This is a genomic window from Pseudomonas oryzihabitans NBRC 102199 (assembly GCF_000730625.1).
Lineage (GTDB): Bacteria > Pseudomonadota > Gammaproteobacteria > Pseudomonadales > Pseudomonadaceae > Chryseomonas > Chryseomonas oryzihabitans.
This window is the reverse complement of sequence record NZ_BBIT01000013.1, coordinates 337828-395498: the sequence shown is the minus strand read 5'-3', so window position 1 is coordinate 395498 and position 57671 is coordinate 337828. Positions and strand designations below refer to the sequence as shown.

Genomic DNA, 57671 nt, shown 5'->3' with positions numbered 1-57671 from the left:
TGCTGCCCCTGCCAGGCCTTGAGCGTCGCCCCCTCGATGGCCAGCACTTCCACCGGCCAGCCGCGATAGTCCTGCGGCCGATCGGTCAGGATACGGAGGGCGATGTCCTGGCCCTGGCGCCAGTGCAGGGCGCTGAGCAGGCTGAATTTCAGCTCCTGCCGATAGGCCTGAGCACCGCCGTAGACGAAATACAGGAGTTGGCGTGTTGGGCGCATGTAAAGCTGCCGGCAAAAATCTGATTCTAGCAACAAGCGGCCGGATAGGTCGTAAGGGTCACTTCACAGCCTGCCACCTTCGGGTAACATGCACGCCCTGACGTTGACGGGTCCTGCATGAAGCCTCTCGAACATTCGCGCTATCTCGAACTGCGCGACGCCGCCCAGGTAGTGGAAGCCGACCACCATGGCGACAAGGTCCTGCGCCTCACCGATGGCAGCTATCTCAAGCTGTTTCGCCGCAAGCGGCTGTTGACCTCGGCGGCGCTGTTTCCCTACGCCCAGCGTTTTGCCGACAACGCCCGCCAACTGGCCGAGCGCGGCATCCCCTGCCCGCAGGTTCTGGAGGTCTATCGCGCCGCCTCGCTGCAGCGCGACCTGGTGCACTACAGTCCGCTGCCGGGCGCCACCCTGCGTCAACTGCGTACCTCGAGCGAGGCCGCGACCCTGCGGCCGGCGCTGGGTCGCTTCATCGCCGAATTGCACGACAGTGGTGTCTATTTCCGTTCGCTGCACCTGGGCAACGTGGTGCTGACGCCGGAAGGCGAACTGGGGCTGATCGATATCGCCGACCTGCGCTGCCATGCGCGGCGTCTGCCGCTGCGCCTGCGGGTGCGCAACTTCCACCACCTGCTGCGCTATACCGAGGATCGCGACTGGCTGTTCGAACCCGGTCGCGAACCCTTCCTCAGGGCCTATGCCGAAGCCTGCCGCCAGCCCCTGGACTGGCGCGAGCTCGACCGGCAACTCCAGGACTAGTGCGGTGTTTCAGAAATTACCTGCACAATTTCGGCGGCGCTTTTTTGGCCTTGGCGGCGTTGCCGCTCCTCGCCATAGCTCTGCTATGACTCGTCGCGGCGCCTAGCCCATACCAAAAAAATCACTCGCCGATTCTTGCGCGAACTTCTGAAACACCACACTAGACCGGCACCGCCTGTCCCAGCGCCAGCTTGCGCCGGCGCTGCACCTCGGCGCCGGCGATCATCGCCGCGGGCAACAGCACCAGCGGCCACAACTCGTCCGGATTGCCGATCAGCTTGGCGCCATCGAAATTGAGCATCAGCAGGGCCACGGCCAGATAGAGTCCCCAGGGATCGCGCTGGCGCAGGGCCGCTCCCAGGCTGGCCAGCATCAGCACGCCAAAGATCAGCAGCGACACCAGGCCGGTGTAGATGCCGAAGGACACGAAGATGTTGTGCGGGTGCTGGATGGCCTCGGTGCCGTGCAGCAGGTCGTGACTCTGATAGCCCAGACCGCAGCCCAGCCACCAGCCGCAGGACTCCCAGTCCTTGATCATGAAGTGGAACAGCTCGATGCGCCCGGAATCCGCCCGGCCCCAGAAGGCGACGAACCAGGCTTCGGTATGCACCACCTGGATCACCCCGGCGATCAGGGCACTGACCAGGACCACCAGCGCCAGGGTGCGCAGCGGAAAGCGCGGAAAGGCGAAGAGCACGCCGAGGGCGGCGAGGAAGCCGATGCCGACCAGGCCGGTGCGGGTCTGCAGGGCGAAGGAGATACCGACGATGGTGACCACCACCGCCGCCAGCAACTCGATCCAGCGCCGCTCGCGAATCCAGGTGGGCGCCGCCAGGCCGCCCAGGCAGACCATCCAGATGCTCACATAGATGGGATTGGAGATGCGTCCCGGCAGGTGGATGACCCGCTGGCCGACGGCATAGTGGCCGGTGAGCCAGAACACCAGGCTGGAGCCCACGGCATAGGCGCAGACCACCCAGAAGGCCAGGCGCACGAAGCCGGGGCGACGAAAGAAGTCGCCGTCCACCAGGCAGGCCACGGTCAGCACGAACAGCAGCACATAGAGGATGTGCTTGAAGAACTGCCCCTCCTCGGCCCGCACCCCCGGCACGATGAACCAGGCGAGAAACACCAGCCAGAGCAGCAGCAGCGGCGAGCGCCAGTCGATCAGCCGCGGGCGCAGCACGAAGAGGATCAGTGCCGGCAGGGCGATCGCCGCATAGTAGTAGCTGTTGATCCACTTCGCCGTGGGGATGCACAGGTAGGCGGCCATGAACACCAGCACCGCCAGGGTGAAATAGCGACTCTGCTGCAGGCGATCAAGCAAGGGTGTCACCACAACAGGGCTCCCAGGAGTGCACCGACCAGGAAGGCCAGTGCCAGTTTGATGCGTTCCATCCGCCGGCGCTTCCGCTTGTCGTTGCGGTCCTTGTCGCTGACCACGTGCTGGCCGAAGCCGGTGTGCAGCACGGCATCGTTTTCCAGGATCAGCGCGTGGCGCTGGGCGTCGGCATAGCGCCGGGACAGCTCCTTCTCGCCGCTCAGGTCGCCATAGGGCGCGTGCAGCAGGTAGTCGGCGCGCCGGCGCAGACCGGGATTGAAGGAAAAGCCCTGCCATTCGGGCTTGTGCGAGCCGACCTCATGAAAGGCGATGCCGGCATGCACCTGGCGCGGCTTGAGATAGACGTAGGGGCTGTGGATCGCCAGGTCATGGGCATGGCTGCGCAGCCAGACCTGCAGCGCCTGGGGATCGGCCTCCAGCAGCGCCTGGGAATCCTCGATGAAGCCCGGGCGATAGAAGGCCCAGTCGTCTTCGCAGTGAAAGATCCAGCTTGTCTCGACCCGGGCATAGGCGGCGTCGACGCTGCGCATCTGGCCGAGCTTGGGGTTGTTGACGATGAACTCGGTGTGCTCGCGCCAGTGCGCCGGGATGCAGTCGCGTACCGCTTCGTCGCCGGAGTCCTCGGTGATGAAGACCCGGCGGATGGGCGCGGTGTTGAATTCGTCGAAGGTCGCCAGCGTCTGCCGCAGCAGGTCGAAGCGCCCGCAGCTGGTGACGACCATAGAGATGTCGCTGTCGGCGGAAAACTGCACGTTCTACCCTTTCTGCCAGTTGAGTCGAAAGCCGGACCTTGCGCGGCGCATCAGCGTCCCAGCCAGCTCAGCAGGCGGCGGAGGAACCCCGGTGCGACGGCCGGTCGCAGCGCTGGGGTTATAGCCGAAACGATGCGCTCACCCAAGTGGCCGAAGGCGAAAGAGTGACGCGCCAGGGCCTCTCCCGCCCTGGCGATGGCCGCGGCGTGCGCCGGATCGCTTCGCAGCCGGGCGAGTTTCTCGCGCAATTCCTCCAGCGAGCGATAGAGCACCACGTTGACGCTATCCTCGAAGCCCAGCGCCCGGTTCTCTTCTTCGCCCTGGTCATAGGTGAAGAGCACGCAGCCGCAGGCCATGGCCTCGAAGTTCTTGATCATGTATTCGCCCATGCCGACATCGGCGCCGACAAAGAAGCGGATGCGGTTGAGCGTCTGCAGGTATTCGTCGCCCGAGCGGGTCTTGGTGATCAGCAGCGGCTCGACCCTGGCCAGATCTTCCAGCAGCTGCTTGCGGCCGCTGTAGGCCACGCTGCCCAGGCTGCCGACGAAGCCCAGCTCGATGTCGCGCTCGACACCCAGGTCGCGCAGGCGACTGTCGTCGTAGCCCTTGGGCACGAAGTGGGCGTCGATCCCCTCCTCCTGCAGCCGCCGCGCCACCCCGGCGCCGGAGACCAGCACCCGGACGTGGGGCATGGCCCGGTAGTAGCGGCTGAATTTGCCGGTGTACTTGCAGGGGATGAAATTCTGGTAGGCGTCGTGTTCCAGCTCCACCAGATTGGGCAGGCTGCGGATGAAGGGGATCTGCTTGAGCTGCTTCTTGAACCTCAGAAACAGCAGGATGCGGTCGTATTGCTCGGGCTGGGGCACGGCGCGGCGGAAATAGCCGCGCAGATCGGCCTGTTCCTCGTCGCTCAGCCAGCGCAGGTCGCAGTCGCAATGGGCGGCGATGCTGGCATAGAAGTGGTCCAGCAGGATGCGTTGCTCCTTCTGGACCAGGAACAGGACTTTCACGGCGCCGGGGCCTTGAAGGCGGCGACCATCGGCAGCCGCCAGAAGTCGCGGCGCACGGCCTCGTCGGAGAAGCGTTCGGCCAGGCGCTCGCGCATGTGCTGCACGCAGGCGCGTCTCTGGCTCGGCGCCAGGCGGCCCAGATGCTGCAGACCCTGGCCCAGGGCCTCGGCGTCGCCCAGGGGAAAGAGAAAGCCCACGCCTTCGACGATCTCCCGGGCGCCGCCGCAGGAGGTGGCGATCAGGGGCACGCCGGCGGCCATGGCTTCCAGCAGGACCATGCCGAAGGGCTCGTGGTCGGAACTCAGGGCGAAGACGTCGAAGGCCTTGAAATAGCGCCGGGCGCCTTCCACCTGGCCAAGGAACAGCACCCGGTCGGCGATGGCCAGTTCGCGGGCCAGATCCTTGAGGTCTTCTTCCAGGCGACCCTTGCCGAGAATCGCCAGCAGGGCGTTGGCCGGCAGATTCGGCAGGGCGGCGGCGAAGCCGCGCAGCAGCGTGGCCTGATCCTTGTCCGGATGCAGGCGACCGACGTTGCCGACGATCCAGGCGTCATGGGGCAGCTTGAGCTCGGCGCGGGCCTGGTCGGCCGGCAGGAGTTCGCGCTCCACCGCCTCGACGTCCAGGCGGTTGTAGAGGGTCTCGATGCGCTCGGCGGGCCAGTCCTTGAGGCGCAGGCGCAATTCGTCGCGCACCGCGTCGGAGACGCCCAGCAGGGTCAGCCGCTTGCTCATCAGCTTGGCGAACAGCCGCCGGCCGAGCCGGTCGTAGTCGCGAAAGGCATGGTGCACGCCGATCACCGGCAGATTGGTGGCGAGGCAGGCGATCCAGATCGGCTTGAAGCGATGGGCGATGACGAAGCGGATGCCCCGCGAACGGACGATCTCACGCAGCGCCTGGATGGCGCCGAGCTTGAGTCCGCGCACGTCCCGGGAAGAGTACTCCAGGAACAGCACCTCGTCGCTGCCGCAGCCGGCCGCCACCTCGGCGTCGGCGGTGCCGGTGAGAAAGACCGTGGTGACGCGATAGCCGCTGCCCGCGAAGAGGCTGGCGGTCTGGCGGGCGCAGTCGAGGAAGGGACCGTCGTAGCCGTGACAGAACTGCAGCACCCGCGGTTCGGCGGAACGCGTCATACGCCAGCCCCCTCCTTGACCACCAGGATGTCTTCCATGATCAGATACTGCAGATCCGAGCCGAAAAACATGTTCAGGGCGTCGGTGGGCGAGCAGACCATGGGTTCACCGCGGCGGTTGAGCGAGGTGTTGAGGGACACGCCGTTGCCGGTGAGCTTTTCCAGCTCGACCATGAGGTCGTACCAGCGCGGATTGTGCCGGCGCTCCAGCACCTGGGCGCGGGAGGTGCCGTCTTCGTGGACCACCTCGGGTACCCGGCTCTTCCACTCTTCGTTGACCTCGAAGGTAAAGGTCATGAAGGGCGAGGGATGGTCGACCTTGAGCATATGCGGTGCCACGGTGTCGAGCATGGACGGGCAGAATGGCCGCCAGCGCTCGCGGAACTTGATCTGGGCATTGATGCGATCGGCCACGCCCGGCACGCTGGGGCAGCCGATGATGGAGCGACCGCCCAGGGCGCGCGGACCGAATTCCAGGCGCCCCTGGAACCAGGCCACCGGATTGCCGGCCACCATGATCTCGGCGATGCGCCGGGGCATGTCGTCGATCCGCTCCCACTTGGGTGCGTTGGGATGGCGGGCGCAGGCGGCGATGACGTCTTCGTTGCTGTAGCCGGGGCCGAGATAGACGTGCTCCATCTTCTCCACCGGCACGCCGCGGGCATGGGAGACGTAGGCGGCGGCGCCGACGGCGGTGCCGGCATCGCCCGAAGCCGGCTGGACGAACAGTTCCTTGACCTCGGGACGGGCGATGATCTTCTGGTTGAGCTTGACGTTGAGCGCGCAGCCGCCGGCAAAGGCAATCTTGCCGGTCTGGCGGATGATGTCGCCCAGGTAGTAGTCCATCATCTCCAGCGCCAGCTTCTCGAACAGCGCCTGCATGCTGGCGGCATAGTGGATGTAGGGATCGTCGGCGATATCGCCTTCGCGCTTGGGCCCAAGCCACTCGATCAGCTTGGGCGAGAAGTAGTAGCCCTTGCCCTTTTCCTTGTAGCGGCGGAAACCGATGACGTTGGCGTAGTCGGTGTTGATGATCAGCTCGCCGTTCTCGAATTTCGCCAGGCGCGAGAAATCGTACTTGCTGGCATCGCCATAGGGCGCCATGCCCATGACCTTGAATTCGCCGTCGAGCATCTCGAAGCCGAGGAATTCGGTGAGGGCGCCATAGAGGCCACCCAGGGAGTCCGGGTCGTAGAACTCCTTGATCTTGTGGATCTTGCCGTTCTCGCCGTAGCCGAAGAAGGTGGTGGCGTACTCGCCCTTGCCGTCGATGCCGAGGATCGCGGTCTTTTCCCTGAAACCCGAGCAGTGATAGGCACTGGAGGCGTGGGCCAGGTGGTGCTCGACGGCTTCCAGCTTGACTTTCTTGAGGTCGAAGCCGAGCTGCACCAGGCACCACTCGATGCGCTTCTGGTAGCGGTGATAGCGGCGATTGCCGAACAGGATGGCGTCCAGGGCGCGATCCGGGGCGTAGGCATAGCGTTTGGCGTAGTGCCAGCGGGCTTCGCCGAAGAGGCTGATGGGCGCATAGGGAATGGCCACCACGTCGACGTCGGCGGGGGTGATCCCGGCCTGTTCCAGGCAGAACTTGGCCGACTCGTAGGGCATGCGATTCTTGGCATGCTTGTCGCGTACGAAGCGTTCTTCTTCCACCGCGGCGATCAGCTTGCCGTCGATATAGAGCGCGGCGGAGGGATCGTGGCTGAGGGCGCCGGACAGGCCAAGGACGGTCAGGGACACAGGTAAAGCCTCTGTACAGGGCGAAGCCAGGGGAGTTCGCCGGGGTTTCGCGAGGCCGCTGCAGGCCCGCCTCGCCTCAAAAACGGCGAATTATAGCCGTTCAGGCAGGCCACGGGTAATGGCCGCACGCCGGAGCGGGGCTTAGCGCACGGCGATTCAGCCCCGGTACAGATGGCGGCGCTTCGCTCAAGCCGGCGGCAGGCGCTCGTCGAGCAACCGGTGCAGGGCGCTGTCGGCCGGCCAGTTGCGCAGCAAGCGGGCACGGTCGCGGGCATAGGCACTGGCATAGGCGCTGTCGCTGCCGTGGGCCTGCAGGGCGTCGAGGTCGATCACCAGCCAGCGGCCGTCGTGCCAGATCAGGTTGGTGCCCTTGAAGTCGCCATGGCCGAGGCGCTCGCGACGCAGGGCCTCGACCAGCGCCAGCAGGGCGTCCAGCTCGGCCGCCGGCGGTGCGGAATCCACATAGGGGGCGAAACGCTCCAGCAGATTGGGTCCGTCGACGAAGGGCGTGACCAGATAGGCGCGACCGCGCAGGCCGAGGAAGCGCCGCTCGCGCACGGCCAGGGGCTCGGGGGTGGGAATGCCGAGGAACAGCAGGCGATGGCCTTCGCGCCAGCTGTGCCAGGCCCGGCTCGGTCGCCAGAAGCGCGTCAGCCAGTGGCCGAAGCCCTTGATGTTGTATCTCTTGAGCACCAGGTCCTGGCCCTGCCACTGCAGCCGGGCCACGGTGGCGGCGCCGCCGTCCTTGAAGGTCGGCAGGCCGGCCAGGGCGGCATCGGGATCGGCCAGCAGGCCTTCCAGGCGACTCAGCCAGGTACGGCGCACGGCGATCAGGCCGAAGGCACTGCGGGTGACGGCGAACAGGGTGCACTCCCGACCGCTCTTCTTCAGGTAGTCGGCCAGGCGCCAGCGGCGGATCTCGGCGGTGCGCGCCAGCAGGGCGTCGAGGCGCAGGGCGTGCTCGGCATTGACCAGCAGGTAGTGAATCAGCAGTTCTTCCAGCTGGGCATCCAGGGCGGCCGGCAACTGGGCGAAGAACACCGCCAGATTCTCCTGCACCCGCGCCTGGGACAGCGGTTGGCCGACGCTCTCGGCCTGGATGTCCGCCGCATCTATGACCAGAGCGGCGCCGTCCTTGACCAGCAGGTTGTCCAGGTGCAGATCGGCTTGCCAGAGGCCCTGGGCATGCAGCCGCGCCAGGGTGGCGAGGGCGGCGCCAAGCAAGTCGTTCTGCGCCAGCGACAGGGGTGGCTCGGCGGCCACCTGCTGCCAGAGCTGCTCGACGCTGGGCGCCGCCTCGATGAAGTCGAACAGCAGCCAGGCGCCCTGCCCGCCTGCCTCGCCGCTGTCCAGCAGCGCGGGAGTCGGCGCCGCGGCGGCCGCCAGCAGGCGACAGCCCTCGCGCTCGCGGGCGAATTGCCGGCTCGCGCGCTCGCCGACCAGCAGCTTGGCCAGCACCCGCCGGCCCTGCCAGCGGGCTTCGCCGACATAGCGCTGACCGGGCAGCACCCTGAGCAGCGACAGCACTTCCAGCTCGCCACCGGGCAGTTCGATACGCAGCGGCAGGGCTGGCGCGCGGCCGGCCCTGGCCAATTGCTCCAGGGTCATGCCTTGCGCTCCTTGTGGCGGCGACGCCCGGCCAGACGCTGGCTCCAGTCCCGCACGGCGGCGCTGTCCAGCGGCTGGTCCAGATAGCTCGCCAGCAGGCGGGCGATGTCCGATTCACTCCATTGCGGCGCGCGGCGCAGCAGGGGTTCGAGATCGCGCAGGCGATCGCGCCGGCCGAACAGCAGCGGCCGGGTCTTTTCCAGATCGATCAGCCGCGCGACCAGGCCTTCGCCCTGGCGCTGCAGGAACAGATGCTTGGGATAGAAGCAGCCGTGCACCTGGCCGGCGCCGTGCAGCTGCCGGGCCAGTTCACCGACGGCGACCAGCACCGCCTGGCGCTCGTCCGGCGCCAGGTGCGGCCAGACCCGCAGCCAGCTGTCCAGATCGCGCCAGTCATCCAGCGCCCGGGTCAGCAGGATGGCTCGCCAGCCCTGGTCGTCGCGGCGCTCGCCGTAATAGGCCAGCTCCAGCGCCGGGATGCCGAGCTCGGCGTAGCGGCGGATGTTGCGACTCTCGCGGGCGAAGGTCGGCTCGCCCAACGGGCGGGCCAGGGTCCGGGTCAGGTAGTCGCGCTGGCGCTTGAGGTAGTAGCCATGACCAGCGATGTCCAGGCGAAACACCTGGCTGAAGCCGCCACGCCCCTGGTTGGGTTCATCCACCGCGGTCAGCTCCAGCGCCCACAGCGCCGCGAAGCTGTCCAGGCCCTGGCCGGCCAGCACGGCCCGATCCTCGGCCGCCCATACCTCGTTCATTCCCGCCCCTTGAAATAGTCCAGCACCTCGCGGATGCGCCCCTTGTCGTTGTCGCTGAGGCGCGCGCGACCGCGGTATTGCAGATAGAACCTGAGGCGCTGGGTGCGCGACAGCTGGTACTTGGCCACCTTGTCCAGGCAGGCCAGGTCCTTGACGATGCGCCAGCGCAGCCAGTGGCCGACCCAGAAGGCGCCGGCCGGGCAATCGATGAAATAGAGCACGCCCTGGCCATCCACCAGCAGGTTGCGCCACTTGAGATCGTTATGGACGAAATGGTGGTCGTGCAGGGTGCGGGTGGCCGCGGCCAGCTGGCGGCTGACGTTGTCGACCCAGACCCGGTCGCGCAGGCGTGGATCCTCGCGCCGGGCCAGTTCGGCGAGATCCAGGGTGTCGGGAATCTCCCGGGTGATCATGGCGCCGCGGATGAACCCCCGGGGCGAACGCTCCATCCCCCAGGCCACCACCGGCGCGGTGGCGATGCCCCACTTGGCGAAGCGCTTGAGATTCTGCCACTCGGCCTTGACCCGCGGCCGCCCGACATAGCGCCGCAGTCCCTTGCCGGCGCCGTGGTAGCGCTTGACGTAGTAGCGGATGCCGTCGCGCTCGATGCGCACCACTTCCGACAGCGGATCGCTGGTCAGGCGTTCGCCGGTCAGGGCGAACACCGCGTCCAGGGTCGCGAATTCGGGCAGGTGGGCGACGCTGGAATCGATACGCCAGTCAGCCATCAGAGCCGGTCCCCGTAGCGTTCCTTGCGCTCCAGCAAGGCGGCGGCCTTGCGTTCCAGCCGCGCCAGCAAAGGCGCCTCGTCGCGCAGGATCTCGCGCAGCGGGCGCTGGAAGTAGCCGCGCAGGAAGCGCAGGAAGTCGCGCCGCGTCAGGCCGATGCCCAGGGCGGAGAAATACAGTCCGGCCAGGTCCTTGTCGCGCCAGCGCCGGGGCACCTGGGCGCGGCACTGGGCGCGGTGCAGGTCGATCAGCCAGAGTCGCAGAGTGGCCACGGTGACCGGCTGGGCGGTGTCGAGCAGGAAATGGCAGATGTAGCAGTCGCGATGATTGACGCCGGCCCGGTGCATGGTGCCGGTCATGCGCGCCACCTCGGCGATCAGCGCCCGCTTGAGCGCCGGCTCGGGGGGCTGGCGGACCCAGTCGAGACTGAAGTCTTCGAGACTGACAGTGGGCGCCAGCTCCTCGGTGATGATGAAGGAGTGCTGGGTCGCCGGATTGACGCCGCGCTCGCCAAAGGCCACGGCGGTCATGGTCGGCACGCCGACCTGGTGCAGCCGCTCGATGGCCTGCCATTCCTGGCGCGCGCCCAGCACCGGCTGCTTGGCCTGCAGCAGATTCTTGGCGATCTCGCCCCAGCCGATGCCGCGGTGGATCTTGACGAAGTAGCCGCGCCCGGCCACCTCGGTGCGCAGGGTGCGGCGGCCGTCCAGTTCGCGATAGACCTGGCCCTGCAGGGCCTCCACGGCGACGAAGGGATCCTGGCCGGCCCAGAAGCTGGCGAAGGGCTCACGCAATTCCAGGGTCATGCCACCCCCAGGATGACATCGGCGGCGCGCTCGGGCAGTGAATAGAGGTCGGCGCTGTCGGCGAAGGCCAGGCCGTTGCGACCCTGCACCGCGCGGCGCTCGGGATCGGCCAGCAATTCGGCCAGCATCCGGTCCAGGATCTCCTGGGCGAAGGGCGACGGCACCACCTCGCCGGCGCGGGCCTCGTCGATGTAGTGGGCATAGCCGCAGACGTCGGTGACCAGCACCGGCAGCCCGGCGACCAGCGCCTCCAGGAGCACGGTACCGGTGTTCTCGTTATAGGCCGGATGGATCAGCAGATCGGCGCCGAGCAGGAAGCGCGGGATGTCGCTACGCCCCTTGAGGATCTGGACGCGATCGCTCACGCCCAGGGCCTTGGCCTGCAGCAGGAAGGGCTTGGGATCGTCCTGGCCGATGGCGAACAGCCGGGTGCGCTTGCGCAACTCCCTGGGCAGGGAGGCCAGGGCGCGCAGACTGCGATCCAGACCTTTGGTCTTGAAGCCGGAACCGATCTGCACCAGCAGCAGCTCGCCCTCCTCCAGCCCGAATTCGCGGCGGAAGTCGGCGCGGATCTCGGCGGCATTGGCCGGCGCGCGACGGTCGGCGGCGATGCCCGGCGGCAAGAGATGGAAGCGCGGCGCCGGCGTGCCGTAGTGCTTGACGAACAGCGGCTGCTGCACCTCGGAGATCATCAGGATCTCGGTGGAGGACTCGGACGCGAACACCGCCCGCTCGTATTCGGCGAAGTGGCGATAGCGACCCCACTGGCGATAGAGCGGGTTGCGCAGGGTCTGGGCCTTGTCCTCGAAACAGGGATCGGCGGCGTAATAGACGTCCAGCCCCGGCATCTTGTTGAAGCCGATCACCCGGTCGACCGGATCGCGGGCGAGGTCGGCCTGCAGCCAGGCGTGGAATTTCTCGTTGCGTCGGTGATTGAACAGGGCGCTGACCCGGGCCACCCGCACATCGAAGCCCTCCGGTACCGGGCCTTCCCAGATCAGGGTGTAGACGCGAATGGCATGGCCGCGGCGCTGGCACTCCTGGGCGATGCGCAGGAAGTCCCGCTGCAGGCCGCCAAAGGGAAAGTACTTGTAGAGCACGAAAGCCAGGGTCATGCGGGGAGGTCTTCCAACAGCAGGGTTTCCAGTTCCAGTTCGACCCGCTCCGGGGTCAGGGCGGCCAGACTCGCGGCCGGCTGATCGCGCGGCTCGTCGGTGCCATCCAGGCCCACGGCGCTCAGGTGCACCTGGGAGCGGCCATAGGCGCCGACCTTCTTCGGACTGGTCGGGCCATAGAGCGAAACGGTGGGCACGTCCAGAGCGGCCGCCAGGTGGCCGAGACCGGTATCCACCGCCACGCAGGCTCGGGCGCCGGCCAGCACCTTGGCTACCCCGGCGAGATTCAGGCGCGGCAGCACCTGGACGCCATCCAGGCCGTCGGCGATGCGTTCGGCCCGGGCGTGCTCCGCCTCGTTGCCCCACAGCAGCCGCACCGGCCAGTCCAGCCGGCTCATGCGTTCGGCCAGTTCGCGCCAGTGGGCCTCGGGCCAGTGCTTGCTGACCCAGGTGGTGCCATGCAGGAACACCACATAGGGCGTCTCGTTGGGCCCGGCCAGGCGTTGCCGATCCAGGCCGTAGTCACCCACGCCGGCCGGCAGCGGATAGTCCAGCGCCTGGGCGAACAGCTGGCGGATCCGCTCCAGGGCATGCTGCCCCCTGGCCACGTGATAGCGTTCGTCATAGAAGCGGCTGGCCAGGGGCTCGCGCGCGGAATTTCGGTCGAGACCGGCCACCGGCGCCTCGGCATAGCGGGTCAGCCAGGCGCTCTTGAGCAGACCCTGGGCATCGATCACCCGGTCATAGCGCTGCTCGCGCACCCGGCTCTTGAATTCGCCCCATTCGCCACTGGCCCAGGCGGAAAAGGGCTGCTTGCGCCAGCGCCGCAGGGCCACCGGGATCACCTGGCTCACCGCCGGGTGCCAGGCGGGAATCTCGGCGAAGCCTTCTTCCACCACCCAGTCAAAGCAGATGCCGGGGATGGCCCGGGCCGCATCGGTCAGCGCCGGCAGGGTATGGATGACATCGCCGAGCGACGAGGTCTTGACCAGCAGCACGCGCATCTAGCCCACCTCGACCGGATCGGCGACCAGACGGCCGAGGGCGTCCTGCACCAGGCTCGGCTGCAAGAGGCGCAGGCAGTCGTAGTGACCGAAGCGACAGGTGCGGTCGAAGCAGGGACTGCACTCCAGCCCCAGGCGCACCACCTCGACCTGACTGGCCAGCGGCGGCGTGAAGCCCGGCGAGGTGGAGCCATAGACCGCCACCAGCGGGCGATCCAGGGCCGCGGCCACGTGCATCAGCCCGGAATCGTTGCTGACCACGGCGCTCGCACAGGAGAGCAGGTCGATGGCCTCGGCCAGGGAGGTGCGCCCGGCGAGGTTGCAGACATCTTCTTCGAAGCCGGGAGTGACCCATTCGCGGATCTCTTCACCGCCCGGGGCATCCTTCTGCGAGCCGAACAGCCAGACCTGCCAGCCCTGGCGCAGCCGGGCATCGGCCACGGCGGCATAGTGCTCGGCCGGCCAGCGCTTGGCCTCGCCGAACTCGGCGCCCGGACAGAGCGCCAGCACCGGCCGGTCCAGACTCAGGCCGAAGCGTTCCAGGGCGGCGTCGCGGCTGGCCGGGTCGATGGCCAGGCGCGGTTCGGGATAGGGTTTGGGCAACTCGGCACCGGGCGCATGGGCCAGCGCCATGAAGCGCTCGATCATCAGCGGATAGCGGGCCTTGTCCAGGGTGCGGATGTCGTTGAGCAGGCCGAATCTCATCTCGCCGCGCCAACCGGTGCGCTTCGGGATGCCGGCGAAATAGGGTACCAGCGCCGACTTCAGCGAGTTGGGCAGGAGGATCGCCTGGTCATAGCGACCGCGCAGCTGCTGGCCGATGCGCCGGCGGGTGGCCAACTCGAAGGCGCCATGGCCGAGGGGAAAGCTCAGGGCTTCGCGCACCTCGGGCATGCGCTCGAGCAGCGGGCGACTCCACTCGGGGGCGAGTACGTCGATCTGACAGTCGGGGTGCTGGCGCTTGAGGCAGACGAAGAGGGTCTGCGCCATCACCATGTCGCCGACCCAACTGGGTCCGATGATCAGAATATTCATGCTGGAAGGCGATCGGCACCTAGCGGGTGGCCGACTCCCACTCCCTCAGGCCCGGCCTGATCGAAAGCTCGCGCACGGACATCGACATCTTGCCTCTCCTTACTGATGACGGCCTAAAAGGTGGCCGGATTGCCGGACGGCGTGTCCAGCCCCAGGCCGTGCCAGATACGGCGTACTTCGTCGCGCTCGGCGAGAAAGCCGTCGGCCGGCACCTTGCCCGGCTGCTTCTGCAGCACCAGGCGGTGCAGCGCGGCGCGGTAGGCCTTGTAGGCTTCGCGCAGGGCAATGGCGTCCGTGGCCGGTACCAGACCAGCCGCTTCGAGGGATTCCAGGATGCGGATGTTGTCGGGAAAACGCAGCAATTCGGGATGCTGCCACGACCAGGCCAGAACGGCATATTGGACCATAAATTCGATATCGACGATACCGCCGGCATCCTGCTTGAGGTCGAACAGCTGCTCCGGCCGGCGTGCGTTCGGCCCCAGTCCGCCGGCGGTCAGCGCGGTGCCGAGGTTGTCGAGCATCTTGTCGCGCATGCCGGCCACGTCGGCCTGCAGGGTCGCAAGCTCCCGTTGCCGACCGAGGATGCGCGCCCGCACCGCGTCGAAGCGCTCGCCAAGCCGCGGGCAACCCGCCACCACCCGCGCCCGCACCAGGGCCTGGTGTTCCCAGGTCCAGGCCTCGCTCTGCTGGTAGCGCTCGAAGGCCTCCAGCGAACTCACCAGCAGCCCCGCCGCGCCGGACGGCCGCAGGCGCATGTCGACCTCGTAGAGGGTGCCCACCGGGGTGGTGGTGGTGAGCAGGTGGATGATCCGCTGACCGAGGCGATTGAAGAACTGGGCGCCATCCATGGGCTTGGCGCCATCGGTCTCGGCCAGGGGATCGGCGTCGTGGATGAACACCAGGTCGAGATCCGAACCGTGGCCGAGTTCGATGCCCCCCACCTTGCCATAGCCGACGATGACGAAATCCGGCTGACAGGGCGAGCCATCGCGCCGCTGCGGCGTGCCATGACGCTGCACCAGCTGACGCCAGGCCAGGCCGAACACCTCTTCGAGGATCACCTCGGCCAGCCAGGTGAGATAGTCGCTGACCTTCATCAGCGGCAGGCTGCCGGCGATCTCCGCCGCCGCCACCCGCAGGCTGTGGGCGCGCTTGAAGTGGCGCAGCACGTCCATCTGCTGCTCCAGGTCCTCTTCGGGCAAGCGCATCAGGCGCTCGCGCAACTCGGCGGCCAGTTCCGGCTTCTGCGGCGGATGATAGAGCCGCCCTTCGTTGAGCAATTCGTCGAGCAGCGCCGGATAGCGGGCGATCTGCTCGGCCACCCAGGCACTGGCGCCGCAGAGTTCCAGCAGCCGCGCCAGGGCCGGCGGATTCTCGCTAAGCAGGACCAGGTAGGCCGAGCGGCGCGCCACCGCCTCCACCAGCGGCAGCACCCGCTCCAACGCCCGATCGGGTTGCTCGTCGGCGCTGACCGCATCCAGCAGCCGCGGCATGAAGGCATCCAGGCGTTCGCGACCGGCGCGCTGCATGGCGCGCACCTGACCACTGGCGCGCAGGCTGGCCAGCAATTCCAGCGCCTGCTCCGGCGCCTGGAAGCCCGCCTCGCGCAGTCGCGCCAGGGACTCCTCGGGATCGAGCAGGTCGTCCCACAGCGGCAGCCAGCTGTCTTCCAGTTCGGCGCTCTGGGTCTCCTCCTCGGGATCGGCGATGGTCTGCTGGAAGTGCCAGTCGATGCGGCTGCGCCAGGCGTCGAGCGCGGCGCTGAATTCATCCCAGTCGGCATGGCCCATGAGAAAGGCCACCCGCGCCCGGCCCTGGGGATCCACCGGCAGGGTCTGGGTCTGCTGGTCGGCGATGGCCTGCAGCCCGTGCTCCACATAGCGCAGGAAGCAATAGCCCTCGCGCAACTCGGCTTCGGCCGCGGCCGGCAGATAGTCGCGCTCGCGCAGACTGGTCAGCACCCTGAGCAGCGGTCGCTGCTGCAGCGCCGGATCGCGTCCGCCGTGGATCAGCTGATAGGCCTGGGCGATGAATTCCACTTCGCGGATGCCACCCGCGCCCAGCTTGACGTTGTCGGTCATGCCGCGCCGGCGCACCTCCTGGCGGATCAGCTGCTTCATGCTGCGCAGGGCTTCGATGGCGGAGAAATCCAGATAGCGCCGATAGACGAAGGGCCGCAGCAGGGTCAGCAGTTCGGCGCCGCTGGCCTGGTCGCCACCGACCACCCGCGCCTTGATCATGGCGTAGCGTTCCCAGTCGCGCCCCTGGTCCTGGTAATAGAGCTCCATGGCGGCAAAGCTCAGCACCAGGGCACCGGCGCTGCCATAGGGCCGCAGGCGCATGTCGACGCGAAAGACGAAGCCGTCCACGGTGACGGCGTCCAGCGCCTTGATCAGGCGCTGCCCGAGGCGGGTGAAGAATTCCTGGTTGTCCTGTTCACGTCGCGCGCCGCGGGTCTCCCCGGCTTCGCCATAGGCGAAGATCAGGTCGATATCGGACGACAGGTTCAACTCGCCCGCGCCCAGCTTGCCCATGCCCAGCACCACCAGCTGCTGCGGCTGGCCGCTGTGGCGTCCGGTCGGCACGCCGAACTGGCTGCACTGCTGGGCGTACAGCCAGGCGCAGGCCTGGTCGATGCAGGCATCGGCCAGGTCGCTGAGGTCGCGACAGGTCTCCACCAGATCGGCGCGGCGGGTCAGGTCGCGCCAGACGATGCGCACCTGCTGCAGCATGCGGAAGCGCCGCAGCCGCCGTCCCAGTTCGGCTTCGTCCGGGCAGTCGGCCAGGGCGTCGCGCAGGCGCTGCGCCATGGCCCCCGGCGCCAGCGACAGCGCAAGGTCGCCGCTGTCGACCAGCGCCAGGCAAGGCTCGGGCAACCGGCAGAACTGCTCGACGACGAAGTCGCTGAGGGCAGCCACCCGTCGCCAGTCGGCGCATTGCGCCGCGGACCAGTTCGCCTGGCGGGCCGCTGCCTCCGGCAGCGTGGCCAGGGCGTCGGCCAGACGCCGGTCGGCGAGCTCGGCACATGCGACGAGAGTCGGAGGCAGATCGGGACGAAGGAGGGGTATCATGGGCAGTCCTGCGCAGGGACGGTCGAATCCCGCCACCCTGCCGCGAACCCCCTGCCAGGGACATTCCGACGGACCACCTGGTCCGAGCGGGAACCGTTTTCACGTCCGCGGTTCGGAGTTCGCGAGCCCTCGAGCAGCGCGTTCGACAAACGTCGAATTGTTTTTTATCGCATTACAGCTCGGAGCTGAAACGGATTTGAATTTGTAGTAAAACTACACGCCGATCGGAACCGTCCGGTCATAAATCCAAGAATTTTCGCTGCCCCCAAGAGGCCGGCGGCGACCCTGAGGCGACCGATTTTGGAAGCCTTTCCGCCCTGGAGCAAGCCATGCAAGATCTCGATCCCGTCGAAACCCAGGAATGGCTGGACGCCCTGGAGTCCGTCCTCGACCACGAAGGCGAGGAGCGCGTTCATTATCTGATGACCCGCATGGGCGAACTGGCTACCCGCAGTGGTACCCAGCTGCCCTACTCCATCAATACCCCCTATCGCAACACCATTCCAGTGACCAAGGAAGCCCATATGCCGGGCGACCTGTTCATGGAGCGACGCATCCGCTCGCTGGTTCGCTGGAACGCCCTGGCGATGGTCATGCGCGCCAACCTCAAGGATCCGGATCTGGGTGGCCACATCTCCACCTTCGCCTCCAGCGCCACCCTCTATGACATCGGCTTCAACTATTTCTGGAAGGCGCCCAACGAAGAGCACGGCGGCGACCTGATCTACTATCAGGGCCATGCCTCCCCCGGCGTCTATGCCCGTGCCTTCCTGGAAGGCCGCCTCTCCGAAGACCAGATGAACAACTTCCGCCAGGAAGTGGACGGCAAGGGGCTGTCGAGCTACCCGCACCCGCACCTGATGCCCGACTTCTGGCAGTTCCCGACCGTGTCCATGGGTCTGGGTCCGATCACCGCCATCTACCAGGCCCGCTTCATGAAGTACCTGGAGAACCGCGGCTACATCCCCGCCGGCAAGCAGAAGGTCTGGTGCTTCATCGGCGACGGCGAGTGCGACGAGCCGGAAACCCTGGGCGCCATCTCCCTGGCCGGCCGCGAGAACCTCGACAACCTGATCTTCGTCATCAACTGCAACCTGCAGCGCCTCGACGGCCCGGTCCGCGGCAACGGCAAGATCGTCCAGGAACTGGAAGGCATCTTCCGCGGCGCCGACTGGAACGTCACCAAGGTCCTCTGGGGCCGCATGTGGGATCCGCTGTTCGCCCGCGACACCGAAGGCCGCATGCAGCAGCGCATGGACGCCGTGGTCGATGGTGAATACCAGAACTACAAGGCGAAAGACGGTGCCTATGTGCGCAAGCACTTCTTCGGCGCCAACCCCGAGCTGCTGAAGATGGTCGAGGACCTGTCCGACGACGAGATCTGGAAGCTCAACCGTGGCGGTCACGACCCCTACAAGGTCTATGCGGCCTACCACCAGGCGGTCAACCACAAGGGCCAGCCCACCGTCATCCTGGCCAAGACCATCAAGGGCTACGGCACCGGTGCGGGCGAAGCCAAGAACACCGCGCACAACACCAAGAAGGTCGATGTGGAGTCGCTGAAGAAATTCCGCGATCGCTTCGACATCCCGCTGAACGACTCCCAGCTCAGCGAGCTGCCCTTCTATCGTCCGGCCGACGACAGCGCCGAGATGAAGTACCTGATGAGTCGTCGCGAATCCCTGGGCGGTCACCTGCCTCAGCGTCGCGCCCGCAGCATCAGCATCCCCACGCCGCCCCTGGACACCCTGAAGGCGGTACTGGACGGCTCCGGCGATCGCGAGATCTCCACCACCATGGCCTTCGGCCGCATCCTGTCGCAACTGGTCAAGGACAAGGATCTGGGCAAGCGCATCGTGCCCATCCTCGCCGACGAGGCCCGTACCTTCGGCATGGAAGGCATGTTCCGCCAGCTGGGCATCTACTCGCCCCACGGCCAGCTCTATGAGCCGGTCGACCGCGACCAGGTGATGTACTACCGCGAGGAGAAGGACGGCCAGATCCTCCAGGAAGGCCTCAACGAGGCCGGCGCCATGTCCTCCTTCATCGCTGCCGGTACCGCCTACAGCAACTACAACCAGCCCATGCTGCCGGTCTACATCTTCTATTCGATGTTCGGCTTCCAGCGCATCGGCGACCTGGCCTGGGCGGCGGGCGATGCCCAGACCCGCGGCTTCCTGCTGGGCGGCACCTCCGGCCGCACCACCCTGAACGGTGAAGGCCTGCAGCACGAGGACGGTCACAGCCACATCCTGGCCGGCACCATCCCCAACTGCCGCAGCTACGATCCCACCTATGCCTACGAGCTGGCGGTGATCATGCGCGAAGGCATCCTTCAGATGATGGAACTGCAGCAGAGCGTCTTCTACTACATCACCGTGATGAACGAGAACTACCAGCAGCCGGCCATGCCCGCAGGTGTCGAGGACGGCATCATCAAGGGCATGTACCTGCTGGAAGAAGAGAAGGGCGACTTCAAGCACCGCGTCCAGCTCTTGGGCTCGGGCACCATCCTCAACGAGGTCCGCGCTGCCGCGAGCCTGCTGCGCGAGATGGGCGTCGGCGCCGACATCTGGAGCGTCACCAGCTTCAACGAACTGCGCCGTGAAGGCCTGGCCGTGGATCGCTGGAACCGCCTGCACCCGCTGGAAGAGCGCCGCCTGACCTATGTCGAGCAGTGCCTGGGCGAGCGCCAGGGTCCGGTCATCGCCTCCACCGACTACATGAAGCTGTTCGCCGACCAGATTCGCCAGTGGGTCCCCACCGAATTCCAGGTGCTGGGTACCGACGGCTTCGGTCGCAGCGACAGCCGCAAGAAGCTGCGTGATCACTTCGAGGTCGACCGCCGTTGGGTCGCCGTCGCCGCTCTGCAGGCGCTGGCCAACCAAGGCAAGCTGGAACGCAAGGTCGTGGCCGATGCCATCACCAAGTTCGGCATCGACACCGAGAAGCGCAATCCCCTGGATTGCTGATGCGGCACACGGATAAGAGGAAACAACTGTGAGCGAGACCATCCGCGTACCCGACATCGGCAGTGGCGACGGCGAAGTCATCGAGCTGCTGGTAAAGGTCGGCGATACCGTCGAGGCCGAACAGAGCCTGGTGGTGCTGGAGTCCGACAAGGCCAGCATGGAGATCCCGGCCCCCAAGGCCGGCAAGATCGCCGCCCTGCACATCAAGGTCGGCGACACCCTCAAGACCGGTGATCTGCTGATCGACCTGGAAGGCGAGGACGCCGCCACCGGCAGCGAACCCGCCGCCGAACCCAAGGCCGAGTCCAAGCAGACCCAGGTCGAGGAAAGCGAAACCCCGACGCCGGCCGGCGACGAAGACGCTTCGGCGTCCGCCGGCGAAGGCGAAGCCCAGGAGATCCATGTCCCCGACATCGGCTCCAGCGGCAAGGCCAGCATCATCGAGGTGGCGGTCAAGCCCGGCGACACCATCGCCGCCGAGCAGACGCTGATCACCCTGGAGTCCGACAAGGCCAGCATGGAAATTCCCTCCCCCGCCGCCGGCGTGGTGGAGAGCGTTTCCGTCAAGGTCGGCGACGAAGTGGGCACCGGCGATCTGATCCTGGTGCTCAAGGGCGCCGCCAATGCCAAGCCGAGCAAGAGCGTCGAATCCAAGGCCGGCGACAAGCCCGCCAAGGAAGCCGCCGAGCCCGAGCTGCACGAGGAAGCCGCCGCCGAGCCGGCCGGTGAATCGGTCGAGGAGATCAAGGTCCCCGACATCGGCTCCACCGGCAGTGCCAACGTCATCGAGGTGCTGGTCAAGGCCGGTGACCAGGTCAAGGCCGAGCAGTCGCTGATCGTGCTGGAGTCCGACAAGGCCAGCATGGAAATCCCGGCGCCCAAGGCGGGCGTGGTGGAAAGCGTTGCCATCAAGGTCAACGACCAGGCCAAGACCGGCGATCTGATCCTGACCCTGAAGGTGGCCGGTGCCGCGCCCAAGCAGGCGGCCAAGCCGGCTGCCGGCAACACCGCCAGCGCGCCGGCTGCCGAGAAGAAGGCCGAGGCGCCGGCCAAGGCCGCCGCTCCCGCCAGCGCCCCTGCCGCCGGCAAGGGCAAGAAGGTCCATGCCGGCCCGGCCGTGCGCATGGTCGCCCGCGAGTTCGGTGTCGATCTGGGCGAGGTCACCCCGACCGGTCCCAAGGGTCGCATCCTCAAGGAAGACGTCCAGGCCTACGTCAAGGATCAGCTGCAGAAGAGCAAGGCGGCTCCGGCCGCGGCTGCCGGCGCCACCGGTGGTGCCGGCATCCCGCCGATCCCCACCGTGGACTTCAGCAAGTTCGGCGAGATCGAAGAGGTGCCGATGACGCGCCTCATGCAGGTCGGTGCCAACAACCTGCATCGCAGCTGGCTGAACGTGCCCCACGTGACCCAGTTCGACCAGTCCGACGTGACCGATCTGGAGGCCTTCCGGGTCGGCCAGAAGGCCGTGGCGGAAAAGGCCGGCGTCAAGCTGACCATCCTGCCGTTCCTGCTCAAGGCCTGCGCCCATGTGCTTAAGGAACTGCCGGACTTCAATGCCTCCCTGGCCCCCAGCGGCAAGGCGGTGATCCGCAAGAAGTACGTGCACATCGGCTTCGCCGTGGACACCCCGGACGGCCTGCTAGTCCCGGTCATCCGCAACGTCGACCAGAAGAGCCTGCTGCAACTCGCCGCCGAAGCCGCCCAGCTGGCGGAAAAGGCGCGGACCAAGAAGCTCAGCGGCGACGACATGCAGGGCGCCTGCTTCACCATCTCCAGCCTGGGTCACATCGGCGGTACCGGCTTCACGCCGATCGTCAATGCCCCGGAAGTGGCGATCCTCGGCGTGTCCAAGGCCAGCATGCAGCCGGTCTGGGACGGCAAGGCCTTCCAGCCGCGCCTGATGCTGCCGCTGTCGCTGTCCTACGATCACCGCGTGATCAACGGGGCGGCCGCCGCGCGCTTCACCAAGCGTCTGGGCGATCTGCTGGCGGAAATCCGCGGTCTGCTGCTGTAAACCGCCACAGGACGGTAACGGAAGGCCGTTACCGTCCCCTGGTGTAGTTCAGAAACCCCGCTCACGCGGGGTTTTTGCTGTCAGATCAACCGAAAGATCCAGGAAAAAGGTAGGATGAGCGCCCTGAGCGCCGCCCCTTGCATGCGCCGGGCCCTATCGGGCAACCTGACAGCCATCCCAGCGTGCTGGCGAGGCGGAAAGGAAAAAGGATTAATGATTTGTCTGTCCTTTCCGATAAACCTAGGACATCTTTCCGTCTTCACAAGGACGCGGACCCTCGCATGAGTATTCACTCCGATGCTGCCGATGCCGCGGTAGCCGATCAGGCGGGCGCGCTCAGCGCTCCTGCCCGATTGGGCTTGCTGCGTTTCGAGCGTCTGAATGAAGCCTCCTGGGCGATGCTCTATCTCGATTCCCGCTGCGAAGCCAGCCTCGGCCTGCCCGCCCAGGCGCTGTGCTCGCTCATCGATGCCCCCTATGCCAGCCTGATGGAGCCCAGCGTCCGTCATCGCCTCCACGAAGACATCCAGTTGCAACTGGCCGAACACGGCAGCTATCAGGTGCGCTACCTGTTCCACTCCCCCACGGCGCCCTGCCAGGTCGTCGAGGTCGGCGAGAGTCTGCAGCGCCATGGTCGCCCGCTGCTGCGCGGCTATCTGCTGCGGGTGATGAACGACGACGCCCTGGCCGGCGAATGGGAAGCCCACAACGTGGCCCTGCGCTCGACCCTGGCCCTCCTGCAGGACAGCCAGGATCACAGCCAGCAACGCCTGGCGATGGCCCAGGCGCGGCAGAGCCTGTTGCTCGAATTGTCCCGCCTGGCCCTGCGCCAGGCGCCGGTGGACGACGACCTGGTGCAGCTGCTGCGCGCCCAGGGCCCGGCCGCCTTTGCCGTGGACGAACTCAGCCTGTGGCGCTACGAGGGCAATGGCCTCGTCACCCTGTGCAAGGAAGAACGCCTGCCGACCCTGTGCAGCGACCACCGGCGCCGGTTGCGCGAGCAGGGCGTGATCGAAGACGCCAGCCAGGTGCTGCACCCGTCCCACAGCGGAGGCGGAACGGCGCTGGACGTGGCACTGCTGCACGACGGTCAACTGACCGGTCTGCTCTGCCTGCGACGGGACCGAGCGGCCACCTGGGAAGCCGAGGACGTCGCCTTCGCTCGCAGCCTGGCGGAATGCCTGGCCGCCCTGCTCCAGCAACCGCAGCGCCCGTCCAAGCTCGCCCACCCCCTGACCCGGGTGATGGAAGCCAGCAACGATGCCTTCCTGCTGCTGGATGCCAGCGGTTGCCTGGAGCACGCCACCGACAGCTTCGCGCGGATCACCGGCTATCCCATCGGCAAGCTCCAGGGGCTGCACGTCGAATCCCTGCCCGCCCTGGAAAACTGGGGCGAGCTGCTCTACGAAGCCTGGCAACGCCTGGCGCACCAGGACAGCTGGCAGGGCGAACTGCGCTGCTATCGCCGGGACGGCGAGAGCTACTGGGGCCAGCTGTCGCTGTCCAAGATCAAGCAGCCCAATGGCGACCTGCAGGGCTATCTGGGCATCTTCCAGGACACCAGCAAGACCCGCTTCGCCCAGCAGCACAACGACGAATTGGTGTTTCGCGACAGCCTCACCGGGCTGGCCAATCGCAGCCACTTCATCGCCCGCCTGGAAGCCCGCCTGGAGCAGTCCAATCCCAACCGCGAACACTCGCTGCTGCTGGTGGACGTCGACAACTTCAAGAGGGTCAACGACAGCCTGGGGCATCGTATCGGCGACCAGCTGCTGGTGGGTCTGGCCCGGCGCCTGCGCAGCGCCCTGGGCACGGGCGCGCTGATCGCCCGCATCGCCAGCAACGAATTCGCCGTGCTGCTCGAAGGCATGGACGCGGTCGCCGCCGACAGCCTGGCCCGCGACACCCTGGTGGCCCTGGATCCGCCGCTCTATGTGGAAGGCCACCCGACCCTGATCAGCTGCTCGATCGGCCTGACCACCGCGCGACCGCACGAGACCGATCCGCAGACCCTGATCAAGCACGCCGGCCTCGCCCTGCACCGGGCCAAGGCCACTGGCGGCCATCAGGTCCAGGTGTTCACCGAGGCGCTGATCGCCGAGGCCAGCAACAAGCTGTTCGTGCAGAACAACCTGCGCCGGGCCTTGGAGCAGAACGAACTGCTGGTGCACTACCAGCCCAAGGTCTGCCTGAAACGCGCCAAGTTGCTGGGACTGGAGGCCCTGATCCGCTGGCAGCACCCGGAAAAGGGCATGATCCGCCCGGATCAGTTCATCAGCATCGCCGAGGAAACCGGGCTCATCGTGCCCATCGGCAAATGGATCATCCGCGAGGTCTGCCGCCAGCTGCACCGCCTCGACGCCGCCGGCTTCGACGATCTGCAGATCGCCATCAACCTGTCGCCCAAGCAGTTCACCGATCCCGACCTGGTGCAGTCCTTCGTCACCATCCTCGACGAGGAGGGCATCGCGCCCAAGCGGCTGGAGCTGGAACTGACCGAAAGCCTCCTGCTGGATGCCACCGACGCCACCCGCAACACCCTCGAAGCCCTCAAGCACCTGGGCATGAGCCTGGCGATGGACGACTTCGGCACCGGTTATTCGTCGCTCAGCTACTTGAAAAAATTCCCCATCGACGTCATCAAGATCGACAGGAGTTTCATCAAGGACATCCCGGACAACCAGGACGACATGGAAATCACCTCCGCGGTGATCGCCATGGCCCACAACCTGCGGCTGCAGGTGGTTGCCGAGGGCATCGAGACGACCGAACAGCTGGCTTTCCTGCGCCACCATCGCTGCGATATCGGCCAGGGCTATCTGTTCGACAAGCCCATCCCGGCCGACCAGCTCGACGCCGCCCTGGCGCGTTACCTGCCGACGCGCTGACCCGCCGCGCGGACTGACCCCGCTGCCGCGATTTTGCGTACACTGAGCCTTTCGCCTGGCCCTTTCCCACGAGGTATCCCATGGTCCTGCGTTCCGAAATCCTGACCAAGAAGACCCATCTGCCCGCCGCCGAGCAGGCACTGCCCGGCCGCGAGACGGCCATGGCCGTACCCGCGGCCCACTATGTCAACGGCAATCCGTTGCAAGGCCCCTTCCCCGCCGGCCTGCAGAGTCTGGTGGTGGGCATGGGCTGCTTCTGGGGCGTCGAGCGGCGCTTTTGGCAACAACCCGGCGTCTGGACCACCGCGGCCGGCTATGCCGGCGGCCATACCCCCAACCCCACCTACGAAGAGGTCTGCTCCGGCCTGACCGGTCATACCGAGGTGGTGCTGGTGGTGTTCGATCCGGCCCAGACCTCGCTGGAGGCGTTGCTGAAGATCTTCTGGGAAGCCCACGATCCGACCCAGGGCATGCGCCAGGGCAACGACGTTGGAACCCAGTATCGCTCGGCCCTGTATTACGCCGACGACAGCCAGCGGGAAGCCTTCGAAGCCAGCCAGGCCGCCTTCCAGGCGCAGTTGGCCGAGGCCGGCTATGGCGAGATCACCACCGAGATCGCCCCGCTGCCGCCCTTCTACTACGCCGAGGCCTATCACCAGCAATACCTGGCGAAGAATCCCAACGGCTACTGCGGCCTGGCCGGTACCGGTGTCTGCCTGCCGCCCAGCCTCGCGGTCTGATCCCGAGCCGCTGCGGCGGCTTTCTCTGTTGGGCTGCGGCGGTAGCGCCGCCTCAACCCAACCTGCGCCAGGCTCTTCCCCGGTAGGTTGGGTTGAGCCCAGCGAAGCCCAACGGTCCCGGCCTCGCTATTCTGCGATCAGCCAGTCCAGTCGCCAGCTGCCTTCACCCTGGGCCAGGTGCTCGGCCAGCCAGGGCAACAACTCGCGCAATTCTTCTTCCAGCCCCCACGGCGGATTGACGATGGCCAGTCCCGAGCCGTTGAGCCGGGTGGGATCGTCCGCCGCGCGGATCAGCAACTCGACGTTGAGCAACTTGGGCGCGCCGCTGGCCTGCAGCCCGGCATGGAAGCGCCTGAGCTGGCGGCGATCCTTGATCGGATACCAGAGCGCGATCACCGTCTGGCGCATGCGGCCGACGGCCTCCGCGACCGCCTTGGCGCAGCGCTCCAGCTCGTCGGTTTTCTCGAACGGCGGATCGATCAGCAGCAGGGCCCGGCGCTCCGGCACCGGCAGCAGCGCCCTGGGCAGCAGCCAGCCATCCTTCTGGTGCACCGCCACCCGGCGATCTCCAGCCATGTTTTCCTTGAGCAGACGACCGTCCTCGGGGTGGAGCTCATTGAGCAGCAGTCGATCCTGAGGGCGCAGCGCCTGGCGCATCAATTCGGGCGAACCCGGGTAGTAGCGCAGCGCGCCATCGGGATTGAGCGCCGCCACCGCTTCGCGATAGCCGACAAAGGCCGCCGGCGCGGATTCCAGGGCCCACAGACGTCCGATGCCTTCGCGCCATTCGTCGGTACGGCTGGCCTGGTCGCCGGCCAGGTCATAGCGACCCACGCCGGAATGGCTGTCCAGATAGACGAAGGGCGTCTCCTTGCGCGCCAGCAGCGCGGCCAGGCGCAACAGGGTGGCGTGCTTGAAGACATCGGCGTGGTTGCCGGCGTGGAAGGCGTGTCGGTAATTCATGGGATACTCCAGCGTCAGCCCTACAGTGTACCGCCTTCCTCGGGCACCCGCGGCGTCGCGCTTTGACACCCCGGCCACCCAGCGGGTTAAATCCCCTGGTTCTTCAATTCTTTACCCCAGGAGTCACGCTTGGACGCTGTCACCATCAACAGCTTGTTCTTGATCGGTGCGGTGCTGATCGGCCTGTCGATTCTGGTCAGCTCGATTTCCTCGCGGGTCGGCATCCCGATCCTGGTGATCTTCCTGGTGGTCGGCATGTTCGCCGGCGTCGACGGCCCCGGTCACATCGCCTTTGACAACTATCCGATGGCCTACCTGGTGGGCAACCTGGCGCTGGCGGTGATCCTGCTCGACGGCGGCATGCGCACCCGGGTGTCGAGTTTCCGCGTGGCGCTCTGGCCGGCGCTGTCGCTGGCCACCGTGGGGGTGATGATCACCACCGGCCTGACCGGGGTCGCCGCCGCCTGGCTGTTCGATCTCAGCCTGCTGCAGGGCCTGCTGATCGGCGCCATCGTCGGCTCCACCGATGCCGCGGCGGTGTTTTCCCTGCTCGGTGGCCGCGGCCTCAACGAACGGGTCACCGCGACCCTGGAAATCGAATCCGGCAGCAACGACCCCATGGCGGTGTTTCTCACCGTCACCCTGATCGAGATGCTCGCCAGCGGCCAGAGCGGCTTCAGCTGGAGTCTGCTGGGCCATTTCGTCAGCGAATTCGCCATCGGCGGGGTGATCGGCCTCGGCGGGGGCTGGCTGCTGCTGCAACTGATCAACCGCATCCACCTCGCCGACGGCCTCTATCCGCTGCTGGCCATCAGCGGTGGCCTGCTGATCTTCGCCCTGACCAACGCCGCCCATGGCAGCGGCATTCTCGCCGTCTACCTGGCCGGTCTGCTGATGGGCAATCTGCCGATCCGCAGCCGCCACGGCATGCTGCACATGCTCGATGGCATGGCCTGGCTGGCGCAGATCGGCATGTTCCTGGTGCTGGGCCTGCTGGTGGAGCCGCACAACCTGCTGCCCATCGCCCTGCCCGCCCTGGGCCTGGCCCTGTGGATGATCCTGGTCGCCCGCCCGCTGTCGGTGGCCATCGGCCTGCTGCCCTTCCGCGCCTTCCATGACCGGGAAAAGGCCTTTATCGCCTGGGTCGGGCTGCGCGGCGCAGTCCCTATCATCCTGGCGGTGTTCCCGATGATGGCCGGGCTGCCCCAGGCCCAGCTGTTCTTCAACGTGGCCTTCTTCATCGTGCTGGTGTCGCTGCTGGTGCAGGGCTCCAGTCTGCCGCTGGCGGCCAAGCTGCTCAAGGTGACGGTGCCGCCGGAACCGGCGCCCTTCTCCCGCGCCGGGTTGCAGGTTCACCCGACCAGCGAATGGGAGCTGTTCATCTATCGTCTGGGCGCCGAGAAGTGGTGCATCGGCGCCGCCCTGCGCGAGCTGAAGATGCCCGAGGGCACCCGTATCGCCGCGCTGTTCCGCGGCGAGACCCTGCTCCACCCCTCCGGCAGTACCACCCTGGAAGCCGGCGACATCCTCTGCGTGGTCGGCCACGAACACGACCTGCCGGCCCTGGGGCGGCTGTTCAGCCAGGCGCCGCAGCAGACCCAGAGATTCTTTGGCGACTTCGTCCTCGAAGCCGACGCCGAACTCAGCGCCGTGGCTGCGCTCTACGGCCTGCAACTGGGCGAGGTGGACGGCAACCAGCGCCTCGGCAGCTTCATCACCCACGAGATCGGCGGCGAACCCATCGTTGGCGACCTGGTGGAATGGAACGGCCTGGTGTGGATCGTCGCGGCCATCGAGAACAAGCGCGTGCGCAAGGTGGGTGTGAAGTTTCCCGAAGGGCGCAACAGCGGGCCCGCGCTCTTTCTTTAACGATGGATGAACCGGGTTCGCGGCTTGAGGGGTGCTGCCTTGCACCCCAGGCAGCCTGGCTTTAACCTCGCGCCTTTCCACTGCCCGACGCCTGCCGCATGCACCGCCTGTCCGCTCTGCTTCGCGCCGCCGCCCTCTGCGGCTGCCTGTTCACCCTTCCCGCCGTCGCTCAGGATTCCGGGCCGCCGGATGCCCAGCAGGTGCAGCAGAATCTGAACGGCCTGGCCGATCGCAAGCTGCCCGCCCCCGAGCAGAGCGCCGCCCAGGACAGCCTGCAGCAGACCCTCAAGCTGCTCGACCAGCGCGACCAGTACGTCAAGCAGCTGGCCGATCTGCGCCAGCAACTGGCCCAGGCGCCGCAGCAGACCAAGGACGCCCAGCGGCAACTGGCGCGGCTGCGCGCCGAACCGATCAAGCCGGCCGAACAGCGCTATGCCGGCGCCACACCCCAGGCCCTGGAGCAGCGCCTGAGCGAGACCAGCCTGGCGCTCAACAGCGTGCAGGACGACCTCAATGCGGCCAACAGTCTGGTGATCAACGCCCAGACCCGTCCCGAGCGCGCCCAGGTGGACATCGCCAATCTGCAGACGCGCCTGCAGCAGATCGCCGATCTGCTCAAGGCCGGACGCGAGAACGCCAAGCCCCTCACCGCCGAGCGGCGCGGGCAGTTGCTGGCGGAACAGGCGGCCGCCAATGCGCAGATCCAGCTGCTGCGCCAGGAACTGGCCGGCAACAGCGTGCTGCAGGATCTGGGCGCCATCCGCCGCGAACTCTTCACCGAGCAGGTCAAGCGCTACGAGCAGGAAACCCTGGACCTGCAGACGCTGATCAGCGGCAAGCGCCGCCAGCAATCGGAAAAGACCCTGGCCGAAGCCTCGCGCGAATCGGAAAAGACCGCCGGGGACGATGTGCTGTCCCAGGAGACCGGGCTCAATCTGCAACTGTCCGACTACCTGCTGCGCGCCACCGATCGCCTCAACGACCTCAATCGCCGCAATCTCGAGTCGCGCCAGCAGCTGGATCAGCTCAAGCAGACCACCGAGAACATGGAACAGCAGATCGGCGTGCTCAAGGGCAGCGTGCTGCTGTCCAAGCTGCTCTATCAGCAGCGGGCGGCGCTGCCCTCGGTCAAGGTCAACAAGGACCTCACCGACGACATCGCCGATCTGCGCCTCTATCAGTTCGAACTCAATCAGCAGCGCGCCCAGATCGCCAATCCGGAAGGCTATGTCGACAATCTGCTGGCCCAGCAGCCGCCGGAAAAGGCCACCCCGCAGCTGCGTCAGCAACTGCTCGACCTGCTCAAGACCCGCAGCGAATTGCAGGAGCGTCTCAACACCGAGCTCAATGCCCTGCTCAGCGAATCCATCGATCTGCAGCTCAACCAGAACCAGCTGCGCAGCACCATCACCAGCCTGCGCGGCACCCTCGACGAGCAGATGTTCTGGATTCCCAGCAACAAGCCGCTGGACTGGAACTGGGTCAAGACCGCGCCCCGCAAGCTGCTGCAGCAACTGCGCGACGTGCCCTGGGGCTCAAGCCTGCACGAACTCTATGTCGGTCTGGCCGAGCGGCCGCTGCTGCTGCTGCCGCTGGTACTGGCTTTCGCCACCCTGATCTGGCAACGCCCGCGCATCCATGGGCGGGTCAACAAGCTCAACCAGGACATCGGCCACTATCAGCGGGACAGCCAGCTGCACACGCCCCAGGCCATCCTGCTTACCATCCTGCTGGGCCTGCCGGCGAGTCTGGTGCTCTGGCTGGGCGGCGTGGCCCTGGAGGGTGACGAACGCGGGGTCAACGCCGCCATCGGCGCGGCGCTGCTGGAGATCGCCGCCGGCTGGCTGGTGTTCTACACGGTGTATCGCCTGCTGGCCTCCGGCGGCGTGGCCGAGACCCACTTCCGCTGGGCGCGGCCCCAGGCGCAGTCGCTGCGCCGGCTGGTCAGACGGGTGGGTCTGCTGGCCCTGGCGCTGATGGCGGTGGTGGCCATCGCCGAGCGCCAGCTCGCCGGCCTCGCCGACGACGTCCTCGGCATCCTCATCGTGCTGGTCGCCTATGCCAGCCTGGCCTGGATGCTCGGTCGCTCCCTGCTCAATGCCACCGCCCGCGAGCGCCTGCCGTTCTTCCGCCTGCTGCTCGGCCTGATGATCACCGCCATTCCGGCCGTGCTGTTCTTCGCCGTGCTCTTTGGCTACTACTACACCGCGCTCAAGCTCACCGATCGGCTGGTGGACACCCTCTATGTGCTGATGGCCTGGATCATCCTCGAAGCCACCCTGGCCCGCGGCCTGAGCGTGGCCGCGCGACGCCTGGCCTACCAGCGCGCCATCCAGAAGCGCCAGGCGCAGCAGGAAGACGCCGAGGGCGTCGAGGTGGTGCAGGAGCCGACCCTGGACATGGAACAGGTCAACCAGCAGTCCTCGCGCCTGCTGCGCCTGACCCTGCTGCTGGCCTTCCTCGGCGTGCTCTACCTGGTCTGGGCCGATGTGGTGGCGGTGTTCTCCTACCTGGACAACGTCACCCTCTACCAGTACACCAGCGGTACCGGCGCCGCCGCCACCCAGGTACCCCTGACGCTGCGGGTGTTCATCATCGCCCTGGTGATCGCCGGTCTCACCGTCGCCCTGGCGCGCAACCTGCCGGGCCTGCTGGAGGTGCTGGTGCTGTCGCGGCTGAATCTGGCCCAGGGCAGCGCCTACGCCACCACCACCCTGCTCTCCTACGTCATCGTCGGCTTCGGCACCGTGACCACCCTGGCGACCCTGGGGGTGAGCTGGGACAAGCTGCAGTGGCTTGCCACCGCCCTCTCGGTCGGTCTGGGTTTCGGCTTGCAGGAGATCTTCGGTAACTTCATCTCCGGCCTGATCATCCTCTTCGAGCGCCCGGTGCGCGTCGGTGATCTCATCACCATCGGCAACGTGACCGGTACGGTGAACAAGATCCGCATCCGCGCCACCCATATCACCGACGCCGACCGCAAGTCGGTGGTGGTGCCGAACAAGACCTTTGTCACCAGCCAGCTGATCAACTGGACGCTGACCGACACCGTCACCCGTATCGTGCTGACCTTCGGCGTCAATCGCGGCAGTGACCTGGCCCAGGCGCAACAGCTGATCATGCAGGCGGTCAAGGAGAATGCGCGGGTGCTCCACGACCCCGAACCCTCGCTGTTCGTCACCCACTACGGCGCCACCACCCTGGATCACGAACTGCGCATCTATGTCCGGGAACTGGGCGATCGCAGCGCCGCCACCGATGAGCTGATCCGCCGGGTCGACCAGCTGCTGCGCGACGCCGGCATCAACCTGCTGTCCACGCCGCAGATGGAGATCACCCTGAAGAATCGACACGGAGCGGAGAAACAACTGGGCAAAAAGCCTCTCCTAACTGAAGGGGATGCCCAGCAGGAGGCCGAGGATCCCAAGCCATCCAAGGCCTGACGGCCACTAGGAGCCTGTCCATAATCTGCTGCGCGTCGGCCAAACGGCGTTGAAAATGGCTTCGGAATGCTCATTTACCCTGCGTAAACTCCGCTTCCTCAGCCCTTTTCGCCTTGTTTGGCTCTAGCTCGCGAGATTATGGAAAGGCTCTACAGCCCCTGGGATACCCATGAAACAGCTGCTCGACCTGACCTTCGACAACAGATTCGCCCGCCTGGGCGATGACTTCTCCACCCGTATCGACCCCCGGCCGCTGGACGATCCGCGGCTGGTGGTCGCTTCGCCCTCCGCCCTGGCCCTGCTGGACCTGGATCCGGCGGTGGCCGAGACGCCCGAGTTCACCCAGGTGTTCGCCGGGGCCCAGCTCTGGGACAGCGCCGAGCCCCGGGCCATGGTCTATTCCGGCCATCAGTTCGGTTCCTACAACCCCCGCCTCGGCGATGGCCGCGGCCTGCTGCTGGGCGAGGTGGTCAACGACCGCGGCGAGCACTGGGATCTGCACCTCAAGGGCGCCGGCCTCACGCCCTTCTCGCGCATGGGCGACGGCCGCGCCGTGCTGCGCTCCTCGATCCGCGAATTCCTCGCCTCCGAGGCCCTGCACGCCCTGGGCATCCCGACCACCCGCGCCCTGTGCGTGATCGGCTCCAGCACCCAGGTGGTGCGCGAGCGGCTGGAAACCGGCGCCACCCTGTTGCGCATGGCCCCCAGCCATGTGCGCTTCGGCCACTTCGAATACTTCTACTACACCCGCCAGCACTCCCTGCTGGAGCAACTGGGCGAACACGTCCTGGCCGCGCACTTCCCCGACCTGCTGGGCACCCCGGAACCCTGGGCGGCGCTGTTTCGCGAGGTGGTCGAACGCAACGCCCGGCTGATCGCCTACTGGCAGGCCTATGGCTTCTGCCATGGGGTGATGAACACCGACAACTTCTCGATCCTGGGTCTCACCTTCGACTTCGGCCCCTTCGCCTTTCTCGACGACTTCGACGCCCAGTTCATCTGCAACCACTCCGATCACACGGGGCGCTACTCCTATAGCAACCAGGTGCCCATCGCCCATTGGAACCTGGCGGCCCTGGCCCAGGCATTGACACCCAAGGTGGCGGTCGAGACGCTGCAGGAGAGCATCGCGCTCTTCCTGCCGCTGTATCAGGCGCATTACCTCGACCTGATGCGCCGACGCCTGGGTCTGCAGGAAGCGCGGGAAGAAGACCAGGAGCTGGTCGAACGCCTGCTGGCCCTGATGCAGCAGGGCGGTGTGGACTATCACCTGTTCTTCCGCCAGCTGGGCGAAGAGGAACCCGCCGCGGCGCTGGCCCGGGTGCGCGAGGACTTCATCGACCTGCGCGGCTTCGACGACTGGAGCCAGGCCTATCGCGCCCGCCTGGACGCCGAAGGCGGCGCGGCGGCCGCGCGCACCACCCGCATGAACGCGGCCAATCCGCTGTATGTGCTGCGCAACTACCTGGCCCAGCAGGCGATCGAGCAGGCCGAAGCGGGCGACTACAGCGAGGTGCGCCTGCTGCACGAGGTGCTGTCACGCCCCTTCGAAGCCCAGCCGGGACGCGAACGCTTCGCCCAGCGGCCGCCGGACTGGGGCAAGCACCTGGAGATCAGCTGCTCGTCCTGAGAGCCTGTTTATAACCTGCTGCGCGTCGGCCAAACTGCGTTGAAAAGGCTCTGGAAGGCCAGCCCCGTCGGAATGCTCATTTACCACTCGTAAACTCGCGCGCGAGCCCGGTCCGCTTCCTCAAGCCTTTTTGCGGGGCCGCCCAGGCCTTGTTTGTCTCTAGCTCGCGAGATTATAAAAAGGCTCTGAGAGCTAACCGTATCTAGGCGCCGTTGACCTGGAAGACGTGCCGCAGATAGTGCAGGAAGTCCGGCTCGCCGCCCTGGGCCTTGCCCGGGGCGTCGGAGATCTTCGCCACCGGCTGGCCGTTGCAGCGACTCATCTTGAGCACCATGTTCATCGGCTGTACTCCCGGGATGTCGCAGGTGAAATGGGTGCCGATGCCAAAGCTCACGTTGATCCGCTCGCGCAGGGCCCGGAACAGGGCGAGGGCCTTTTCCAGATTGAGCGAATCGGAAAACACCAGGGTCTTGGTCAGGGGGTCGATGCCCAGCTGCTGATAGTGGGCGATGGCCTTTTCCGCCCACTGCAGGGGATCGCCGCTGTCATGGCGCAGGCCGTCGAACAGCTTGGCGAAGTAGAGATCGAAATCGCGCAGGAAGGCCTCCATGGTGATGGTGTCGGTCAGGGCGATGCCGAGTTGTCCGCGATACTCCCGTACCCAGCAGTCGAGGGCGGCGATCTGGCTGTCGATCAGCCGCGGACCCAGTTGCTGGTGCGCCATCAGCCACTCGTGGGCCATGGTACCCAGGGGCGCGACGCCCAATTTCCAGGCCAGGTGGACGTTACTGGTGCCGACGAAGCGACCGGGGAAGTCGTCCCTGAGGCTGCGCACCACCATCTCCTGCACGCCATAGGAGAAGCGCCGCCGGGTGCCGAAGTCGGCCATCTTGAATTCGGCCAGCTCGTCGGCGCCCGCCTCCCGGGCCAGCCAGTCGAACTTGCGATAGAGCTGATCCCGGGCCACCTGCAGCGGCAGGTCGGCATGGCGCTGGCGATTGCGCACCTCGCTGATCAGCGCCAGGATCGGCACCTCGAACAGGATCAGGTGCAGCCAGGGGCCTTTCAGGGTCAGGGTGAAGCGCCCCTCCTCCTCACCGAGGAACACATAGGAGGGATTGAAACGGAACAGTCGCAGGAAGCGGATAAAGTCGGGGGTGATGAAGGGGATGCGCTCGAGAAAGGCCAGCTGGCTGTCGCTGATGGCGACATCGGCCAGGGCATCGATCTCGGCCTGAATGGCCGCGTGGTAGGGACGCAGGTCTTCGTCGTTGCGGCAGCGAAAGGCCCACTCGACTTCCGCATTGGGATAGTTGTGCAGGACGGCCTGCATCATGGTGAGCTTGTAGAAGTCGGTGTCCAGCAGGCTCTGCACGGCCTGCTCGGAAAAACTATCGGCCATCATTGGCGGGGGCTCGGCAGCTAGAAGTCAGACGACAGGATGCCCAACTTGCCGAGGAAGCGAAAGGCGCTTGACCGCCCGGGGGCCTAGCGGTTGTGGGTCTGGGTCATGCCGAAGAGAAACAGCAGCAGGTCCTGGCTACCGGTGCTGGAGGTGGTCAGGCTGCGGGCGACCGGTGTCTGGCAGTAGTCCAGACCCTCGCTGCCCACCACTGCAGCTGCCGGCCGTAGCCAGCTCGCATAGGCCAGGGTGGTGACCCCGCAGAAAGCCGCGATCAGTAAACCTCGAGTAATTTGTGAAGTCATGGCTCCAACCCTCTGATCTTCCGTCCCAACGCCTGTTGGTAAACGTAGAGGAGAGTTCGCCATTGCGCAGCATTCCACGACGAATGGCGGCGCAATTGCAGCATATCCCGACGAGCGGCCGTGTCTATGCCGAGGCGCTGGCGACATTTCTCCAGATCGAGCAGGGCCACCGAGAACTCCTTGCCCTGGGGACCGGCTCGTTCGGCGACGAAGATGTGCTTGGGATAGAGGCAACCGTGCTGCCAGCGATGCCGGTGCATGCGCGCCAGCACCTCACCGAGGGTGGCCAGGAACCGCTCGTGCTCGGCCTCGCTGAGCGCCTTGCCACCGCCTTCGGCATACCAGTGATCGAGGTCCTGGTAGCCTTCCAGGGCCGCGCTCACCAGCAGGGCGCGCCAGCCACCCTGGGCATGCTGGGCAGCGCAGAACAGCAATTCGGGAACCTGGATGCCCAGATCGCGAAAGGCGATCAGCGCATCGCGCTCGCGCAGGGCGGTGGGACGCCCCAGGGGGTGACGCAGGCTGCGATAGAGGTGGCCGACCTGGCGCTTGACGTAGGCCAGGGTACCGTCAGGGAGTTGCAGGCGCTGGACACCGCTTTCGCCACCACGGCGGACGTTGGGCGCTTCCACCCAGTCGCCCGCGGTATTCCACCAGCGATCGAAACGCTCTTCGCCTTGCGTCACGGCTCCCATCGGCTGCCTCTCTTATTCTGAAATAGCTTCAATTGGCCTTGCGCAGGACGTAGACCCGCCACATGGCATAGCCCGGCAGGAAGTCCAGGGCCCGGTCGACGACGAAGCCGGCCTGGGCGACTTCCGCCTCGAACTGGCTGCGCTCGACGATGAATCTGTTCTGATAACCGCCGCGGTCGCGGCCCTGAGCCTTGCGACGACGTTCCAGTGCCTGACGCCGCCAGGCCTTGAAGTTGCCGTCCACCCACAGCGACAGGATGACGCTGTCGCGGGTCACCCGGTGGAACTCCTGCAGCAGGGCCAGACGGTCCGCCGATTCGCCCACGTGGTGAAACAAACGCATACAGAAGATGCAATCTACAGAATTGTCGGACAGGTCGATAGCGAAAGCCGACGTCTGTAGCGTCTTCACCCGGGCCACGACGTCCGCGGGCTGCTGTTCACGGGCGGTGGCCAGCATGTTTTCCGAGTAGTCGGCACCGATGATCAGGCGATTGCGCTTCTCCGCCAGCAGCGGCCAGAAACGGCCGGCGCCACTGGGCAGATCCAGCACCAGATTGGGCTGGCCGGCGATGCTCAGGGCCTGCCGGGCGAGCTGCTGGTCGCGCCAGTTGGACAGGCGCCGGGCCAGGCCGTCCTGATGCTTCAGAAAATACTGGCGGGCGTGGTCGGCGTCGTACTTTTGCGAAAAGGGCAGGTCGATGGGCGCTTTCACGGAGGCGGCTCCTGAGGGAGTGGAGAAGTGCCGCCACCCTACCCAGGCCGCTGTCAAACCGCGGTCAAGGCGTTGTGAAAATTCTGTAACCTCAGTCCGCTAGGCTGTCGCTGCCCAGCGCTATCTCGAAGCGACAGCCACCCGCCGCGCTGTCACCCAGGGTCACGGTCCAGCCTTGCAGCTGGCAGATCCTGCGGACCAGCGACAGCCCCAGCCCGAGGCCTTCGCCACGCCCCTCGGCGCCCCGCACGAAGGGCTGGAACATCGCCTCGCGCTGCTCCTCGGGAATGCCCACGCCGCTGTCTTCCACCACGAAGCCGTCCGCTCCGACCTGCAGGCCGATATAGCCCCGCTCGGTATAGTGCAGCGCATTGCGTAGGAGATTGCTCATCACCGAGCGCAGGAAGGGCTCGTGCCAAAGCGCCTGGTCGGCCTCCGGCGCCACGCTCAGCCGCCACTGCAGGCCCTTGGCTTCCACCGCCGCCTGCCATTCCTGCGTCTGGCGCCGCGCCACCTGGGCCAGGGTGGCACGCGGCGCCTGGGTGTCGTTGTCGCCCTGATTGCGCGCCAGGGCGAGAAAGGTCTGCACCAGCTCCTGCATCTCCCGCGCCGCGCGGGTCATGCGCTCCAGCGGCCCCTTCGCCCGGGCTGGCAGGTCCGGCGTGGCCTCGAGCAGCTCGCAGGAGGAATTGATCACCATCAGCGGGGTGCGCAACTCGTGGCTGACGTCGCTGGTGAACAGGCGCTCCCGGGCCAGGGCGGCGCGCAGGCGATTCAGGGCGTCGTCGAAGGCGCCGGCCAACTCGCCGACCTCGTCCTTGGCATAGTCCGGCGCCAGGGGCGGCGTCACATCGAGCAGTTGATCACGCCGACGCACCTGACGCGCCAGCCGCACCACCGGGGCGATCACCCGCCGCGACAGCGCCCAGCCCAGCAGCCAGGCCAGGGCCACGCTGATCAGGAAGCCGACCAGCACCACCTTGTAGAGCAGCCGTTCGCGCGCCTCGAAGTCGCTCTGATTCTGCAGCAGGACGAAGTGATTGCCCTCCAGCTCGGCCACATAGGCATAGAAGTACTGCTGGTCCTCCTCCACCTCGCTGAAGCCGGCCGGCAACTCGCGCAGGTGGGCAGGCAACTGCGCCACCTCGGCGAGGGGCACGAAATACAGGCGCATGTCGGGATCCAGCACCGGCTGGCCACCGCGTTTCATGTCGCGCTGCACCATGCGCTCCAGTTCGTTGCGCAGGTCGGTGGAAATCAGCCGCTCTTCCACGGTGTGCACCACCGCGACGATGCCCAGGGAAAACACCCCGCCGACCAGGAAGGTCATCAGCACGAAGGCGATGACGATCCGCCGTGACAGGCTCAGGTGGTATTCCATGGCTACTCCTGCTCGACCAGTTTGTAGCCCACCCCGTGAATGGTGCGCAGCAGCGGCTGCTCGAAGGGCTTGTCGATCACCTGGCGCAACTGGTGGACGTGGCTGCGCAGGCTGTCGCTGTCGGGGTAGTCCTCGCCCCATACCGCCTCTTCCAGCACCTCGCGCCGCACCACGTGGGGCGACTTCTGCATCAGCAGGGCGAGGATCTTGAGGCCGATGGGATTGAGCTTGAGCGGCTTGCCGGCGCGACTGACCTCCAGGGTGTCCAGGTCATAGCTGAGATCGGCGACCTGCAGCTGGCGACGTCCGCCGCCCTTGGCCCGGCGCATCACCGCCTCGACGCGAGCGGCCAGTTCGGACAGGGCGAAGGGCTTGACCAGATAGTCGTCGGCGCCGGAGCGAAAGCCTTCCAGGCGATCATCGAGCTGATCGCGAGCGGTGAGCATGATCACCGGGGTATCGCGGCGGGCATCCTGGCGCAACCGCTGGCAGAGGGTGTAGCCATCGATGCCGGGCAGCATGATGTCGAGGATCAGCAGGTCATAGTGTTCGGTCGCGGCCAGGTGCAGCCCGGACAAGCCATCCTGGGCGCAATCCACGCTGTAGCCCTTGAGGCTGAGGTAATCCAGCAGGTTGCTGAGGATGTCCTTGTTGTCTTCTACCACCAGGATACGCATGTCGCTGACCTCATTGCCCGAGTCCGCTGCGGGCCTCGTTGTCGTCTGTTCGGCACAGAGCCTAACCGGCCCCGGCGACCGCGACCAGCGCGGCGGCGGCGCGCAGGGTGGGAGCATCGAGGATCACCGGCCATAAAAAACCCCGGTGTCCGCGAGGAGCACCGGGGTTCGGCTCGGCCCTAGGGCCGGAGCGGTTCTTACATCATGCCGCCCATGCCACCCATGCCGCCCATGTCGGGCATGGCCGGGGCTGCGTCGTCTTTCGGCAGCTCAGCCACGATGGCTTCGGTGGTGATCAGCAGACCGGCGATGGAGGAAGCGGCCTGCAGCGCGCTGCGGGTCACCTTGGCCGGGTCGATGATGCCGAATTCCAGCATGTCGCCGTATTCGCCGGTAGCGGCGTTGTAGCCATAGTTGCCGCTGCCCTGCTTGACCTTGTCCAGCACGACGGAGGCTTCGTCACCGGCGTTGGTCACGATCTGGCGCAGGGGCGCTTCGACGGCGCGACGCAGGATGTTGATACCGGCGTTCTGCTCTTCGTTGATGCCTTTCAGGTCTTTCAGAGCTTCCAGGGCACGCACCAGGGCGACACCGCCGCCAGGCACCACGCCTTCTTCCACCGCAGCACGGGTCGCGTGCAGGGCGTCTTCAACGCGGGCCTTCTTCTCTTTCATCTCGACTTCGGTGGCAGCGCCAACCTTGATCACGGCAACACCGCCAGCCAGCTTGGCCAGACGCTCTTGCAGCTTCTCCTTGTCGTAGTCGGAAGAGGTTTCTTCAACCTGGGCACGGATCTGCTTGATACGGGCCTGGATGTCGGCTTCGACGCCAGCGCCGTCGATGACGGTGGTGTTTTCCTTGTTCAGGACCACACGCTTGGCTTGACCCAGGTGCTCCAGGGTGGTGCTTTCCAGGCTCAGGCCGACTTCTTCGGAGATGACGGTACCGCCGGTCAGGATGGCGATGTCCTGCAGCATGGCCTTGCGACGATCACCGAAGCCGGGCGCCTTGACGGCAGCGACCTTGACGATACCGCGCATGTTGTTGACCACCAGGGTGGCCAGGGCTTCGCCTTCGACGTCTTCGGCGACGATCAGCAGCGGGCGACCGGCCTTGGCGACGGATTCCAGCACCGGCAGCAGTTCGCGGATGTTGGAGATCTTCTTGTCGACCAGCAGCAGCAGCGGGCTGTCCAGCTCGGCCGACATGGTGTCGGGCTTGTTGATGAAGTAGGGCGACAGGTAGCCACGGTCGAACTGCATGCCTTCGACGACGGACAGTTCGTTTTCCAGGCCCGAGCCTTCTTCGACGGTGATGACGCCTTCTTTACCGACCTTCTCCATGGCTTCGGCGATGATGTTGCCGATGCTGTCGTCGGAGTTGGCGGAGATGGTGCCTACCTGGGCGATGGCCTTGCTGTCGGCGCAGGGCTTGGACAGGTTCTTCAGCTCGGCGACGACGGCCGCGGTGGCCTTGTCGATGCCGCGCTTGAGATCCATCGGGTTCAGGCCGGCGGCCACGGACTTCAGGCCTTCGGTGACGATGGCCTGAGCCAGCACGGTGGCGGTGGTGGTGCCGTCACCGGCAGCGTCGTTGGCCTTGGAGGCCACGTCTTTCACCAGCTGGGCGCCGATGTTCTCGATCTTGTCCTTGAGCTCGATTTCCTTGGCGACGGAAACGCCGTCCTTGGTGATCAGGGGAGCACCGAAGCTACGCTCCAGCACCACGTTGCGGCCTTTCGGGCCGAGGGTGGCCTTGACGGCGTCGGCCAGGGTGTTGACACCGGTCAGCAGCTTCTTGCGCGCGGAGTCACCGAATTTGACGTCTTTTGCAGCCATGTTCTGTTTCCTCTAAGAAATTCGAAAAGTGAGCGGGGATCAGCCTTCGATGACGGCCAGGATTTCGGACTCAGCCATCACCAGCAGTTCTTCGCCATCGACCTTGATGGCGTTGCTGCCGGAATAGGGACCGAAAACCACCTTGTCACCCACTTTCACCGCCGGAGCACGGACATCACCGTTGTCCAGCACGCGTCCAGTGCCTACGGCAACCACTTCACCGCGGTTCGGCTTTTCGGCAGCCGAGCCCGGCAGCACGATGCCGCCAGCGGATTTGGTCTCTTCTTCGCTGCGACGAATCACAACGCGATCATGCAGAGGACGAAGCGCCATTGTCGTATCTCCCAAAGTTCTAAGTGTTTCCAGCGCCGATGACTGCATCGGCAGTTTGTTTTTACCGGCTGCGCCGGGTGCGCCCCGTGCATGACAGGACGCGAAACCTGCTCGCCTTGCGGCGACAACCTTGCGGTGTCCGCTACATGAGGTTGTCGCCAGGCATTTCAAGGGCGGGGGGCAAAATTTTTAGTGCTTTTGCTCGTCGCGGTGCACCACTTCACCTTCGATGACCTCGGGGCGATGGGGCGCGGCCTGACCGGAGCCCGGCTGATGGCCCTGGTAGCCTTGGGCACCGGGGTTGCGCCGGGTCACCCGGCCGATCACCGCGCCCAGCAGGGCCCTGCGGGTCACCGGCAGGAGGCAGACGAGCGCCAGGACATCGCTGATGAAGCCCGGGAAGATCAGCAGGGCGCCGGCGATCGCCAGGGTCAGACCCTGGATGACCTCCTGCTCCGGCATCTGCCCCTGGGCCAGGCGCATGCGGATGCGCCAGAGGGTGGTGAAGCCGGCGACGCGCAGCAGGGCGACGCCGACCAGAAAGCTCAGCAACAGCAGGGCGAAGGTGGCGAGCACGCCGATTTCGCTGCCGATCTTGATGAGTACGGCCAGTTCCACAAAGGGGAACAGCAAGAAGAGTAAGGCGGTCACGCGCATCTCGGGTCCTTCACGGTGGAAGCCGGTTGAAAGTCAGGAGATGGAGGCGGCCGAGCCGATTTCAAGGTGGCCGCCCGACGCCGCCCGGAAACGCAAAGGCCGCGAAAATCGCGGCCTTGACGGATTGGCGCCTGCCTAGGGAAACATGACGTTACCAGGACACCCCGACACCGGCGGTGTACTCGGTCTGGTTGACGTTGCCCTCGGCACCGCTGGTCAGTTCCTTGGACGCCTTGAGGTTCAGCGACGCCCAGTTGGTCACCTTGTATCTCAGGCCGACATCGCCGTCGAAGGTGAAGTTGGCGGTGTTGTCCAGCGGCCGGCCCAGTTCACCATTGGTGAAGAACTGGATGGTCTGGCCGTAAAGGTAGCGGTTGTAGTCCCACTTCACGCTCGCCGAGAGGAACTGGTCGGAGCCGCCGTCCGAGTACTCGTAACGGTTGTGGTTGAGCAGGCCGGTGAGCGAGAAGGCACCCAGCTCGTTGTCCCAGAACTGGTAACCGGGACCGGTACCCAGGGTGCGCTGCTTGGCCAGATCCTGGATCCAGTCGCGCTTGTATTCGGCGCGGCCCTGCCAGAAGAATTTCTCGTCGAAGAAACGATCCAGGGCGTACTGCAGACCGTACTTGCTGGTCGAGACCACGTCGTCGGTCTTGTAGCGGTCATAGCTGCCGTTGGCGTTGTGCCGCCACATGCCGTGCCGGGCCTGGGTCTTGAAGTCGATGTCGTACTTTTCGCTGTCCTGGGACGAGCTGATGTAGTCCAGACCGGCGTCGATGTTGCCCTTCCAGGCGAAGTCGCGCAGGAAGGGACGCGGCGGCACGATCTGGGTGATGCTGGCCAGGGGCACGGTCTGCTGGCCATCGGCGGTGCTGACCACCACCTGGCCATCGTCGGCCGGCTTGAGGCTTTCCACCGGGAAATCGGGTTCGTACTTGCCGCGCTGGACGATGACGGGCTTGTCACGCTGCAGGGTCTTGATCTTGTCCCAGGACAGGGGAATGTTGCCGCCGTATTCGGTCTGCAGGAGCAGCTTCTTGCTGTCGAGCAGCTTGATGGTTCCGGTCAGGCGGTCGCCGTTCTTCAGCCAGACGGTATCGGCATGGGCGAAGGAGGCGAGTGACAACAGCGCGAGCGAGGAGAGCAATCGAAAACGCATGGGCACCAGGACACCTTTGGGTGGACTTGGGTGGAAAGGTAACGAAACGAGAGGGGCGCGATTATCCGGGTGCCGGAGACCCGCGCAACCGTTCCTGGGTAAAAGTTAGGCAAGTTTCCGGAAATACTGCCCAAAGGTCGGACGTCTTGGGAGAATGTGGCAGCTCGACACGTTTCAGCACCACCGTAACCAAACTTTTCGGCACACTGGCACTCTTCTCCCCCGGAGCAGCAGAGCGTCATGAGCGCATCCCCTCCCCTCGAACCCCGGCGTCAGGCCGTCTTCCTGGCGCTGGCCGCCATTCCCGCGGGACGGGTGGTCAGCTATGGCCAGTTGGCGGAGCTCGCCGGCCTCGGTCGCGGCGCGCGCTGGGTGGGCTGGGTGCTGGGACGCCTGCCCGAGGGCAGTGCCCTGCCCTGGCACCGGGTGATCGCCGCGGACGGCCGCCCGAGCCTGACCCGCGACAGCCCCTCCGGCCGGGAGCAACGCGAGCGTTTGCGGGCCGAGGGCGTGCTGCTGCACGAGGACCGGGTGGACATGCGTCGGTACCGGTGGAATCCAGCTGAGAGTGTCGAGTAGAGTGCGCGTTTTTTCCGAGCCCAAGGGCATGTTTGCACGTTTCTGGCGTGAAGCCGTCACCACTTACAAATCCAGGGCCTGCCTGGCCCTGCTGCTGCTGGGCTTCGCCGCGGGCCTGCCGGCCATGCTGGTGTTTTCCACCCTGTCGGTCTGGCTGCGCGAAGCGGGCGTGAGTCGCGAGACCATCGGCTACGCCAGCTGGATCGGCCTGGCCTATGCCTTCAAGTGGGTCTGGTCGCCCATGCTCGACCTCTGGAAGCTGCCGCTGATCGGCAAGCTCGGCCGTCGCCGCTCCTGGCTGGTGCTGTCGCAGATCCTGGTGGGTCTGGGGCTGATCGGCATGGCGCTGTGCAATCCGCAGCAGCACCTGGAGCAGTTGATCGCCCTGGCGGTGCTGGTGGCCTTCGCCTCGGCCACCCAGGACATCGCCGTAGACGCCTATCGCCTGGAGATCGCCGACGACGACCGCCAGGCGGCCCTCGCCGCCTGCTACATGACCGGCTATCGCATCGCCGCCCTGCTGGCCAGCGCCGGGGCGCTGTTTCTCGCCGAGGAGCTGGGCTCGTCCCGCCTGGGCTACAGCCAGAACGCCTGGGCCACCACCTATATGCTGTTCGCTCTGCTGGTCCTGCCCGGCCTGGTCACCAGCCTGTTGATCCGCGAGCCCGAGCCGGTGGCGCCCATGGCCATGGCGGAATCGCGCTTCGGCTTCAATCACCAGCTGGTGGCGGTCGCCCTGCTGCTGGTGATGCTGGTCTCCATCCCCGCCGCCATCAATGCCGCCATCGCCCAGGCCTGGCCGCGCGCCCTGCTCTACAGCCTGTTCATCGTCGGCTGCCTGTCGCCCTGGGGGCGCTATTGCTCCAAGCCGCTGAGCGATCTCATGCGGCGCATGCGCGAACCGCTGCGACTGCGCGATGCGGCCAATGCCGAAGAGCTGCCGCGCTTCGACTTCGTCCACCAGATGGTCTCGGTGATCCTGCTGATCGTGCTCATCGTCGCCGTCACCGGTGGCCTGTCGGCGCTGGCCGGCGGCTACTGGCCGCGCGGCCTGATGTACGGCCTGATCGCCTGGCTCTGCCTCACCGCGCCGGGGCGCCGGCTGATGGCACCGGTGCTGACGCCCATCACCGAATTCATCCAGCGCTACCAGTGGCAGGCGCTGCTGCTGCTCGGCCTGATCTCCACCTATCGGCTGTCGGACACGGTCATGGGCGTGATGGCCAGCGTCTTCTATATCGACGTGGGCTACAGCAAGGAAACCATCGCCGGGGTCAGCAAGATCTTCGGGGTGTTCATGACCCTGTTCGGCGCGGGCCTGGGCGGCGTGCTGATCACCCGGGTGGGGATCCTGCCGATCCTCTTTCTCGGCGGCGCCGCCTCGGCGCTGACCAATCTGCTGTTCGTGGTGATCGCCTCCACCGGCGCCAACGTGCCGCTGCTGATCGCCACCATCTGCGCCGACAACGTCAGTGGCGGCATGGCCACCTCGGCCTTTGTCGCCTACCTGTCGAGTTTGACCAACCTCAGATTCTCGGCCACCCAGTACGCCATGCTCAGCTCGCTGATGCTGCTGTTGCCGCGGCTCTTGGGCGGCTACTCGGGAGCCATGGTCGAGCACGTCGGCTACAGCTCGTTCTTCTCGCTGACCGCCCTGATGGGGGTGCCGACGCTGCTGCTGATCGCGGTGCTCTGGCTGCGCCAGCGGCGGACCGCGATACCCAGCGGTCCTTCCGGCAGCGGCCACTGAGACCGGGGCGGCCCGCGGCCGCCACGACCTGCCCTAGGCTTCGCCGCGCGCGGCCGCGGCGGCGCGCTCGTCGCCCTTGTCGTCGATCACCTTGACCACCCGGCTGGGCAGCGCGATGTCGATGCCTTCGGCCCGCAGGCGATCGCGGATCTGCTCGTTGAAGGTGAACTGGGTGCCCCAGAAATCGCTGTTGGCGGTCCAGCAGCGCAGCGACACGGTGATGAAGGTGTCGCCCAGGCCGGCCACCACGATGGCGGGTGGCGGCGTCTCCAGCACCCGCGGATCCTTGGCCATGTCGGCCAGCACCTGCTTGGCCTTCTGCAGATCGGCGTCGTAGCCGACCTTGACGTCGAAGACGATCTGCCGCGTCGCCTGGCGCGACTGGTTGGTGATGATGCCGTTGGACAGGTTGCCGTTGGGCACGGTGACGGTGCGGTTGTCGCCGGTGCGCAGCACGGTATGGAAGATCTGGATCGAATCCACGGTGCCCTGCACGCCCTGGGCCTCGATGTAGTCACCGATCTTGAACGGCCGGAACAGCAGGATCAGCACCCCGCCGGCGAAGTTGGCCAGGCTGCCCTGCAGCGACAGGCCGATGGCCAGGCTGGCGGCGCCGAGGGCGGCGACGAAGGAGGTGGTGGCGATGCCGATCATGGAGGCGACGCTGATCACTAGCATCACCTTGAGACCGATGTTGACCAGGGTCACCACGAAGGTTTCCAGGGCCCGGTCCATGTGCCGCGCGGTGAACAGCGCGGCCAGTCGCCCGGTCAGGCGATTGATGATCCACCAGCCGATCCACAGGGTGATCAGGGCCAGTACCACCTTGCCGCAATATTGCAGGATCACCGGTAGCCAGGCCATGAAGGCCGTCAGCAGGTGATCGGTCTGGGCACTCAAATCCATCGTCTACCTCTCCACGCACAAGAAAAAAGTCGGGCGCGGCCTGAATGGCGGCGCCCTATGTGCGACGGACGGTAGCCCGAGAGGTTCCGAAACGCGGCTCAGTCGCGGAAGTTGTCGAACTGCAGCGGCATGCCCAGGGACTGGCCGCGCAGCAGGGCGATGACCTCCTGCAATTCGTCGCGTTTCTTGCCGGTGACGCGCACCTGCTCGCCCTGGATGGCGGCCTGGACCTTGATCTTGCTGTCCTTGATCAGGGCGACGATTTTCTTCGCCAGCTCCTTGTCGATGCCCTCGCGCAGGGTGGTCTCCTGCTTCACGGTCTTGCCGGAGGCATAGGCGTCCTTGACCTCCAGGCACTGGACGTCGATCTTGCGCTTGGCCAGGTTGACCTTGAGGATCTCCAGCATCTGCTCGAGCTGGAAATCGGCGTCGGCGGTCAGGGTGACGGTAAGGTCCTTGGCCTCGAAGCTGCCCTTGCCGCGCAGGTCGTACCGGCGCTCGAGCTCCTTCATGGCGTTGTCCACGGCGTTGGTGACTTCGTGCTTGTCCAGCTCCGATACGACGTCGAAGGAAGGCATGGATTTTCTCCTCGGTTGGGGTGGGGCAGCCTTGACGCTGCAGCCTGACCGACCATTATAACGACTGGCCCTCTTCCTCAGGAATCCGACCATGCGCAAGGAATCGACACTGGAGTCACAGCTGTGAGCTGGCACGTGTTGGGCGCCGGCAGTCTCGGCGGACTCTGGGCCGCGCGGCTGTTTCGCGGTGGCGAGCCGGTCCGGCTGATCCTGCGCGATCGCACGCGCCTGGCGCAGTATCGCGCCCGCGGCGGCCTGCAACTCAGCGAAGGCGACACCACCAGCCTCTATCCGCTGCCGGCCGAGACGCCCGAGGCCGGCAATCCGATCCGCCGGCTGATCCTCGCCTGCAAGAGCTACGACGCCGAAGAAGCCATCGCCAGCGTCGCCGCGCGCCTGGAACCGGAAGCCGAGATCCTGCTGCTGCAGAACGGCCTGGGCAGCCAGGACGCCGTGGCCGCCCGGGTACCGCGGGCGCGCTGCCTGAGAGCCAGCACCACCGAAGGAGCCTATCGCGAAACCGACTTCCACGTGGTCGCGGCCGGTGCCGGGCAGATCTGGATCGGCGACCAGCTCGGCAGCCATACCCCGCCGCCCTGGCTGGATACCCTCGCCGAGCTGGGTTTCCCGGTGCGCTGGACCGACGACATCGACGCCCGCCTGTGGCGCAAGCTGGCGATCAACTGCGCCATCAATCCGCTGACCGTGCTCTATCGCTGCCGCAACGGCGAACTGCGCCAGCATCTGCCGGAGGTCACGGAGCTCTGCGACGAACTCGCGGCGCTGCTGGAAGCCATGGGACTCGCCCCGGCGGCCCAGGGGCTGCAGCAGGAGGTCGAGGCGGTGATCGCCGCCACGGCCAACAACCGCTCCTCGATGCTGCAGGACGTGGAGCGCGGCCAGCGCACCGAGGTGAGCTACCTGCTCGGCCACGCCCTGCCGATCGCCGGACGGCTGCGCCTGCCGGTGCCGCACCTGACCGAGCTACAGCAGCGACTGCGAGCCCGGCTCGCGGAGCGCGGATTGCCCGAGGACTAGCTGCGGGCTACCCTGCCCGCTTCCCTGTTGCCACGGCTGCGCCATGATCCTCGCCAAACGCCTGAAGAATCTCCCGGTCGGCCGCAAGTTGCTGGCTGCCCTGCTGGTGATGATGATCGCGGTGCTGGTGGTGGCCAACGTGACCTTTATCAGCGCCGCCTACTGGATCTCCCAGGAGAGCGTGGCGCCCCAGGCGCTGCAGACCCTGGGCCGGCTGTTCGCCAGCCCGGTGCTCAGCCGCGAGGTGCTGGCCTCGCCGGCGGCGGCCGAGGTGCAGCTGCGCCAGCTCGACGGCTATGCGCCGCTGCGCCTGGCCGCGGTCTACGACAGCCAGGGCCAGCGCCTGGCCGAGTTGCACAACGGCGATCGCCTGCAGGTGCCGGCGCGCTTCGAAGAGCTGCAGACCTGGCGCCTGCGCGAATTCCGCACCAATCTGCTGGTGGAGCTGCCGCGTCCCGAGGGCGCTCCCGGGCATCTGCTGCTGGTGGCCAGCAGCGAACTGCCGGGGGCCTTCTACCGCGGCACCCTGACCGCCAGCCTGGCGATCCTGACCTTCAGTATCCTGCTCTGGCTGGTGGTGGCGCGGCAGATCAAGAGACTCATCACCCTGCCGATCCGCGAACTGGAAGAACTCTCGCGCCAGGTGACCCGCGAGGAGAACTATTCGCTGCGCGCCAGCAAGGGCAGCGAAGACGAACTGGGCCGCCTGGCGGAATCCTTCAACACCATGCTCGGCCGCATCCAGGGCCGCGAGCAGCAACTCAAGCGCGCCCGCGACGACGCCCAGTACGCGGTGCTGCAGGCCCAGAGCCTGGCCGAGGAGACCCGCCGCTCCAACCGTAAGCTGGAGTTGGAGGTGCAGGTCCGCGGCAAGATCGAGAAGAAGCTCACCGGCTTCCAGAACTACCTCAACAGCATCATCGACTCCATGCCCTCGGCGCTGATCGCCGTGGACGAGCAGTTCTACGTCACCCAGTGGAACCAGGAGGCCACCCACCTCTCCGGCACCCAGCTGGACGAGGCCCTGAACCAGCCGGTGTTCCTGGCCTTTCCCTCGCTCAAGCCGTTCCTGCCGCAACTGAGTCGCACCGCCGAATTGCTGCGGGTGGAAAAGGTGGAACGGGTGACCTGGGCGCTGACCGATACCCCGCGGCACTACACCTTGACCTTCTACCCGCTGATGGGCGGCGCCGGGCGTGGCGTGGTGATCCGCATCGACGACATCACCCAGCGCCTGAACATGGAAGAGATGATGGTGCAGTCGGAAAAGATGCTCTCGGTGGGCGGCCTCGCCGCCGGCATGGCCCACGAGATCAACAATCCGCTGGGCGCCATCCTGCACAACGTGCAGAACATCCGCCGGCGGCTGTCGCCGGAGTTGCCGAAGAACGTCGAGCAGGCCGCCGAATCCGGTGTCGAGCTCAATGCGGTGAACTGCTACCTGGAGAGCCGGCAGATCCCGCGGCTGCTCGACGGCATCCACCAGGCCGGCAGCCGCGCGGCCAAGATCGTCAGCCACATGCTGGCCTTCAGTCGCCGCAGCAATCGCAAGATGGAAGCCAGCGAATTGCCGCCGCTGATCGACCAGGCCATCGAGATCGCCGGCAACGACTTCGACCTGGCCGAGGGCTTCGACTTCCGCACCCTGTCGATCATCCGCGAATTCGATCCGGCGCTGGGACCGGTGCCGGTGATCGGCAACGAACTGGAGCAGGTGCTGCTCAACCTGCTGAAGAACGCCGCCCAGGCCATCCACCTGCGCGACGACGAGGAAGAAGGCGAATACGGCCGCATCACCTTGCGCACCAAGCTGCGCGGCGGCTGGGCCGAGATCCAGGTGGAAGACAACGGCATCGGCATCCCCGAGGACATCTGCAAGCGCATCTTCGAGCCCTTCTTCACCACCAAGGAGGTGGGCCAGGGCACCGGTCTGGGCCTGTCGGTGTCGTATTTCATCATCACCAACAACCACAAGGGGCAGATGGAGGTGCACTCCACGCCTGGCGTAGGGACCTGCTTCACCCTGCGCCTGCCCCTCGTCCAGGCCGACTTCGACGCGGCCTAGGACCTCATCAGGAGCTGCGCCATGGGTTTTCGCCTCACCGAGATCTACACCCGCCAGGGCGACGCCGGCGACACCGGCCTGGCCGACGGCAGCCGGGTACCCAAGGACCATCCGCGCATCGAGGCCATTGGCGCGGTGGATGAGCTCAACAGTGCCCTGGGTCTGCTGCTCGCCGAGCTGGCCGAGGACGCCCGCCTGGCCGAGGTGAGCGAGCTTCTGGCGCCCTGTCAGCACCGCCTGTTCGACCTCGGTGGCGAACTGGCCATGCCCAGCTATCGCGCCCTGCAACCGGTGGAGATCGAACGCCTGGAGGGCGCCATCGATCGGTGGAACGCCGAGCTGGGGCCGTTGGAGAATTTCATCCTGCCCGGCGGCTCGCGCGCCGTGGCCCAGGCCCATGTCTGCCGCACCCTGGCGCGCAGCGCCGAGCGGCGCTGCCGCAGCCTGCACGCGGTGGAGCCGCTGGAGGGCCAGGGCCTGCCCTATCTCAATCGCCTGTCCGACCTGCTGTTCGTCGCCGCCCGCATCGTCGCCCGGCGCCAGGGGGTGAGCGAGGTGCTCTGGCAGGCCGCGCGGCCATGAGCGCGCCGGCCGCACCCGCCGCGCCACCGCCGCGCCGCCACGAGGGCCTGCTGGCGCTCTGGGACGGCCTGATCCTGATCCTGGTCTGCGTGAACCTGGCGCTGATCCTGTTCGACAGCCTCTATGCCCTGGGACCGCTCAACCAGGCCCTGGTCGCAGTGCTGCCCGGCTTCCACGCCTTCTATGGCGAACGCATCCACGCCCACTTCACCCGCATCGACCTGGTGTTCGTCGCCTTCTTCATCGCCGACGTGCTGCTCGGCTGGTTGGTGGCGGTGATCGAACGCCGCCACGCGCGCTGGTACCACTACCCCTTCATCCACTGGTACGACGTGCTCGGCTGCATCCCCCTGGGCGGTTTCCGCCTGCTGCGGGCGCTGCGCATCGTCTCGCTGCTGCTGCGCCTGCAACGCCTGGGGCTGATCGACATGCGCCGCTGGCGGCCCTATCGGCTGTTCAACCATTACTACCAGCTGCTCATGGAAGACCTGTCGGATCGGGTGATGATCAAGATCTGCGGCGAATTGCAGGACGAACTCAACACCCGCGACGACTTCTCCCAGAGCGTGATCGACCGCGTCATCCGCCCGCGCAAGCAGCGGCTGATCGACGGCATGGCGCTGCGCATCCAGGCGATGGTGGAACAGGGCTACAGCCAGAATCGCGCCACCCTGGAACGCCTGGTTGGCGACGTGGTGCAGCGCGCCCTGGACGAGAATCCCGATCTGGCCCGGCTCAAGCGCCTACCCATGGGCGAGCGACTGGCCGACACCCTGGACGGGGTGCTCACCGACATCGTCAACGGCCTGGTCAGGGAAGCGGCGGCCAGCCTGCGCACCCGCGACTTCCGCGCCCTGGCCAGTCGCCTGGCCGATCACGGCTTCGATCAGAGTCTGCCCAGCGGCGCCCAGGACAATGCCCTGGACGAGGTGCTGGTGGAGATCCTCGAGGTGTTCAAGCAGAAGGTCCTGCAGCGCCGGCTCGATCAACTCGATGGCGAGCTCTGGCCGCAGGAATGGCAGCGCAGCGAGATCGATCCGATCAACGCGCCCCGGCGCTGATCTGCTGCTGCAGATTCTGCACCTGGGTCTGCAGGGTGGTGATGTTGCGGGTGGTCTGCAGGCGGAAGGCGTCGAATTCCTTGCTGTCCGGGCCCACCGGGCGGGCGTCCAGCTCGCTGCGTAGCACCAGCAGGTCCTGCTGCATCTCGCCCAGGGCCTGATTCTGGGCACTGGGCTTCTTCAGCGCGGCGATGTCGGCCTGCAGCGCCTTGTTCTGCGCGGTGAGGCTGGCGACCTGCTCGGTCAGGCTGGCGGTCTGCGCCAGGCCGTTCTTCAGCGCGGTCTGCTCGTCGGCCAGGGCCTTGAGGCGGGTATCCACCTCGCCACTGCCGGTCTGCACCGTCTGGACCGCGGTGGAGAGATTCTGCAGACGGTTGTCCTGGGCCTGCTGGTTGTCCGTCACCCCCTGCTGCTGGCGGGTGAGTTCAGCGACCTTGGTCTGCAAGGTCTTGACCTGCAGCAGCAGCGCCTCGCGACTGGTGGTACCGGAGGATTCGCTTTCCACCAGCTTGCCGGAGATGTCCCTCAGGCGACCCTGGGCGTCTTCGCTGATGCGCGCGAAGTTTTCCTGGGTGGCCACCACCTGCTCCTGCATCAGCACCAGTTGCTGATGACTCCACCAGGCGACCCCGGCCAGGGCCAGAGTCAGGGCCGCGACCAGCACCCACAGCGGCGCGGTGGACGGGCCACGGCGTACCGCGCGCGTGTGACCGGCCGTGGGCTCGCGATAGACCTCCTCGGCTTCGACCGACCGGCGACCCGCGGGACGGCGATCGTCACGCTCCGGCGTCAGACTCGGGACGTTATCCATTTCATCGAGAAGATCGTTGCGCATGGCAGACCTGTGAGCAAAGGCAGGAAGACGAAATCGCGGCCAGTATAACGGCCGTCGGCGCCGACGCGAGGCCGTGCGCGGACGGATTAGCCCCGGGAGCGTGCGCGGAAACGCAGTCTGCGCCGATAGCAAAGCGCCAGCATGCCATATCCCGAGTGCCTTTGGTGCGGCGCTAGACCGGGCCGCTGCGGGCCTGGGGCGCCCGCGGGCGATATTCTTCCAGGGCGTTCCAGGAGCTGGCCTCGGGCAGGTAGCCGAAGGCCTCCTGGGCGGCGCGGATATCCAGGGTGAAGGGGCTGTCGAGCAGGTCGGGCCAGCGCGACTCGTGACCCGGGGTACGCAGGCGGGCATAGAGACGCCGGGGATCGAAGGCCTTGCGCTCGACCACCGGCGGCAACTCGAAGCGCCGCAGCAGGAAGTTGATCGCATCCCAGCACACCAGCGGCTGGCCATCGCTGAGGTTGAAGACCTTGCCCTGGGTGGCGGCCGGTTGCCTGAGCAACAAGGTCACCAGGGCCTTGCGCAGATTGCCGGCGCTGGTGAAGTCCCAGCGATTGAGGCCGTTGCCGCTGCGGCCCAACTGCCTGGCCTTGGCCCTTTCCAGCAACCAGCGCGCCCAGTCGCGATCGGCCAGGCCGAGCACCTGGGCCGGCCGCAACACCGTGACCTGGGGGCCGAATTCGCCGGCGGCCAGGGCCAGGCGCTCCAGTTGCAGACGGCGCTGGGCCTCGCGGCTGGCGGGCTTGGCCGGCACCTGGTCTTCCTTGAGCGCTTCGCCGCCCCGCTCGTAGACGCGGGCGGACGAGACATAGACGAATTGCGCGACCTGCTGCTGCAGGGCGGCTTCGATCAGCACCTGGCCGTGGTCGAGATCGGCCGCGCTCGGCACGCCGGCCACATCGGTACAGTGGGCGATGGCATCGATGTCGTCGCACAGCGCCACCACCTGCGCGGGCTGGTCGAGCAAGGCCGGGTGATAGTCGGCGCCGCGCTCGACCAGGGCGTCCAGGGTCGCGCCGGGGCGGCCGTGCACCCGCACCAGTTGGCCGCGCTCGAGCATGTCGCAGGCCAGGCCCGCACCGAGCGGCTCGCTGGCGCCCGTGATCAAGATACGCATGTCGCTGGGATTCCCGAAGCTGTCCGCGGTCGCCCGGGGCGACCCATCCGCCAGTGTAACCAAAGCCTTCGATAGACGCCGCTAGTCACGCACCAGCCACTGGCCGGCGACCTGTTCGAGATGCCGGGTGAGGGCCTGCAAGGCGGCGCCGCCATTGCGCCAGTGATGCCAGAACAGCGGCACGTCCACCCAGTGACCGGGCGCCAGATCCACCAGCGCGCCCCGCGTCCGGGCAGCCGCGCTCTGGATATCCGGCAGGAGACCCCAGCCGATGCCACTCAGGGTCATCTGCAGAAAGCCTTCGGCGGAAGGACAGAGGTGGTAGTCGAAGGTCTGGGTGACGCCGAGCTGCTCCAGATAGCGATGCTGCAGGCGATCATCCGGGCCAAAGACGATGGCCGGCGCCCGTGCCAGGGCCTGGGGATCCGGCAATGCGGCCAGTTGCCGAGCGCGGAATTCCGGACTGGCCAGGGCCCGGTAGCGCATGGCCCCCAGGGCGCTGACCCGTGCGCCGGCCAGCGGCTGGCCGTTGGCGCAGAGGCAGGCCGCCACCTCGCCGGCGCGCATCCGTCGGAGCACCACGTCCTGGTCTTCCACCACCAGATCCAGCAACACCCGCTGTGCCCGGACCCAGGGGCCGACCGCCAGCGGCCACCAGTTGGCCAGGCTGTCGGCGTTAAGGGCGATGCGCAGGCGCTGCGGCACCTCTTCGGCCAGACCCGGCACCTCGCTGCCCAGATCGGCTTCCAGTAGCCGCACCTGCTGGATATGGCGCAACAGCCGCAGACCCGGCGCCGTCGGCTGCGGGGGTGTCTCCCGCACCAGCACCGCCTGGCCGACCCGGGCTTCGAGCAGCTTGATGCGCTGGGACACCGCCGATTGCGACAGCCCCAGGCGCCGCGCCGCCCGTTCGAAACCGCCCTCTTCCACCACCACCGCCAGGGCTTCCAGCAACTTGTAGTCGATCATCGATTCAGCTAATGCTGCATAAGGAATATTGGTTTTTCTTATACACCCGGACGCGGCAAGGTGGCAGCCAATCCAGCACGACAGGGCATCACTTCCGCAATGAACAGCTACGTCACCGGCCTCCTGACCATGGCCAGTCTCATCATGGCGCTGGGCGCGCAGAACACCTATCTGCTGGCCCAGGGGCTGCGCCGCGAGCACCATCTGGCCATCGCCGCCTTCTGCCTCACCTGCGACGTGATCCTGGTGGCCGCTGGGGTGCTGGGCCTGGCCGCGCTGATCCAGCACAGTCCGTTGCTGGTGGACATCCTGCGCTGGGGCGGCGCGGCCTTTCTGCTCTGGTATGGCGCCCAGGCATTGCGTCGGGCCTGGCGGCCGGCAGCCATGGGCACCATGGCCGCGGCGGAGCCACGCAGCAGGCGGCAGGCGCTGCTCGCCGCCGCGGCGGTCTCGCTGCTCAATCCCCATGTCTATCTGGACACGGTGCTGCTGGTGGGCTCCCTGGGCAGCCAGCAGGCCGCGCCCCTGGCCTATGTGTTCGGCGCGGCCACGGCCTCCATGCTGTGGTTCTTCGGCCTCGCCCTAGGCGCCGCCTGGGCCGCGCCCTACCTGGCCCGCCCAGGGGTGTGGCGGTTGATCGATCTGCTGGTGGCCGGGGTGATGTTCGCCGTCGCCGCCCAGTTGCTGGTCTCGACCTGAGGCTGGCCTTCCCCGGGCGAGCGCCCTAAGCTGCGGCTCTGCGTTTCCTGTCGAGAGTCCTCATGCCCTTCGCCCGCTCGCTCCGCAGTCAGAGCCTGCTCCTGTTCGGCGGCAGTCTGCTGCTGATGCTGCTGATCGCCCTGGCCGGCTTCGGCCTGCTCTCCCGCGAGTTGCATCGCTACCAGCACCTGATCGAAGGCCCGCTGGAGCGCCTGGTGGAGATTGACGACACCCACCTGATCTTCAAGATCCAGGTCCAGGAGTGGAAGAATTTTCTTCTGCGCGGCGGCGATGCCACGACGGCCGAGCGCTACTGGCAGGCCTTCCTGACCCGCGAGGCGGAGGTCGACCGGCGTCTGCAGCAACTGACCGGCAGCGTCGATCCCGATCTGCAACCGCGGCTCCAGGCGCTGCGGGCCCAGCACCAACGCCTGGGCGAGCGCTATCGCGCCGGCCAGGCCGCCTATCTCGCCCATGATCGCGATCCGCGTCGCGGCGATGCCGAGGTCCGTGGTATCGACCGCGAGACCGCCGAGGGCTTCGCCGCCCTGGTCGACGACCTGCACGGACGCACCGCCGCGCAGATCGCCGCCATCCGCGCCGAGGCGCAGCGCGACATCCTGCTCGCCGGCCTCGCCCTGCTGCTCTGTGGCGGCGGCCTGCTGTTCCTCGGGATACGGCTGGTGGAGCGGCGGCTGGTGGATCCGCTGGTGGCCTGCGCCCGGCAACTGGGGCTGCTGGCGCGCGGGCGTTTCGGCGAGCGCCTGCCCGGCGGCCGCGATGACGAAATGGGGCGCCTGGTCCTCAGCACCAATCTCCTGCGCGACGCCGCCGTGCAGCACACCCACGACCTGCGCCACCAGGCCGGCGAGGTGGGCGCCCTGAGCGCGCTGCTGGCCAATCAGCTGGTGACCGAGCCGGGACAGCCGCCGCGAGAGGTCGATCCGCAGGTGCTCAAGGACGTCAGCCGCCGCCTCGCCGACATCGCCGGCGATCTAGAGGAGGCCGCCAGCCAGCGGCAGGACTGAGCTCCGCCCCTAGAGCTGCGCCGGCACCTCGCGCCACGCGCCCGGCGCCAGATCGTCCAGGGTCCAGGGGCCGATGCGGACGCGCACCAGGCGCAGGGTCGGCAGGCCCACCGCGGCGGTCATGCGCCGCACCTGGCGATTGCGTCCTTCGCGAATGGTCAGCTCGATCCAGGCGGTCGGCACGCTCTTGCGAAAGCGCACCGGCGGATCGCGCTCCCACAGCGCCGGCGGCTCCGCCAGCAGGCGCGCCTCGGCCGGCAGCGTGGGGCCGTCATTGAGGTCGACGCCCTGGCGCAGGCGCTGCAGCTGCTCTTCTCCAGGTGTGCCCTCCACCTGGGCCCAGTAGGTCTTGGGCAGCTTGTGCCGGGGATCGGCGATACGCGCCTGCAACTGGCCATCGTTGGTCAGCAGGAGCAGGCCTTCGCTGTCGCGATCCAGGCGGCCAGCGGGATAGACGCCCGGCACCTCGACATAGGCCTTGAGGGTCGCGCGGCCGTCGGCGTCGGCGAACTGGGTGAGCACGTCGAAGGGCTTGTTGAGCAGCAGCAACCGCGGCGTGACCGGCGGTGCCTTGGCCTGGCGACGCGGACGCTGGCCGGGGGTGGAACGGGTATTTCGCGACATGGGGATCGACGGCGGCTAGCCAAAGGGTAATCTGGACCGCCCAGTCTATTCGTCCGAGGTCCCATGCGCATCTTTCGTCCGCTGTGGCTGATCCACCTGCTGACCCTGGCCGGTTGCGCCTCCTCCGCCTACGAGGGTCCGCGCTCCGATCACTTCGACGGCGAGCGCTTTCACAACCTGGCGCCGCGCGAAGACAAGAGCCTCTGGACCCTGCTGAAATGGCAGTTCACCCGCACCCGTCCCGAGTGGACCTGGCAGGACGGGCCGGCCGTACCGACGCGGCCAGTGGCCCGGGTCGAGGGTGGCGAATTGCGGGTGACCTTCGTCAACCATGCCACCCTGCTGATCCAGCATCAGGGTCTCAACATCCTCGCCGATCCGGTGTGGTCGGAGCGGGTCAGTCCCTTCAGCTTCATTGGTCCGCGACGCTATCACGCCCCCGGCGTGGCCCTGGATGACCTGCCGCCGCTGGACCTGATCTTCGTCAGCCACAGTCACTACGACCACATGGATCTGGCGACGCTGCGGCGCCTGGCCGAGCGCGCGCCCCTGACGCCGGTGGTGACGCCCCTCGGCAATGCCGAGCTGATCCGCCGCGAGACCGGTTTCGTCACCGTCAGCGAACTGGACTGGTGGCAGAGCCTGCCGCTCAAGGACGGCCTGCGCCTGCACCTGGTGCCGGGCCAGCACTGGTCGGCGCGCAGTCGCTTCGACACCAACCGCCGGTTGTGGGGCGGCTTCGTACTGGAAGCGCCGACCGGACCGGTCTATTTCGCCGGTGATACCGGCTGGGGCCCGCACTTCGCGCAGATCCGCGAACGCCTGGGGACACCGCGTTTCGCCGCCCTGCCCATCGGCGCCTACGAACCGCGCTGGTTCATGCGGGACAGCCATCTGAATCCCGACGATGCGGTACGTGCTCATCAGGCGCTGGGCGCCGTCAGCAGTCTGGGCATCCACTTCGGCACCTTTTCCCTGAGCGACGAAGAACAGTTCGCCCCGCCCCGCGACCTGGCCCACGCCCGCGCCCTGCATGGCCTGGCGGACGAGGCGTTCCGGACACTGGCGCCGGGCGAGGTCTGGTCGGTGC

At 66.7% G+C, this 57671-nt stretch carries 48 protein-coding genes (2 of these 48 only partly in view); 17 read left to right on the top strand and 31 right to left on the bottom strand.

Features of this window, described 5'->3' with window-relative positions:
* On the bottom strand, positions 1-215 hold the start of the coding sequence (locus POR01S_RS15550; RefSeq protein WP_027598561.1) for a hypothetical protein. The gene continues 835 nt to the left of window position 1, outside the view; only the first 215 of its 1050 coding nucleotides appear in the window; its start codon is at positions 213-215; its stop codon lies beyond the left edge, outside the window.
* Positions 216-332: 117 nt separating this feature from the next.
* Here POR01S_RS15550 and POR01S_RS15545 point away from each other — a divergent pair, with 117 nt between their 5' ends.
* Positions 333-974: a lipopolysaccharide kinase InaA family protein gene (locus POR01S_RS15545; RefSeq protein WP_027603044.1), complete on the top strand. Its 642-nt coding sequence runs from the start codon at positions 333-335 to the stop codon at positions 972-974.
* 160 nt (positions 975-1134) lie between these two features.
* Here the strand turns inward: POR01S_RS15545 and POR01S_RS15540 are convergent, their stop codons facing one another.
* From POR01S_RS15540 to glnE, 13 genes are all read right to left on the bottom strand, one after another.
* Positions 1135-2301 carry an O-antigen ligase family protein gene (locus POR01S_RS15540; protein ID WP_042136873.1) on the bottom strand — a complete coding sequence of 389 codons (1167 nt, stop codon included), beginning with the start codon at positions 2299-2301 and terminating at the stop codon, positions 1135-1137.
* Positions 2302-2306: 5 nt separating this feature from the next.
* Positions 2307-3038 carry a glycosyltransferase family 2 protein gene (locus POR01S_RS15535; protein WP_169853368.1) on the bottom strand — a complete coding sequence of 244 codons (732 nt, stop codon included), beginning with the start codon at positions 3036-3038 and terminating at the stop codon, positions 2307-2309.
* Positions 3039-3118: 80 nt separating this feature from the next.
* Positions 3119-4078, bottom strand: coding sequence for a glycosyltransferase family protein (locus POR01S_RS15530; protein WP_042136871.1), 960 nt, complete (start codon positions 4076-4078; stop codon positions 3119-3121).
* On the bottom strand, positions 4075-5208 hold the full coding sequence (locus tag POR01S_RS15525) for a glycosyltransferase (protein ID WP_042136869.1): 1134 nt from the start codon (positions 5206-5208) through the stop codon (positions 4075-4077). The genes POR01S_RS15530 and POR01S_RS15525 overlap by 4 nt, the downstream gene beginning before the upstream one ends.
* Positions 5205-6947, bottom strand: a complete 1743-nt coding sequence (locus POR01S_RS15520; protein ID WP_042136867.1) for a carbamoyltransferase family protein — start codon at positions 6945-6947, stop codon at positions 5205-5207. The genes POR01S_RS15525 and POR01S_RS15520 overlap by 4 nt, the downstream gene beginning before the upstream one ends.
* Positions 6948-7133: 186 nt before the next feature.
* On the bottom strand, positions 7134-8555 hold the full coding sequence (locus POR01S_RS15515; protein ID WP_042136865.1) for a lipopolysaccharide kinase InaA family protein: 1422 nt from the start codon (positions 8553-8555) through the stop codon (positions 7134-7136).
* Positions 8552-9307 (bottom strand): lipopolysaccharide kinase InaA family protein, encoded by a 756-nt coding sequence (locus POR01S_RS15510; RefSeq protein WP_042136864.1) that lies wholly within the window; start codon positions 9305-9307, stop codon positions 8552-8554. Before POR01S_RS15510 ends, POR01S_RS15515 begins: the two co-directional genes overlap by 4 nt.
* The gene (locus POR01S_RS15505) at positions 9304-10035 is read right to left on the bottom strand and encodes a lipopolysaccharide kinase InaA family protein (protein ID WP_042136861.1); all 732 of its coding nucleotides are present in this window, start codon (positions 10033-10035) and stop codon (positions 9304-9306) included. The genes POR01S_RS15510 and POR01S_RS15505 overlap by 4 nt, the downstream gene beginning before the upstream one ends.
* The gene (gene rfaP, locus POR01S_RS15500) at positions 10035-10841 is read right to left on the bottom strand and encodes a lipopolysaccharide core heptose(I) kinase RfaP (RefSeq protein WP_042136859.1); all 807 of its coding nucleotides are present in this window, start codon (positions 10839-10841) and stop codon (positions 10035-10037) included. Before rfaP ends, POR01S_RS15505 begins: the two co-directional genes overlap by 1 nt.
* Positions 10838-11956: a glycosyltransferase family 4 protein gene (locus POR01S_RS15495; protein WP_042136858.1), complete on the bottom strand. Its 1119-nt coding sequence runs from the start codon at positions 11954-11956 to the stop codon at positions 10838-10840. The genes rfaP and POR01S_RS15495 overlap by 4 nt, the downstream gene beginning before the upstream one ends.
* On the bottom strand, positions 11953-12960 hold the full coding sequence (gene waaC / locus POR01S_RS15490) for a lipopolysaccharide heptosyltransferase I (protein WP_042136856.1): 1008 nt from the start codon (positions 12958-12960) through the stop codon (positions 11953-11955). Before waaC ends, POR01S_RS15495 begins: the two co-directional genes overlap by 4 nt.
* Positions 12961-13995, bottom strand: a complete 1035-nt coding sequence (gene waaF / locus POR01S_RS15485; protein WP_027598549.1) for a lipopolysaccharide heptosyltransferase II — start codon at positions 13993-13995, stop codon at positions 12961-12963.
* 113 nt (positions 13996-14108) lie between these two features.
* Positions 14109-17069, bottom strand: a complete 2961-nt coding sequence (gene glnE, locus POR01S_RS15480; protein ID WP_042136854.1) for a bifunctional [glutamate--ammonia ligase]-adenylyl-L-tyrosine phosphorylase/[glutamate--ammonia-ligase] adenylyltransferase — start codon at positions 17067-17069, stop codon at positions 14109-14111.
* Positions 17070-17398: 329 nt separating this feature from the next.
* On the opposite strand from glnE, the gene aceE reads away from it, so the two are divergent.
* The 4 genes from aceE to msrA all read left to right on the top strand — a co-directional run bounded on the left by aceE (position 17399) and on the right by msrA (position 25683).
* Complete coding sequence (gene aceE / locus POR01S_RS15475) at positions 17399-20041, top strand: pyruvate dehydrogenase (acetyl-transferring), homodimeric type (protein ID WP_042136852.1); 2643 nt, start codon at positions 17399-17401, stop codon at positions 20039-20041.
* A 28-nt stretch (positions 20042-20069) separates the two neighbouring features.
* The gene (aceF, locus tag POR01S_RS15470) at positions 20070-22055 is read left to right on the top strand and encodes a dihydrolipoyllysine-residue acetyltransferase (protein WP_027598546.1); all 1986 of its coding nucleotides are present in this window, start codon (positions 20070-20072) and stop codon (positions 22053-22055) included.
* Between the two features lie 281 nt (positions 22056-22336).
* A complete protein-coding gene (locus POR01S_RS15465) occupies positions 22337-24943 on the top strand; it encodes a putative bifunctional diguanylate cyclase/phosphodiesterase (RefSeq protein ID WP_042136850.1) in 2607 nt (868 codons plus the stop codon).
* 80 nt (positions 24944-25023) lie between these two features.
* On the top strand, positions 25024-25683 hold the full coding sequence (gene msrA / locus POR01S_RS15460; RefSeq protein ID WP_007161945.1) for a peptide-methionine (S)-S-oxide reductase MsrA: 660 nt from the start codon (positions 25024-25026) through the stop codon (positions 25681-25683).
* A gap of 126 nt (positions 25684-25809) precedes the next feature.
* Here msrA and POR01S_RS15455 read toward each other — a convergent pair whose 3' ends face one another.
* Entirely contained in the window at positions 25810-26646 is an 837-nt protein-coding gene (locus POR01S_RS15455) for a 23S rRNA (adenine(2030)-N(6))-methyltransferase RlmJ (RefSeq protein ID WP_042136848.1), read from the bottom strand.
* A gap of 129 nt (positions 26647-26775) precedes the next feature.
* Here POR01S_RS15455 and POR01S_RS15450 point away from each other — a divergent pair, with 129 nt between their 5' ends.
* The 3 genes from POR01S_RS15450 to selO all read left to right on the top strand — a co-directional run bounded on the left by POR01S_RS15450 (position 26776) and on the right by selO (position 33588).
* Positions 26776-28515: a potassium/proton antiporter gene (locus POR01S_RS15450; RefSeq protein WP_027598543.1), complete on the top strand. Its 1740-nt coding sequence runs from the start codon at positions 26776-26778 to the stop codon at positions 28513-28515.
* A gap of 98 nt (positions 28516-28613) precedes the next feature.
* Positions 28614-31958 carry a mechanosensitive channel MscK gene (mscK, locus tag POR01S_RS15445; RefSeq protein WP_042136846.1) on the top strand — a complete coding sequence of 1115 codons (3345 nt, stop codon included), beginning with the start codon at positions 28614-28616 and terminating at the stop codon, positions 31956-31958.
* Positions 31959-32127: 169 nt separating this feature from the next.
* Complete coding sequence (gene selO, locus POR01S_RS15440) at positions 32128-33588, top strand: protein adenylyltransferase SelO (protein ID WP_042136844.1); 1461 nt, start codon at positions 32128-32130, stop codon at positions 33586-33588.
* Positions 33589-33790: 202 nt separating this feature from the next.
* On the opposite strand, the gene pncB is transcribed toward selO, so the two are convergent.
* The 10 genes from pncB to POR01S_RS15390 form a co-directional block, all read right to left on the bottom strand.
* Positions 33791-34993, bottom strand: a complete 1203-nt coding sequence (pncB, locus tag POR01S_RS15435; protein ID WP_027598540.1) for a nicotinate phosphoribosyltransferase — start codon at positions 34991-34993, stop codon at positions 33791-33793.
* An 83-nt stretch (positions 34994-35076) separates the two neighbouring features.
* Positions 35077-35295, bottom strand: coding sequence for a hypothetical protein (locus POR01S_RS15430; RefSeq protein WP_027598539.1), 219 nt, complete (start codon positions 35293-35295; stop codon positions 35077-35079).
* Positions 35292-35990, bottom strand: coding sequence for a lipopolysaccharide kinase InaA family protein (locus tag POR01S_RS15425; RefSeq protein ID WP_027598538.1), 699 nt, complete (start codon positions 35988-35990; stop codon positions 35292-35294). The genes POR01S_RS15430 and POR01S_RS15425 overlap by 4 nt, the downstream gene beginning before the upstream one ends.
* A 28-nt stretch (positions 35991-36018) precedes the next feature.
* Positions 36019-36705 carry a class I SAM-dependent methyltransferase gene (locus POR01S_RS15420; protein ID WP_007161937.1) on the bottom strand — a complete coding sequence of 229 codons (687 nt, stop codon included), beginning with the start codon at positions 36703-36705 and terminating at the stop codon, positions 36019-36021.
* A gap of 91 nt (positions 36706-36796) precedes the next feature.
* A complete protein-coding gene (locus POR01S_RS15415) occupies positions 36797-38086 on the bottom strand; it encodes a sensor histidine kinase (RefSeq protein ID WP_027598536.1) in 1290 nt (429 codons plus the stop codon).
* A 2-nt stretch (positions 38087-38088) separates the two neighbouring features.
* Positions 38089-38763, bottom strand: a complete 675-nt coding sequence (locus tag POR01S_RS15410; RefSeq protein ID WP_007161935.1) for a response regulator transcription factor — start codon at positions 38761-38763, stop codon at positions 38089-38091.
* A gap of 197 nt (positions 38764-38960) precedes the next feature.
* Complete coding sequence (groL, locus tag POR01S_RS15405; protein WP_027598535.1) at positions 38961-40601, bottom strand: chaperonin GroEL; 1641 nt, start codon at positions 40599-40601, stop codon at positions 38961-38963.
* A gap of 39 nt (positions 40602-40640) precedes the next feature.
* Entirely contained in the window at positions 40641-40934 is a 294-nt protein-coding gene (locus tag POR01S_RS15400; protein ID WP_007161933.1) for a co-chaperone GroES, read from the bottom strand.
* A gap of 189 nt (positions 40935-41123) precedes the next feature.
* Positions 41124-41591: an FxsA family protein gene (locus POR01S_RS15395; RefSeq protein ID WP_042136840.1), complete on the bottom strand. Its 468-nt coding sequence runs from the start codon at positions 41589-41591 to the stop codon at positions 41124-41126.
* Positions 41592-41742: 151 nt separating this feature from the next.
* The gene (locus POR01S_RS15390; protein WP_027598533.1) at positions 41743-42750 is read right to left on the bottom strand and encodes a DUF481 domain-containing protein; all 1008 of its coding nucleotides are present in this window, start codon (positions 42748-42750) and stop codon (positions 41743-41745) included.
* 240 nt (positions 42751-42990) lie between these two features.
* Between POR01S_RS15390 and POR01S_RS15385 the strand changes: the two genes are divergently transcribed.
* Positions 42991-43329: an MGMT family protein gene (locus POR01S_RS15385; RefSeq protein ID WP_007161930.1), complete on the top strand. Its 339-nt coding sequence runs from the start codon at positions 42991-42993 to the stop codon at positions 43327-43329.
* A 28-nt stretch (positions 43330-43357) separates the two neighbouring features.
* Positions 43358-45079: an AmpG family muropeptide MFS transporter gene (locus POR01S_RS15380; RefSeq protein WP_042136920.1), complete on the top strand. Its 1722-nt coding sequence runs from the start codon at positions 43358-43360 to the stop codon at positions 45077-45079.
* Between the two features lie 33 nt (positions 45080-45112).
* Here POR01S_RS15380 and POR01S_RS15375 read toward each other — a convergent pair whose 3' ends face one another.
* Positions 45113-45985 (bottom strand): mechanosensitive ion channel family protein, encoded by an 873-nt coding sequence (locus POR01S_RS15375; RefSeq protein WP_042136837.1) that lies wholly within the window; start codon positions 45983-45985, stop codon positions 45113-45115.
* A gap of 98 nt (positions 45986-46083) precedes the next feature.
* Positions 46084-46563 (bottom strand): YajQ family cyclic di-GMP-binding protein, encoded by a 480-nt coding sequence (locus POR01S_RS15370; protein ID WP_017640080.1) that lies wholly within the window; start codon positions 46561-46563, stop codon positions 46084-46086.
* Positions 46564-46686: 123 nt separating this feature from the next.
* Between POR01S_RS15370 and POR01S_RS15365 the strand changes: the two genes are divergently transcribed.
* Genes POR01S_RS15365 through POR01S_RS15350 form a run of 4 tightly spaced genes read left to right on the top strand, consistent with a single transcriptional unit; the run spans position 46687 to position 51309 of the window.
* Positions 46687-47601, top strand: coding sequence for a putative 2-dehydropantoate 2-reductase (locus POR01S_RS15365; protein ID WP_042136834.1), 915 nt, complete (start codon positions 46687-46689; stop codon positions 47599-47601).
* Positions 47602-47644: 43 nt separating this feature from the next.
* Positions 47645-49666: a sensor histidine kinase gene (locus POR01S_RS15360; RefSeq protein WP_027598529.1), complete on the top strand. Its 2022-nt coding sequence runs from the start codon at positions 47645-47647 to the stop codon at positions 49664-49666.
* Between the two features lie 21 nt (positions 49667-49687).
* Complete coding sequence (locus POR01S_RS15355) at positions 49688-50248, top strand: cob(I)yrinic acid a,c-diamide adenosyltransferase (RefSeq protein ID WP_027603025.1); 561 nt, start codon at positions 49688-49690, stop codon at positions 50246-50248.
* Positions 50245-51309 (top strand): hypothetical protein, encoded by a 1065-nt coding sequence (locus POR01S_RS15350; protein WP_042136831.1) that lies wholly within the window; start codon positions 50245-50247, stop codon positions 51307-51309. Before POR01S_RS15355 ends, POR01S_RS15350 begins: the two co-directional genes overlap by 4 nt.
* Here the strand turns inward: POR01S_RS15350 and POR01S_RS15345 are convergent.
* From POR01S_RS15345 to POR01S_RS15335, 3 genes are all read right to left on the bottom strand, one after another.
* On the bottom strand, positions 51290-52144 hold the full coding sequence (locus POR01S_RS15345; RefSeq protein ID WP_042136829.1) for an ATPase: 855 nt from the start codon (positions 52142-52144) through the stop codon (positions 51290-51292). The two genes, POR01S_RS15350 and POR01S_RS15345, sit on opposite strands and share 20 nt — an antisense overlap.
* Positions 52145-52316: 172 nt before the next feature.
* Positions 52317-53261, bottom strand: a complete 945-nt coding sequence (locus POR01S_RS15340) for an NAD-dependent epimerase/dehydratase family protein (RefSeq protein WP_042136826.1) — start codon at positions 53259-53261, stop codon at positions 52317-52319.
* 81 nt (positions 53262-53342) lie between these two features.
* Positions 53343-54230 (bottom strand): LysR family transcriptional regulator ArgP, encoded by an 888-nt coding sequence (locus POR01S_RS15335; protein ID WP_042136824.1) that lies wholly within the window; start codon positions 54228-54230, stop codon positions 53343-53345.
* Positions 54231-54329: 99 nt separating this feature from the next.
* On the opposite strand from POR01S_RS15335, the gene POR01S_RS15330 reads away from it, so the two are divergent.
* Complete coding sequence (locus POR01S_RS15330) at positions 54330-54929, top strand: LysE/ArgO family amino acid transporter (protein WP_042136823.1); 600 nt, start codon at positions 54330-54332, stop codon at positions 54927-54929.
* A gap of 62 nt (positions 54930-54991) precedes the next feature.
* Positions 54992-55957, top strand: a complete 966-nt coding sequence (locus POR01S_RS15325) for a methyl-accepting chemotaxis protein (RefSeq protein WP_042136821.1) — start codon at positions 54992-54994, stop codon at positions 55955-55957.
* A gap of 9 nt (positions 55958-55966) precedes the next feature.
* Here the strand turns inward: POR01S_RS15325 and POR01S_RS15320 are convergent, their stop codons facing one another.
* The gene (locus POR01S_RS15320; RefSeq protein ID WP_027598522.1) at positions 55967-56581 is read right to left on the bottom strand and encodes a pseudouridine synthase; all 615 of its coding nucleotides are present in this window, start codon (positions 56579-56581) and stop codon (positions 55967-55969) included.
* A gap of 63 nt (positions 56582-56644) precedes the next feature.
* Here POR01S_RS15320 and POR01S_RS15315 point away from each other — a divergent pair, with 63 nt between their 5' ends.
* A protein-coding gene (locus POR01S_RS15315) for an MBL fold metallo-hydrolase (protein ID WP_042136819.1) crosses the window boundary here: on the top strand, positions 56645-57671 show its 5' portion. 5 nt of this gene lie beyond the right edge of the window; only the first 1027 of its 1032 coding nucleotides appear in the window; its start codon is at positions 56645-56647; its stop codon lies beyond the right edge, outside the window.

Bases quoted from the DNA above. Each gene is read 5' to 3' on its own strand.
- POR01S_RS15330 (WP_042136823.1), top strand. From the start codon at position 54,330: ATGAACAGCTACGTCACCGGCCTCCTGACCATGGCCAGTCTCATCATG.
- mscK (WP_042136846.1), top strand. From the start codon at position 28,614: ATGCACCGCCTGTCCGCTCTGCTTCGCGCCGCCGCCCTCTGCGGCTGC.
- aceE (WP_042136852.1), top strand. From the start codon at position 17,399: ATGCAAGATCTCGATCCCGTCGAAACCCAGGAATGGCTGGACGCCCTG.
- waaC (WP_042136856.1), bottom strand. From the start codon at position 12,960: ATGCGCGTGCTGCTGGTCAAGACCTCGTCGCTCGGCGATGTCATCCAT.
- POR01S_RS15535 (WP_169853368.1), bottom strand. From the start codon at position 3,038: ATGGTCGTCACCAGCTGCGGGCGCTTCGACCTGCTGCGGCAGACGCTG.
- rfaP (WP_042136859.1), bottom strand. From the start codon at position 10,841: ATGACCCTGGAATTGCGTGAGCCCTTCGCCAGCTTCTGGGCCGGCCAG.
- POR01S_RS15510 (WP_042136864.1), bottom strand. From the start codon at position 9,307: ATGAACGAGGTATGGGCGGCCGAGGATCGGGCCGTGCTGGCCGGCCAG.
- POR01S_RS15325 (WP_042136821.1), top strand. From the start codon at position 54,992: ATGCCCTTCGCCCGCTCGCTCCGCAGTCAGAGCCTGCTCCTGTTCGGC.
- POR01S_RS15545 (WP_027603044.1), top strand. From the start codon at position 333: ATGAAGCCTCTCGAACATTCGCGCTATCTCGAACTGCGCGACGCCGCC.
- POR01S_RS15465 (WP_042136850.1), top strand. From the start codon at position 22,337: ATGAGTATTCACTCCGATGCTGCCGATGCCGCGGTAGCCGATCAGGCG.
- POR01S_RS15350 (WP_042136831.1), top strand. From the start codon at position 50,245: ATGAGCGCGCCGGCCGCACCCGCCGCGCCACCGCCGCGCCGCCACGAG.
- pncB (WP_027598540.1), bottom strand. From the start codon at position 34,993: ATGATGGCCGATAGTTTTTCCGAGCAGGCCGTGCAGAGCCTGCTGGAC.
- msrA (WP_007161945.1), top strand. From the start codon at position 25,024: ATGGTCCTGCGTTCCGAAATCCTGACCAAGAAGACCCATCTGCCCGCC.
- glnE (WP_042136854.1), bottom strand. From the start codon at position 17,069: ATGATACCCCTCCTTCGTCCCGATCTGCCTCCGACTCTCGTCGCATGT.
- selO (WP_042136844.1), top strand. From the start codon at position 32,128: ATGAAACAGCTGCTCGACCTGACCTTCGACAACAGATTCGCCCGCCTG.
- POR01S_RS15525 (WP_042136869.1), bottom strand. From the start codon at position 5,208: ATGACGCGTTCCGCCGAACCGCGGGTGCTGCAGTTCTGTCACGGCTAC.
- POR01S_RS15360 (WP_027598529.1), top strand. From the start codon at position 47,645: ATGATCCTCGCCAAACGCCTGAAGAATCTCCCGGTCGGCCGCAAGTTG.
- POR01S_RS15410 (WP_007161935.1), bottom strand. From the start codon at position 38,763: ATGCGTATCCTGGTGGTAGAAGACAACAAGGACATCCTCAGCAACCTG.
- POR01S_RS15505 (WP_042136861.1), bottom strand. From the start codon at position 10,035: ATGGCTGACTGGCGTATCGATTCCAGCGTCGCCCACCTGCCCGAATTC.
- POR01S_RS15515 (WP_042136865.1), bottom strand. From the start codon at position 8,555: ATGACCCTGGAGCAATTGGCCAGGGCCGGCCGCGCGCCAGCCCTGCCG.
- POR01S_RS15380 (WP_042136920.1), top strand. From the start codon at position 43,358: ATGTTTGCACGTTTCTGGCGTGAAGCCGTCACCACTTACAAATCCAGG.
- groL (WP_027598535.1), bottom strand. From the start codon at position 40,601: ATGGCTGCAAAAGACGTCAAATTCGGTGACTCCGCGCGCAAGAAGCTG.
- POR01S_RS15345 (WP_042136829.1), bottom strand. From the start codon at position 52,144: ATGCGCAACGATCTTCTCGATGAAATGGATAACGTCCCGAGTCTGACG.
- POR01S_RS15455 (WP_042136848.1), bottom strand. From the start codon at position 26,646: ATGAATTACCGACACGCCTTCCACGCCGGCAACCACGCCGATGTCTTC.
- POR01S_RS15400 (WP_007161933.1), bottom strand. From the start codon at position 40,934: ATGGCGCTTCGTCCTCTGCATGATCGCGTTGTGATTCGTCGCAGCGAA.
- POR01S_RS15495 (WP_042136858.1), bottom strand. From the start codon at position 11,956: ATGACCCTGGCTTTCGTGCTCTACAAGTACTTTCCCTTTGGCGGCCTG.
- POR01S_RS15415 (WP_027598536.1), bottom strand. From the start codon at position 38,086: ATGGAATACCACCTGAGCCTGTCACGGCGGATCGTCATCGCCTTCGTG.
- POR01S_RS15375 (WP_042136837.1), bottom strand. From the start codon at position 45,985: ATGGATTTGAGTGCCCAGACCGATCACCTGCTGACGGCCTTCATGGCC.
- POR01S_RS15355 (WP_027603025.1), top strand. From the start codon at position 49,688: ATGGGTTTTCGCCTCACCGAGATCTACACCCGCCAGGGCGACGCCGGC.
- POR01S_RS15430 (WP_027598539.1), bottom strand. From the start codon at position 35,295: ATGACTTCACAAATTACTCGAGGTTTACTGATCGCGGCTTTCTGCGGG.
- POR01S_RS15320 (WP_027598522.1), bottom strand. From the start codon at position 56,581: ATGTCGCGAAATACCCGTTCCACCCCCGGCCAGCGTCCGCGTCGCCAG.
- POR01S_RS15335 (WP_042136824.1), bottom strand. From the start codon at position 54,230: ATGATCGACTACAAGTTGCTGGAAGCCCTGGCGGTGGTGGTGGAAGAG.
- POR01S_RS15395 (WP_042136840.1), bottom strand. From the start codon at position 41,591: ATGCGCGTGACCGCCTTACTCTTCTTGCTGTTCCCCTTTGTGGAACTG.
- POR01S_RS15385 (WP_007161930.1), top strand. From the start codon at position 42,991: ATGAGCGCATCCCCTCCCCTCGAACCCCGGCGTCAGGCCGTCTTCCTG.
- POR01S_RS15370 (WP_017640080.1), bottom strand. From the start codon at position 46,563: ATGCCTTCCTTCGACGTCGTATCGGAGCTGGACAAGCACGAAGTCACC.
- POR01S_RS15340 (WP_042136826.1), bottom strand. From the start codon at position 53,261: ATGCGTATCTTGATCACGGGCGCCAGCGAGCCGCTCGGTGCGGGCCTG.
- waaF (WP_027598549.1), bottom strand. From the start codon at position 13,995: ATGAATATTCTGATCATCGGACCCAGTTGGGTCGGCGACATGGTGATG.
- POR01S_RS15425 (WP_027598538.1), bottom strand. From the start codon at position 35,990: ATGGGAGCCGTGACGCAAGGCGAAGAGCGTTTCGATCGCTGGTGGAAT.
- POR01S_RS15390 (WP_027598533.1), bottom strand. From the start codon at position 42,750: ATGCGTTTTCGATTGCTCTCCTCGCTCGCGCTGTTGTCACTCGCCTCC.